Below are 57,671 nucleotides of genomic sequence, written 5' to 3'. Positions count from 1 at the left end.
GCTCAGGCCGCCGTCGGTGCGCTGCCAGGTCAGCAGGTTGCACAGGGTCCGGTCGGTGACCTGGACGCCCTTGGGAGTGCCGGTGGAGCCAGACGTGAACAGGGTGTAGAGCGGGCGCAGCCCCTGGTGCGCGGGCAGTTGGGGCAGCGAGGTGGGGGTGTCGGCGAGGGTGAGAAGGTGCCGGGGCAGGGACGGTGGCGCGATCGTGTCGAGGACGTGCTCGTCCTCGGGTGCCACGAGGACGCACAACGGGTCGGCCTGGTCGAGCACGTGCCTCAGCAGGGGCGGTGGATAGGCGGGGTCGAGCGGTACGACGGTGAGGTTGAGGCGGGCCGCCGCCAGGAGCGCCACGATGTGTTCGGTGGAGGGCTGGAGGTAGAGCGCCACGGCTGCCGGGGCGGCGGGATCTGCCGGGAGGCGGGTACTGAGCGCGACCGCCAACTCGCCTGTCTGCGCGTCGAGTTCGGCGTAGGTGAGGGTGGACTCGCCGGTGGTGACGGCCGGGGCGTGCGGGGTCCGGGCCGCCTGCCGGGCGAAGCCGTCGGCGACGGTGGTGAAGTCCGGTGCGCGCGTGGGGCCTTGGCCGTGGTCGGGCACGGTACGGCGGTAGTCGGCGACCAGTTCGTGCAGGGTGATGTCGGTGTCAGTGCCGGTGTCGCCGGTCAGGTGGTCGAGGGTCTGGCGGAAGAGGCGGGCCGCGGCCTGGGTGCGGTCGGCGCCGATGTCGTCGCGGTACTCCCACAGGCAGTCGAACCCGCCCTCGTGCTCCACCACCGACAGCGTGAGGGCGCACTTGGCACCGAGCGGCTCGGGCCACAGCGGCCGTACTTCGCAGCCGTCGAGGCGCAGTGCCGAGAAGTCGGTGTTCTCCAGGACGAACAGGTAGTCGAACAAGGGGGTTCGCTCGCGGAAGGCGCGGTCCGCGAGGACGTCGGCGAGGGCCACCTCCTGGTCCTGGAGCACGGCGCGAACGACGTCGGAGTGGGCCGAGAGCTGGGCGTCCAGTGAGTGGTTGGGCTCCAACGGCAGGTCCAGGAGCGCGGTGTTGGCGAACATGCCGACCGTGTCCGCGAATTCGGGGCGGGGCCGGTTCACCACCGGCGTGGCGATCAGCGGACGGCCCTGCCCGGTCACGCCATAGAGGCTCGCGGCGAACGCGGACACCAGCAACTGGAAGCGCGTCATACCGAGTTGTGCGGCGCGACGGTCCAGCGCACTGCGGCGGACCAGGTCGAGCGAGGTGCGCAGTAGGTGCGCTCGTGGCACGACAGGCGTCGGTAGCGCGGGGGACGGCTCGCCGTCGCGGCCGTAGTGGGAGCGCAGCCGGGCGCGGCGGTCGTGGTAGGCGGGACTCGTGTGCCAACTGCGTTGCCAGCGTGCGAAGTCCAGTGGCGTCAAGGCAGCCGTGGACTGGACGCCGTCGCCGGTGCAGGCGTCGGTCAGGTCGTGGAGGAGAAGGTTGAGCGACCAGCCGTCCACGGCGACGTGGTGCAGGTGCAGCAGGAGCAGTCCGCCGTCGGACTGCGTCACCCAGGCGGCCCGCAGCGTCCGGGCGTCGCCGAGGTCGAAGCGGTGGTCGAAGAACCGGTCGGCGGTGTCCTGCCATTCCTCCCCGGGACTGGCTTCGAGGCGCTGCCACGGGTCGTAGGGGTCGCCGACCTGTTGGAGCAGCCCGTCGGGGGTGGGGACCAGCCGGGTGCGCAGGGCGACGTGTCGTTCCACCATCGCGCGCACCGCGCGGTGCAGGGCCGTCGTGTCGACGCGGCCTCGGACGCGGAAGGCCAACGGCACGTCGTAGGAACGGTTTTCGGGCTCGCGCTGGTGCAGGAGCCAGAGGCGTTCCTGCTCGCTGGTGGCCGGTGCGGTCGGTTCGCCGGAGGAGGCGGGTACGGGTGGGTGTTCTCCCGTAGTCGCGTCCGGGGCATGTACGGCGTCGGTGAGGGCGGCGAAGTCGGCCCGCAGGACGAGGTCATGCGGTAGGTCGACGGCGAAACGGTTGAGGATCTCGAAGCGGAAGCGCAGCGCCTTCAGCGAGTCACCGCCGCTCGCGGCCCAACGGTCGCCAGGGCGCAGGCCGTTGACGGCGAGGATGTCCTCGGCGACCTCCAGCACCCGCCGTTGCTCGGGGCTGACGGTTACGTCATCCTCCTGCGCACCGCGCCACGGGGTCCCGACGTCACGCAGCAAGGCGGCCTGGTCGACCTTGCCGTTGGCGTTTCGCGGCAACTCCGCGACGAGGTAGGTGTGGTGGGGGCGCATGTACGAGGGCAGGGCGGCGGCGAGGTGGCGGTCGTACGCGTCGTAGGAGAGTTCGTCGCCGAGGACGAGGAAGGCGAGCAGTTCGCTGCGGTCCGCTTCGTCGCGTCGAGTGCATATGTAGGCCCGGCGGACGGCGGGTTGGGCCAGGATCTGCCGTTCCACCTCGCCCGGTTCGATGCGGAAGCCGCGCACCTTGACCTGACGGTCGGCCCGGCCGACGTAGGTGGTCCGGCCTTCGGTGTCCTGGCGGACGAGGTCTCCGGTCCGGTACCAGCGGCGTTCGCCGCCGTCCTCGTGCGGCAGCCGTACGAAGCTGCGCGCCGTCTGCTCCGGGAGGTTGCGGTAGCCGAGGGCCAACGCCGGGCCGGACAGCAGTAGTTCGGCCACTTCGCCCGGCTCGGCGATGCGGTCGTCCTCGGTGCGGAGCAGTACGCCGGTGCCTGGGAGCGGGGTGCCGATGGGGATGGTGTCGCCGGTGAAGTCGCGCGGGATGGGGTGGCAGAGGGCGAAGGTCGTCGCCTCCGTCGGCCCATAGATGTTGTGCAGGACGGTGCGGGAAGCGGAGTTGGTCTCATACCAGCGGCGGACGATGGGTGCGTTGAGCTGCTCACCGCCGACGAGTACCTGTCCGACCGTGGCGAAGCACTCGGGTACCTGCTCGACGACCGCGTTGAACAGGGCCGTGGTGATGAACAGCGTGTCGACGCGGCGTTCGCCGAGAGTCTCGGCGAGTCGGGGCGCGCTGTGCACCTGATGGTCGTCGAGTACGACGCAGACGCCGCCGGTGAGGAGGGGGACCCACACCTCGAAACTCAGCGCGTCGAAGGCGGGGTTGGCCAGGCCGGCGAAGCGGGCGCCGGGTCGTAGGTCGAGGTAGCCGGGGCGTGCCAGGCGCAGCACTCCGTCGTCGGTGACCTCGACGCCCTTGGGATTCCCCGTGCTGCCGGAGGTGTAGAAGACGAAGCCCGTGGCGGTGTCGCCGGGCGGCCCCGGAGGCACGGCGGGCAGGACGGGGCCGTCGCCGGTCAGGAGCAGCTGGACGTCCAACGCGGCTACATGCTCGGGCAGTTGAGGTGTCTGCCCGCTTTCGTGTACGACCGCCACGGCGCCCGAGTCGTCGAGGATGTGCCGTTGCCGGTCGGGCGGGCTGAGTCGGTCGAGGGGGACGACGGTGGCTCCGGCGCGGCGGATGCCGAGCATGACGCAGACCAGTTGCCAGGAGCGGGGCAGGTGTACGGCGACCGCGTGGCCGGGGCGAACTCCGGCCGCGTGCAGCCACGTTGCCACTCGACCACTGGCCAGTTCGAGTTCGGCGTAGTCGAGGACCCGGTTGCCGTCCTCGACGGCGACGGCGGCGGGGGTGCGGCGAGCCTGGCCCAGCACCGCCTCGGCGAGGGAGACGGACCTCGTAGCGGCCGGGGTGACTCTGGGGGTGGGATGGAGGTCCATCACGCCTCCCGCGCCGGCGGCGCCAACTGGGCACCGTGGTAGGCGAGTTCGGCGGCGAGCAGGGATCCGACCTGAGCCGCTCCGACGCCCTCCAGGATCTCCCAGTGGTCGCATTCCATCGGCTCGACGCGGTAGTCGCCCTCGGCGCGACGCTGCCAGAAGGCACGGACCTCGGCATGGAAGGGGGTGTCGTCACCGTCCGGCACGGCCTGGGCGAGGACGATGCGCGCCGGGGAGGTCGCCGGGAGGTGTTCGCGGGCGGTGAGGCGGTTGTGGTTGTAGAGGTGGAAGTAGCGGTCGACCTGGGCGTCGTCGATGCCGGGGTACATCCCGTTGAACCTCACGAGTTTGTCGCGGAACTCGGCCGCGTCGACAGCGCCGATCTCCGCGCGTGCGGATGCGTCGTCGGTGGCCTGGGTGTCGAGGAGGACGACGCTGACGGCCCGGTGTCCGGCGCGGGCCAGGAGGCGTCCCATCTCGTGGGCGACGAGCCCGCCGTAGGACAGGCCGGCCAGGACGAGTGGGGCTTCGTCGTCGGGTTCGATCAGTCGCAGGTACTCCTCGGCCATGGCCTCCACGCTCGGCAGGAGGTCCTCGTCGGGGTTCACTCCCGGGGACTGGATGCCGTACAGGCCGACGCTGTCGGGGAGGAGTGTGGCCAGGGGGAGGTAGCAGAAGGCGGTGCCGCCGGCGGGGTGGACGCAGACGACGCGCGGGCCGGTGCCGGGGCGGAACTCGATGAGGCTGCCGGGTGCGGCGGTGCCGTCCTCGCGGAGCAGCGCGGCCAGTGACTCGATGGTGGGGCGGGTCATCACCTCGCCGACCGGTAGCCGGCGGCCGAATGTCTCGGTGACGGCGTGGGCCATCTTGATGGCGGAGAGCGAAGTGCCGCCGATTTCGAAGAAGTTGTCGCTGACGCCGATGTCCGGGTGGAGCAGGATCCGCTGCCAGATGCGGTACAGGCCGTGTTCGATGTGGTCGCGCGGGCTGGCCGTGTTGACCTGGTCGGTGGTCGACTCCTGGGCCAGGCGCAGGAGTTGGGGCCGGTCGAGTTTGCCGCTGCGGTTGAGCGGGAGGGTGTCGAGGTCGAGGAAGACGGCGGGGATCATGTAGTCGGGAAGTCGGCGGGCGAGGGCGGTGCGCCAGTCGTGGGTGGTGCGGGCCGGTGCGGTGCCCCGGCCGATGCCGGCGAGCAGGCGGGGCTGGCCGGTCGCGTCGTGGTCGACGAGGACGGCGGCCTCGCGTACCCCGGGCAGGGCCATGAGAGCGGCCTCGACCTCGGCGGGTTCGATCCGGAATCCGCGGAGTTTGACCTGGTCGTCGGCGCGGCCCATGTAGTGCGCCTGGCCGTCGGGCAGGCGCCTGGCGAGGTCTCCGGTGCGGTAGATCCGTTCGCCGGGCACGAACGGGTCGGGCAGGAAGCGTTCCTTGGTGAGGTCGGGGCGGCCGAGATAGCCGCGGGCCAGCGATGCTCCGCCGAGGTACACCTCGCCCACCACACCGGGCGGGACGGGTTCCATGCGGCCGTCGAGGACGTACATCCGGGTGCCGGGCAGCGGGCGGCCGATGGGGCAGGGCCGGTCCAGCGGGCGGGGGTCGTAGTACGCGGTGCTGTAGAGGGTCGCTTCGGTGGGGCCGTAGCCGAAGCAGATCCGCAGACCCGGGAGGTGCTGGGTCATGCGGTGCAGGGCGGCTTCGGTGAGGGACTCGACTCCCGTGAGCAGCGTGCGCAGTTGGAGCCCGCGCAGTCGTGCGGCGGGATCCTCGTCGATCCACTTGACGTAGGCGGGCGGCAAGAACGCCTGGGTCACGGCGTGTTCGCGCATCCATGCCAGCAGGGCCTCGGGGTCGCCGCGCAACTCCTCGGGGACGATGTGCAGTTCGCCGCCGGTGGTGAGGGGCAGCAGCAGTTCGTGGATCGAGGCGTCGAAGCCGATGCTGGACCAGGCCGAGCCGATCTCGCCGGGGGCGGTGCCCATGCGGGCGTGCCAGGTGGCGAAGAGGTTGAGGACGCTGCGGTGCTCCACCGCGACGCCCTTGGGCCGTCCGGTGGACCCGGAGGTGAAAATCACGTAGGCGAGTCGGTCGGGCGTGGGCGCGATGCCTACGGGCGGTTCGTGGTGGGCTGCTCCCTCGGCTTCCACGGCCCTCAAGTCGAGCCATTCCGGGGCGCGTTCCGCGCTGTCGTGGTCGCTCAGGACGAGGGGGCAGGCCGCGTCCTCGACCATGTTCGCGAGGCGTTCGGCGGGTTGGCCCGGGTCGAGCGGGAGGTAGGCGGCGCCCGCTTTGAGGATGCCCAGGATGCCGACAGCCAGGTCGCAGGACCGCTTCGCGTGGAGGCCGACGACGTCGCCGGGGCGGACGGACCGGGCGACGAGGGCGTTCGCGAGGTGGTTGGCGCGGCGGTCGAGGGTCGCGTAGTCCAGCGAGTTGTCGCGGTCGACGACGGCGGTGTGTGTCGGGCGTTCGCGGACGTGGGTCTCGAAGAGTTCGACGAGTCCGGAGGCCGCGTGCGGAACGGTTCGGGGGTCCTCGGACCGCGTGGCGTCGCCGTCGAGCAGCTCGCGTAGGCGTTCCTGAGGGGCCATCAACTCCAGGGCGCGGACGTCCCGTTCGGGGTGACGGGCCATGTCCGTGAGCAGGTGCCGCAGGTGGCCGGCCCAGCGCTCGGCGGTGGTGTGGTCGAGGAGGGCCGTCGCGTAGTCCAGGTACCCGGTGATCCGGCCGTCGGACTCGGTCGCCGAGACGGCGAGGTCGAACTTGGCCGGGGCGTGGGCGATCGGCAGCGGCTGGGCGTCGACCCCGGGCAGGTGCAGGAGGTCCCGCCGTTCGGGCACCCAGGCCAGCATGGTCTGGAACAGCGGCGTGCGGGAGGCGCTGCGCGGCGGGTTGACCAGCTCGACGATCCGCTCGAACGGCAGGTCCTGGTGAGCGAGTGCTTCGCGTACGACGGCGCGGGTGCGGGCGAGGGCTTCGGACGCGGTGAGGGAGCCGGACAGATCGATGCGCAACGGGAGGGAGTTGACGAGGAAGCCGATGAGACCGGCCGCGCCCGGACCGCGCCGGTTGGCGAAGGGGCTGCCGACAACGATGTCCTCCTGCCCGGAGAGGCGCGACAGGAGGATCGCCCAGCCGGCCAGTACGGCCACGAAGGGGGTGGCACCATGCTGTCTCGCGAGGCTGCGGAGCCCAACGGTGACCTCGGTGTCGAGACTGAACTCGGCCCGCCCGCCCGCGTATTGCTGTTCCTTCGGGCGTGGCCGGTCGGTGGGCAGGTCCAGCACGGGCGGCGCGTCGTGCAGCGCGCGGCGCCAGTAGTCCTCCTGAGCGGCGAGCGCACCGTCGAGGACGGCTTGCTGCCGGGTCTGCGTGTGGTCGGCGAACTGGACCGCGAGCGGCGGCAGTGGGTTCGGGGCGCCCGCCGCGAACGCCTCGTAGAGCTGGCCGAGTTCGTCCATCATGACGTTCATCGAGACGCCGTCGTAGATGCTGTGATGGAACGTCAGCAGCAGTACGTGGCGGTCCGGCCCCAGGGCGAGCACGCGTCCGCGTCCGAGGGCGCCGGTGTCGAGGTCGAACGGCCTTTGTTCCTCGTCGAGTTGGCGGGCGGCGACGCGTGCGTCGAGGTCAGGGGCGGCGGTTGTGCGGTCTGGAACTACGGGGGCGGAGCCTGCGGGATCCGGGACCTTGGCGTCGGGGACCTCGGGGTCGGGAGTTGTGGTGAGGTCCTCGAAGGTCAGGGCGAATCCCCCGCCCGGTGGGTCGATGTGCTGGTGGACCTCCCCCTCGGTGGCCACCAGCCGTGTCCGCAGCGTCTCATGACGGTTGGTCAGCTCGTCGAAGGCCCGGGACAGCAGGTCGACGTCGAGCGTGCCGGTCAGGGAGAAGGCGATCGTCTCGTTGTACGCGGCGTTCGCGCCCGGCAGTTGGGCCAGGAACCACAGTCGCCGCTGGGCGAAGGAGGCAGGTCGGACGCGGGGCGCCAACTCGGCGCCGCCGGTGGCCGTTTCGGTGGACGCGCATGGAGTGGGGACAGGGTGGGGGGTGGTGTGCACCGGCGGTACCTGGCCTTCCCATCGGTGTGGGGCGGGGTGTCATCGGGCGCGACGGGCCGGCCGGGGTCACCGGACTGCCGTCGGTCCTGAGGAGGCGTGCCCGCCGTCAAGCGGGCGTCGAGGTGGGGGCGGGGCGCGGGGCCGACGGCCGGGATGCGCGGGGCGCCGTCACCGCGGAACGCTCACCGGGAGACGGGGCACTCGTCAGGTCGTTGAGGGGGCGGGCGGGTCCACGGGGCGAAGAGGCCTGAAGCGGCCCGGCGATTCGATAATTCGATTCCCGAAATTACTGGCCGATTACTTGACCACACGCTTTCCTGCGTGCCCGGATTCCCTTCCGTTCGCTTCCGTTTCCTTCCGGAACTCCGTGACGCGGTCGTAATCATCGATCAGACGCTCGGAGCATGTCAACACTTGACATTTCCCGGAGCGTCACGGATCCGACACCCCCGATAAAGAATCCCGCGAAACACACATACGGGCAGAAAGTCTGCACACCGGCACACAACTTCCCTTGTGGCGAGGCAGATTGACAGCCCAGGTAAAGAAGGTCTCCTATTTCCGCAGCCGAACTGGATTAAAGGTTTGGGAGCCACACGGATCGGCAGAGATGTCAGAATGGCCGCGCGCCGACCGGAACCGGAACCCGCGCGAACTGGAGTCGCGAATTACGCGTGTTGTTGCCGACGCGCGGGTCACGCGGAGACGTCGAACCGGTGGCTGTACTCACGGTCCGATTACGGGAACTCGGCGCGGAGTTACGGATGTGCGCGCCGTCGGACAAAGTGTTTACGGAGTTACTCTCAGGTATCGGCGTCGAACCGGTGTCGATCGGCCGGCCGGTGTGTCCTCTCACGCACGGGGCGACTCCTCCGCCGACGACCGGACTCTCCTGGTACCGCGCCGAGTTCCCGCCGAGCAGTTCTGGACGGTCGCCGCCACGGCCGACGACCGTGCCGTGGTCGGTGACATCCGGAGTGACGCGGATCGGCGTGCGATCGGTGGCCGAGAGGCTCACCAGGAGAAGCGCCCGCCACTATCGATGCGAACCACACGGGGTCGACAGACCTCGGACGGAAGAAGCGCCCGCCAGCATCAGCGTGAACCGTGCGGAAAACTCGGGCCGGGGAACAGGCCGTACCACCGCACGATGCCCCCCGGCGGCGCCCGGAACGGACGGAAGAAGCATCCGACGGCATCGATGTGAACCACACCGGTTCGTCAGGCCTTGGACGGAAGAAGCGCCCACCGGCATCGGCGCGAACCGTGCGGAAACGTCGGTCCCGGGAGCAGGCCGCACCACCGCCCCCCGATGCCCTCGGCTGCGCCCGGCACGCCCGGAAGAAAAAGCACCCGTCACCGCCAGCGCGAACCACACGGGAACGTCAGGCCGGGGAGCAGGCCGTACCGCCGCACGATGTCCCCGGCGACGCCCGGTCCGCGCCGAGCATGCAGTCCCTCAGCCGGACACGCAGATCAGTGGTGCGACGACACCCTCGGCCCGTTCGAGCCCGCCCCCCGCCACCACGCCGCGGGAGCCGGAGAGGATCACCCAAGTTCCCGATCGCCCCAATCGGCCGTACGCGCAGCCCAGGCCACAACACCTCCGGCCCGACCGTGCCCACCCTCGCCACCGCGCCCTGACAGCCCGAGGCAATCACCAACGCTCGACAGCCTCCCCAACCAGCCGCCCGCACACGCCACCCGGGCCACGACTCCCCCGGCCGACCACACCCACCCTCGGCACCACACCCGGACAGCCGGAGGCAATCACCGACGTTCGACAACGTCCCCGACCACCCTCACCACCACCCTCGGCACCACACCCGGCGATCACCGAGGCCCTGCGCCGCCCCGCCCAGCCGCACAAGCAACCCGCGCCACATCACCCTCGACCGGACCGAGCCCGCCCCCACCCCGGCGGCCCGAGCCGATCACGGGAGCACCCCCGCGCCCCCACAGCACCCCGTCACACCCCACGCACCCCCACTACTCCCCCCGAACCACCCGCTCCTCCGGAATCACCGCAACCCCAAGAATCTCGATCATCGCCTCCGCCTGCCAGAGCGCGGTCGTGCCGATCCCCGCCATCGCCGGATAGACCGGCCCCGCAAGCTCGCGCCAGACCTTCCCGATCTCCTTGCCGTGCGCCTGGTAGTCGGGGATGTCGGTGAGGTAGATCGTCAGGCTCACGAGGTCCTCAGGGACACCGCCCGCCGCCCGCAGCGTGGTGAGCACATTGCCGAACGCCTGCCGGAACTGCTCGACGATGCCGCCGGGGACGATCCGCATGTCCGCGTCCAGGGCCGTCTGTCCGCCCAGATACAGCGTGTTGCCGCTGAGCGTGCCGTGCGAGTAGCCGCTCGGGGTGGGGAGCGAGGGCGGGTTCACCGGGATCGGAGTCATTGCTGGTTGCTCCTCGGATGGATCGGACGGACCGGACGAGCCGCACCGACCGGATGAGCCGGACGAGCCGGATGGACCGGACGGGCTGACACACGCAGCCTAACTCATCTATTGACTGTTTTCGACGGTCGTGAAAATCTCGCTATAACGCAGCCCGGCCAGTCCGGGCATCCCGGTCGCTCCGGCCACCGCCACCACCCCGAGGGAGTACGCCCATGAAGCTCGCCACCGTGGCCCACGGAGGCCGCACCACGGCAGCCGTGCTCGACGGCGACCGCTGGCGGGCGCTGCCGGCCGACGATCTCTCCGTACTGCTGACGACCACCGAACCCGACCGCATCGCCGGCCTCGCCGGGGCCGAACTGCCCGGCGCCACCCCCCTGTTGCCGCTGCCGTCCCCCCGCAAGGTCGTCTGCTGCGGCCTGAACTACGCCGACCACATCACCGAGATGGGCCGCGAGCTGCCCGCCCATCCCACGCTCTTCGCCAAGTACGCCGACACACTGATCGGCCCCGAGGACGACCTGGTCCTCCCACCCGGCCTGGACGTGGACTGGGAGGCGGAGCTCGCCGTCGTCGTGGGAGCGGAGCTCAACCGCGCGGACCGGGACACCGCCGGACGCGCGATCGCCGGCTACACGGTCGCCAACGACATCAGCGTGCGGGACTGGCAGAAGCGCACGCTCCAGTGGTTCCAGGGCAAGGCGTGGGACCGCACCACCCCGCTCGGACCGGTGGTCGTCACGCCCGACGAGCTCGACCCGATCGCGGGCGTCGAGGTGATCTGCCGGGTCAACGGCGTCGAGCGCCAGCGCGGAAACACGAGGACCCTGGTGTTCGACGCCGCCGATCTGCTCGCCTACATCTCCAGCTTCACGGTCCTGCGCCCCGGCGACATCGTGCTCACCGGCACCCCCGGTGGCGTCGGCTCGGGCATGAACCCGCCGGTCCACCTCGCCGACGGCGACCTCGTCGAGACCGAGATCCCCGGTATCGGCACCCTCCGCAACCGCTTCCGCCTCACCGACTCCCCCCTCATCGACTCCCCTCTCGCCGACCTTCCCCTCACCGACTCCCGCCTCACCGACTCCAGGAGCTGATCATGGAACCCGATGTCTCCAAGTACGTCCTAGAGGGCGACAACTCGTTGTACGCCAACGAGTCCGGCCTGGTCGTGCCGGTCGTGACGCGCGGTGGTCTGGAGGTCGGCGCCACCGGCCAGTCCGCCGGGGCGACCCGGATCTCCGGTGTCTCCGTGCAACACACGCCGGCCACCAAACTGTGGTTCGGAAAGGTGAGCAACGAGTCGGGTTACCGATCCGTCCCCCACCACCACGGCGAGGCCGAGACCGGCGGCTACGTCCTCTCGGGGCGGGCCCGGATCTATTTCGGCGAGCGGTTCGAGGACTACCTCGACCTCTCGGAGGGCGACTGGGTCTTCGTCCCACCGTTCATGCCGCACGTCGAGTGCAACCTCGACCGCAACAACCCACTCACCTGGATGACGACCCGTACCCCGGAGAACATCGTGGTCAACCTCGACGAGGTGGCCGACGCCGACCTCCGCGACTGGCTGGACCGGCCGTGAACGACATCCAGAGCACCAGCTCCGACTCCCAAGCCACCAGCTCCGGCTCCGGCTCCGGAACAACCGGCACAGACCTCCGCGCGGACGCCCGCCCCGCCCCGACCTCGGCGATCTTCACCGAGGCGATCGCGCTCACCCCCACCGAGCCCGAGCACTTCGACCTCGCCTTCACCGCGACCACCCAGCCCTGCCCCTGGCCGAAGGCCTACGGCGGTGACATGGTCGCCCAGGCCACGGCCGCCGCGATGCGCTCGGTCGAGGGCAAGACGCTGCACTCGATGCACTCCTACTTCCTGCGGCCGGTCGACATCGGCGCCGAGGTCCGCTACGAGGTGGAGCTGCTGCGCGACGGCCGCGGCTACGCCACCCGCCAGGTCCGCGGCTTCCAGAACGGCAAGCCCGTCTACACCTGCCTCGCCAACTTCGCCGCGGGCGAGCCCGGCGCGACCTACGCCGCCGAGCCCCCTGTCGGCGTACCGGATCCCACCGAACTACCCAGCTCCGCCGCGTACTTGAGCGACACCACCGCGCCCCGGGGCACGATGACCGACACCTCCGAGGAGTACTGGAGCGGCGGACGCAGCTTCGACATGCGGCACGTGCCCGGACCCGTCTACCTCACGGTCGAGGGCGAGCGCGTGCCCCAACAGGCCGTGTGGGTAAAGCCGTTCGACACCCTGCGCCCCGTCGACGGTCTCACCGACGAGCAGCGCGACCTCGCCGCGCTCGCCTACGTCTGCGACTACACGATCCTCGAACCCGTCCTGCGCGTACTGGACTTGCCGTGGGCGCTGCCCGGACTCATCACCGCGAGCCTCGACCACGCGATGTGGTTCCACCGGCCCGCCCCCATGGACGGCTGGCTCCTCTACGCCCAGGAAGCCGTCGCCGCCGACGCCGGTCGCGGCCTCGCCGTCGGCCGCTTCTTCACCCCTACCGGTACCCACCTGGCCACTGTCGTCCAGGAAGGCCTGATCCGCAGCTCTTGATTCCCACGCAGCTCCTGATCCCTGCACGGCCCGCCCCCGGCCTGCGGAAAGGACCCTCCCGATGGACCAGTTGGACCAGTTGGGCCTCTCGCCCTCCGCCTATCCGGACACATTCGCCCGCGACCACCTCCCACCACGCGCCCAGTGGCCGGTCCTTGAGTTCACCACCGACGAACTCCAGTACCCCCAGCGCCTCAACGCCGGCGCCGAGCTGATCGACGTCCCCACCGCCCGCTTCGGCCCCGACCGCCCGGCCCTGCGCACCCCGGAGGGCGAGGTGTGGACCTACGGCGAACTCCTGCGCCGCGCCAACCAGATCGCCCACGTCCTCACCGACGACCTCGGCCTGGTCCCCGGCAACCGCGTACTCCTGCGCTCCCCCAACAACCCCTGGACCGTGGCCTGTTGGCTCGGCACCCTCAAGGCCGGCGGCATCGTCGTCACCACCATGGCGGCCCTGCGCGCCCGCGAACTCACCCCGGTCGTCGAGAAGACCCGCCCGACCGTCGCCCTGGTCGACCACCGCTTCACGGCCGACGTCGAGACCGTACGCGACACCGTCCTGCCGGACCTCACGATCGTGGCCTACGGCGGCGACGCGCCCGACGACCTGACGCGCCAAGTGGCGGCGAAACCGGCGGAGTTCACCGCGGTCGACACCGCCGCCGACGACGTCGCCCTCTTCGGACCCACCTCGGGCAGTACCGGCGTACCGAAGATCACCACCCACTTCCACCGCGACATCCTGTCCATCGACAACACCTTCGGCCGCCACACACTCCGCCTGAAGCCGGACGATCTCGTGTCGTGCACCGCCCCGCTCGCCTTCACCTTCGGCCTCGGCATCCTGGTCGTCTGCGCCCTGCGGGCCGGTGCGTGCGCGCTGCTCACGGAGGCCGTCGCACCGGAACCGCTCGCCGAACTCGTCGCCGAGGCGGGCGTCACCGTACTCGCGACCGCGCCCACCGCGTACCGGCAGATCCTCAAGGCCGGCAAGGCGGACCGGCTGCACGGTCTGCGCAGTGCGGTCAGCGCCGGGGAGCACATACCGGAGGAAGTGTGGGAGCAACTCCACACGGAGACCGGGATCAAGGTCATCGACGGCATCGGCGCCACCGAGATGATCCACATCTTCATCTCGGCCGCCGGTGACGACATCCGTCCCGGTTCGACGGGACGGCCGGTCCCCGGCTACCGCGCCACGGTCCTCGACCTGGACGGCGAGGAGGTCGGACCCGGTGTCGAGGGGCGGCTGGCCGTGATCGGTCCGGTCGGCTGCCGCTACCTCGACGACCAACGCCAGGCGAACTACGTGGTGAACGGCTGGAACGTCACCGGCGACACCTTCGTGCGCGACGAGGACGGCTACTTCTACTACCGAACCCGCACGGACAACATGATCGTGTCCTCCGGCTACAACATCGGCGGTCCCGAGGTCGAGTCCGCGATCAACACCCACCCGGACGTCGTCGAATCGGCCGTGGTCGCCAAGCCCGATCCCGAACGCGGCTCCGTGGTCTGCGCGTTCGTCGTCCTGGCCGAGGGAGTCGTCGGCGACGACGCCAAGGTCAAGGACATCCAGAACCACGTCAAGGCGCAGCTGGCGCCGTACAAGTACCCCCGCGCGGTGCGCTTCTGTGACGCGCTGCCCCGCAACACCAGCGGAAAGCTTCAGCACTTCCTGCTGCGTCGGATCGTCGAGAAGGAGAACCAGGCATGAGGATCGCGATCGTGGGCGGCGGGCCTGGTGGGCTGTATCTCGCCGCGCTGATGAAGCAGCTCGACCCCGGCCATGAGATCACCGTGTGGGAGCGCAACGCCCCCGACGACACCTTCGGCTTCGGCGTGGTCTTCTCCGACGAGACCCTCGGCGGCATCGAGAACGCGGACACCGTCGTGCACGACGCGATGGAGAGCCGGTTCGCCCGGTGGACCGACATCGACATCGAGTTCGACGGGCATCCCTTCACGGTCGGCGGCCAGGGCTTCGCGGCGATGGCCCGCAAGGACCTGCTGCACATCCTCCAGGAGCGGGCCGCCGAACTCGGCGTCACCGTCCACTACCGCACCCTCGCCCCGGAAGTGGACGAACTGCGCGGCTCCTACGACCTCGTGGTCGCGGCCGACGGCATCAACTCGGCCGTGCGCACCAAGTACGCCGACGCCTTCGTCCCCTCCTTGGACCAGCGGACGAACAAGTACATGTGGCTGGGCACCGACCGGGTCTTCGAGGCGTTCCAATTCCTCGTCAAGCAGACCGAGTTCGGGACCATGCAGATCCACGGTTACCCCTTCTCCGACTCCGGTTCGACGTTCATCGTCGAGATGGCGGAGGACGTGTGGCGCAAGGCCGGCCTCGACGCGACGGAGGGCACGCAGTTCCCGCCCGGGGTGAGCGACGAGGAGTCGGTGGCCCGGATCCGCGAGATCTTCGCCGGGGAACTCGCAGGGCACAACCTCCTGACCAACAACTCCCGTTGGCTGAACTTCACGACGGTCCGCAACGAGCACTGGCACCACCACAACGTGGTCCTGCTCGGCGACGCGGCCCACACCGCGCACTTCTCGATCGGCTCCGGCACCAAGCTGGCCATGGAGGACGCCCTCGCGCTCGCCGCGTGTCTGCACGAACACCCCACCGTGGACGAGGCGTTGACGGCGTACGAGACCGAACGCCGCCCGGTGGTGGAGTCCACCCAGCGCGCCGCCCAGGCCTCGCTGGAGTGGTTCGAGAACATCGGCCGCTACGCCGACCAGGACCCCGCGCAGTTCTGCTTCAACCTGCTCACCCGTTCCCGCCGGATCACCTTCGACAACCTCAAGGACCGCGACCCCGGCTTCGCCGACCTGATCGAGCGCGGCTTCGCGGAGGCGCAGGGCCGCACCGAGTCGGTTCCGGCGATGTTCCAGCCGTTCTCCATCGGTGGCCTGGAGTTGAAGAACCGGATCATCGTCTCGCCGATGGACATGTACTCCGCCGTCGACGGAGTGCCGGACGACTTCCACGTCGTCCACCTCGGCTCCAAGGCGCTCGGCGGCGCGGGCCTCGTCATGACCGAGATGGTCTGCGTCTCCCCCGAGGCCCGCATCACCCCGGGCTGCACGGGCCTGTGGAACGACACCCAGCGCGACGCGTGGACCCGGGTCACCGACTTCGTCCACGGGCGCAGCACCGCCAAGATCGGGCTCCAGCTGGGCCATTCGGGCCGCAAGGGCTCAACTCGCCTCATGTGGGAGGGCATTGACGAGCCTCTCACCGAGGGCAACTGGGAGGTCATGGGCCCGTCCCCACTGCCCTACGGCACGGGTTGCCACGAGCCGCGCGAGATGACCCGGGCCGACATGGACGCGGTCGTGGCCGACTTCGTGTCCGCCGCCCGGCGAGGCGCCGAGGCAGGCTTCGACCTGCTCGAAGTCCACGCGGCCCACGGCTACTTGCTCTCCTCGTTTCTCTCCCCCGTCGCCAACCACCGCACCGACGAGTACGGCGGCGACCTCACGAACCGGCTGCGTTTCCCGCTGGAGGTCTTCGACGCCGTACGGTCCGCGTTCCCCGCCGACCGCCCGGTCACGGTACGGATCTCCGCCACCGACTGGACCCCCGACGGCAACACCGAACACGACGCGGTCGAGATCGCGCGGGCGTTCGTCGCGCACGGCGCGGCAGCCGTGGACGTGTCCTCCGGGCAGGTCACCAAGGACGAGAAGCCGGCGTACGGCCGCTCGTACCAGACCCCGTTCGCCGACCGCATCCGGCACGAGGTCGCCGCTCCGGCGGGCGCGGCGGTGATCGCCGTAGGAGCGATCTCGTCGTACGACGACGTCAACTCGATCCTGCTCGCCGGGCGTGCCGACCTGTGCGCGCTCGGGCGTACCCACCTCTACAACCCGCAGTGGACGTTGCAGGCAGCCGCCGAGCAGGAGTACCGCGGCGCGGGTGCCGACTGGCCGGTGCAGTTCGCGGCGGGCCGCCGCAAGCCGCCCACCTCCCGCACCGACGCGGTCCGCCCACGTCTCGCGCTGCTGCGGGAGGCCCCGCGGGACGCCGTGCACCTGCGATGGACTCCGGGCAGGACAGCGGAATGAGCGGCCCCTACGCCGTCCACCGGGCTCGCGTGGAGTGGATCGACACCGACGCGGCCGGGATCTACCACAACACCACCGTCGTCCGGTTCGCCGAGGCGGCGGAGGCCGAGCTGATGCGCGCGTACGACATCCCGGGCTACTTCCCGGTGGCCCCGAGGGTGCGTTACGAGGTCGAGTTCGAGGCGTCGATCCGGTTCGGCGAGGAGGTCGAGACGCGGGTCGAGCTGATCCGCCTCGGCCGGTCCTCGATGACCTTCGGTTTCGAGGTGTGGCGGAACACCGAGGACGGCAAGCCGAACTGCCGTGCCGCTCGGGGCAGTTATGTCACCGTGCACGTCCCCGACAAGGCGACCGGCGGCAGCGCGCCCTGGCCGGCGGCCTGGCGTACGGCGCTGGGCGGTCGGCCGGAATCGGCGGCCGGCCAGACGCACTGAAATACTACGATCGTGACGGCAAGCGATCTCGAAGACGACAGCCCGGGCCAGCCCGCACCGCCGCGATCCCTGATCGTGACGGTGTACGGGCTCTACGCGCGCGAGGTCGGCGGCTGGATCAGTGTGAGCACCCTGATCCGTCTGCTCGCCGAACTCGACGTCGACGCCCAGGCGGTCCGCTCGTCGATCTCCCGGCTCAAGCGCCGCGAGATCCTGGTGGCCGAGCGCCGGGACAGCCGTGCGGGCTACGCGCTGTCGCCGTACGCCCGTTCCGTCCTGGAGACCGGTGACCGGCGCATCTTCGAGCGCCATGCCGTGACCGACGACGGCTGGGTCATCGCCGTCTTCTCGGTGCCGGAGAGCGAGCGGCAGCACCGGCACCAACTCCGGTCACGGCTCGCCTGGTTGGGCTTCGGGACGGTCTCGTCCGGGATCTGGATCGCCCCCGCCCACGCGCTCGACGACACCCGCGACCACCTGCTCCGCCATGGCCTGGACCAGTACGTCGACCTCTTCCGCGGCGACTACGTGGCCTTCGGTGACCCCGCCGAACAGGTGGGCCGCTGGTGGGACTTGGAGGCGCTCCAGAAGCTCTACGACGATTTCGTCGCCGAGTTCACGCCGATGGCGGGGCGTTGGGCCGGGCCGGGCGCGGTGTCCGACCGGGCCGCGTTCATCGACTACGTCCATGTCCTCACCGCCTGGCGGCGGTTGCCCTATCTCGACCCGGGCCTGCCCAGCTCCCTCCTCCCCGCCACGTGGTCCGGCGCGACGGCGGCGGATCTCTTCGCCAAGCTCCGGCACAGCCTGGCGGACCCGGCGCACGAGTTCGCCCGGAGCCTGCTGGACGACCCGTCCTGATCGGGCGCGGTCACTTCCCGAACGCCTGGCGGAACTCGGCGACGTCCTTGGGCGAGGCATCGATCGCCGCGCACATCGGGACGAAGCCGTCCTTGGCGCCCACGATGTAGTGCCCGCCTTCCGTGTACGTCAGCGTCTCCGAAACCGCGGTGTCGCTGGTGAGGACGACCGTCTCCGCGTCGCCGCCCTTGAACCACCGGTCCACCCGGAAGGTGGCCGTCGAGCCCTCGACGGAAATGGCCGTTCCTTGGAAAAGGGTCGGGTACTTGCTCAGGGTGTCGAGGCCGGGCGGCACGCACTTGCCGGAGCCGCCCTCGGCGGTGAGCTTCAGCGCGCCGGTCGGGGCCGCGCTCTTGCCCGTGGCCGAATGGCCGTTGCCGTTACCGCTGTTGGCCATGATTCCTCCGGCGACGCCGCCGCCCAGTACCAGTAGTCCGGCCGCCGCGATTCCGAAGAGACGCCGGCGTCCCCATCCCGCGGTCGCGATGCCGGCGGCGGTGGTCGCGGACTGGAGCGCGGTGTCGGTGTTCAAGGTGTCCTCCACAAGGCGGTCGATGTCGGGCGGCGGAGCAACTCCGGTCAGTGCCGGGTCCGCGGACTTCAGCCGGGCCAGCAACTCGTCGTCATTCACTGACTGCTCCTTCCTTCATCCCTCTTGTGTCCGGGCCGTCCGGCATCCTTTCGCCCCAGCCGGGCGGCGAGTCTCGCCTTCGCCCGATGGAGCCGGATGCTCACCGCGTTGGACGTCAGCCCGGTCGCCTCCGCGATCTGCCGCGGCGCCAGTCCTTCCCACGCCCACAGCCGCACGACCTCGCGGTCCAGCGCTCCGAGGTCGGCGAGCGCGGCATGCAGCTCACTGTGATCGGCGGCCCCCGCCGGGGCCTCCTCCTGGGTCCGGATCAGCCGCTCCACGAGCCGGAGCCTGCGCCCGTCGGCGCGACGGGCGTTCGCCAGACACCCCCGGGCAACGCCGTAGCACCACGGCAGCACGTCACCCGGATCGGGCTCGGACCCCTCCCCCAGCCCGGGGACGTCGCCGAGCCGACGCCACAGCACGAGCATCGTCTCCGACAGCACGTCATCGACCATGTCGGCGCCCGTCCTTCGCAGCAGATACCGGTGCAGCGGTTCCACCACCAGGTGCGCCAGTCCTTCGAAGCGCGCCCGCCGCATCCGGCGCGCCTCCTGTTCCGTCATGGATTCCACACCCCGTACTGTCCGGCAGCCGCCGGTTCCTTTCCGCCCCCGACATTGATTCAAGCTACATGTAAGTGCATAATGCCGTTATGCATAAGCGGGTTATGGATCCAGCGACGCCGGCGGCCCCCGAGACCTCACCCGAGGACCTGATCATGGCCGTCGAGAGGATGGTCCGCTACGTCCGGCAGAGCGCCGTCACCGGTGGCCTGAGCGTGGCCGCCTCCGCCGTGCTCGGACGCCTGGGCCGCGAGGGTCCGTGCCGCCTGACCGATCTGGCCCGGGCCGAGGGCGCCTCCCAGCCCAACATGACACAGCTCGTCACCCGCCTGGAGCGCGCCGACCTGGTACGGCGCACCGCCGACCGCAGCGACGGCCGGGGCGTACTGGTGGAGGCGACCGACACGGGCCTGGAGGTCTCCCGGCAACGACGCGCCGAACGCGCCCACGCCCTCGACCTGCTCATCGCGGAGCTGAGCGGGCCGGAACAGCAGGCGGTACGGGTCGCCCTACCGGCCCTCGCCCGCGCGATCCAGGACCACCGGCCACCCTCCTGACAGAGCCCTCTCGCACCCTTCAACTCCCTGGAGGACAAGCACACATGAGCGCACCACACGGAAATGTCGCCAGCCCGTTCCGGCAACCCAGGGCCGTCTGGGCCGTCGCGTTCGCCTGCGTCATCTCCTTCATGGGGATCGGCCTCGTCGACCCGATCCTGCCCGCGCTGGCCGACAGCCTGCACGCGACCCCGAGCCAGGTCTCCCTGCTGTTCTGCAGCTACCTGATCGTGACGGCGGTGGCGATGCTGTTCGTGGGCTGGTTCTCCAGCCGCTTCGGCGCCAAGCGCACCCTCGTCATAGGCCTGGCGGTCATCGTGGTCTTCGCCGCCCTGGCCGGCACCTCCGGTTCCATCAACGGCATCGTCGGTTTCCGCGCGGGCTGGGGGCTGGGCAACGCCCTGTTCATCGCCACCTCCCTGGCCGTCATCGTGGCCTCGGCCAGCGGCGGATTCGGTGGTGCGATCATCCTGTACGAGACGGCACTGGGCCTCGGAATCGCCGTAGGGCCGCTGCTCGGGGGCGAGTTGGGCGGCATCAGCTGGCGCGGCCCGTTCTTCGGCGTCGCCGTCCTCATGGCCATCGCGCTCGTCGCCACGGCCGTGTTCGTGCCTGACCTGCCCAAGCCCGAGCGGGTCACTTCGCCCCTCGCACCGTTGAAGGCGCTGCGGCACCGCGGCCTGCTGACGATGGGCATCATGGCGCTGCTCTACAACTGGGGCTTCTTCACCATGCTCGGCTACGCCCCCTACCCCATGGAACTGGACGCCCATCGGCTCGGTCTCGTGTTCACCGGGTGGGGACTGCTCGTGGCCGCGTTCAGCGTCTTCTTCGCCCCACGCCTCCAGGCGCGCTACGGCACCGCGCCCGTCCTGTACGTCAATCTGGCCGGTCTCTCCGTGGTGATGGCGGTGATCGCCGCCGGGGTCGCGACGCCGACCGTGGTCATCGTGGCGGTCATCGTCAGCGGTGCCTTCATCGGCATCAACAACACCCTGACCACCCAGGCCGTCATGCTCGTCTCGCCGGTGGAACGGCCCGTGGCCTCGTCCGCGTACGGCTTCCTGCGCTTCATCGGCGGCGGCCTGGCCCCGTACGCGGCGGGCAAGCTCGCCGACGCCACTGATCTGAGCGTCCCGTTCTATCTGGGTGCCGCCACCTTCCTGCTCGCCATCCCGGTCCTGGCCAGCGGCCACCGGCTGCTCCGCGAGGCCGAGCAGCACGCCGACGAGGGCGAGTCCGTCGCCCCGACTCTCACCCCCGTCGGCGAACCCGTGAGCGGGAGCACACCTCGGATCATGGTCGCCGTCTCCGCCCAGGCCGAGGCTCCCGCCATCGTCGACGCGGCGGCCCGGCTCGCCCGCGACACGCACAGCCCGCTGGAGGTCGTCCACGTCCAACTGACGGCCCTCGTCGAGGAATTGGCCGCAGACACGGAGACGCCCGAGCAGGCCCGCGCCGCCGTGACCGCCCACCTCGACCGCCTTGCCGGGCAGGGCGTCGCGGCGACCGGCCAGATCCTCACCACCGTCGGCGACCACTCCGCCGCCAGCCGCGTACTGGCCCGGCACGCCGCCGACACGGGCGCCCGCGCCATCGCCGTCGGCCGCTCACCGTACGGCCCCCTCACCCAGTTCGCGGAAGGCAGCTTCACCACCGCCCTCACCCACGCGGCCACCTGCACCGTCGTCCTCGTCGAACCCGACAACGCGCCACGGCAACTGACCTCGGCCACCCTGCCCGCCCTGCGCGACGGGGCCGCCTGACCGTCATCGCACATCGACGACGACACCGACACGTGGCGGGCCCGACGACCGACGGGCCCGCCACAGACGTATGCGGGTCCTCGTGAGAAGCACCCGGCAACGATCGGTACGCGAAGCCGAGGTCAGGGCGCACCTTCGCGATTTCCCTGACGGTTCGTCATGAAATAACCGTGTTAACTCGGCGCGCGAACCCTTGCCAAGCAGAGATAGTACGTGCTCGGATTATCTCTGTCGGGCGGTACCCCACTGTCCCGAATCCGCTGCTCAACCATGCACCGCGGGGCCTGTTCGCCCTGCCTCCGCTCCCCGTCTCCCCCTCTCGCCCCTCCCCTCTCCCTCTCTTCGCTCCCCTTCCGTCACCGCGTCCGGAGCCTGTCCGCGGCATGCCCGCAGCCTGTCGAAGAGCGCGATCGGTACCCCCTCAGCGATACCTGGAGAAGCCCGTGTTCGATCTTTCGTCCGTCGACCTGCTCGACGCCTTCACCCGCGAGCTGAAGCTGTGCAAGCTGCGCAGCGACGAGCACGTCGTGGTGCTGTCCGAGCCCGGCAGCCGAGGTGACTACGTCGCCGCCGCCTTCGGTGCCGCCAAGGCGTGCGGCGCGCACGTCATCTCGGCGACCGTGCCGGGCGGCAGCCCCGCGCCGATGCCGAGCACCCACACCGGTGCGGGTCCCGGCCTGGTCTCCGTGCTCAACGACAGCACCGCGCAAGACCTGTTGAAGTCCGCCGACCTGGTAGTCGACCTGACCCGCGAGGGGTTCATCCACGCACCGGTCCAGCAGGAGATCCTGCGCGCCGGCACCCGCATCATCTTCGTCTGCGACGCCCCCGACGTGCTGATCCGCAACCTCCCCAACGAGGGTGACAAAGCAGAGGTGTTGGAGGGGGTCGGCCTGCTGAAGCGGTCGTCCGTCATGCGGGTCACCTCGGACGCGGGGACCGACCTCACCGTCCAACTCGCCGGTTCCAAGCCGGAGTTCCAGTGCGGCTTCGCCGACGATCCGGGCCGCTGGGACCACTGGCCCAGCACGATGGTGTTGTGCTGGCCGGAGATCTCCGACGGCCAGATCGTGCTCGCGGAGGGCGACATCCTGCTGCCCTTCAAGGAGTACGTCCGCTCCCCCGTCACCCTCCAGATCGCGGGCGGCCACATCGAGAAGGTGTCCGGCGGTGCCGAGGCCGAACTGCTGTCGACGTTCTTCGAGGACGCCCGGGACCAGTGGGCGCGCAGCCTCTCCCACATGGGCTGGGGTCTGATGCGCACCGCCGACTGGTTCGCCACGGCGATGTACGGCAAGGACGACCTGATGGGCATGGACGCCCGCGCCTTCGCCGGCAACTTCCTCTGGTCGACCGGCCCGCACCCGGTCCTGGGCCGTGAGTCGTACGCCCATCTCGACATCGCGATGCGCGGCTGCACCGTCACGGTCGACGACGTCGAGGTCGTCACCGCCGGGAAGCTCACCGACGGCTGACCGAGTCGGCCGGCACCTGTGAACCACCCGTACCCGCACGCGAGTTGGAGGAAGTGTGGCGCCCAGCCAGTCGTACGAAGTCACCGTCGTCGGAGGAGGTCTCGGCGGGCTCACCACCGCGTTGGCACTGCGGCAGCGCGGTCTGCGGGTCACCGTCCTGGAGCAGGCGTCCGAGCTCGGCGAGGCCGGCGCGGGCATCCAGACGGCCCCCAACGCGAGCCGGGTGTTGATGGGGCTCGGGCTGCGCCCGCAGATGGAGGCCATCCACACCGAGCCGCTGGACCAGGTGCGGCGGCGGTGGAAGGACGGCCGGATCGTCGGGCTGACCTCGCTGGGGCAGCGCTGCAAGGACCAGTTCAACGCGCCGTACTGGCATTACCACCGGGCCGATCTGCACCGTGTCCTGCTGGACGCGTGCGTCGACCCCGGCGGCCCCGGTCCCGTCGTGGACGTACACACCGCGAGCAAGGTCGTCGAGTTGGACCGTACCGATCCCGAGCGTCCCGTGGCGGTCACCGAGGACGGGCGCCGTTACGCCGGTGATGTGCTCGTCGGTGCCGACGGCATCCGCTCGCGGACCCGGGACCTGATGGGCGCCCCCGACACCCTGCTGTTCTCCGGCGAGATGGCCTACCGGGCTCTGATCCCAGGGGAGTTGATCGCGGCCGACCCGGCGACGCGCTGGCTCGTGGACCGCTTCCAGAGCACCATCTGGTACGGCCCGGACCGGCACCTCGTGCACTACATGATCCGCGGTGGCGAGTACCTCAACGTCGTGGCCTGCGTGCCCTGCACGGACGAGGTCGCCGAGAAGTGGAGCGTGTCCGCGACCGCGCAGGATCTCGTGGACGCCTTCCCCGGCTGGGACGACCGCGTGCCGGCCATGCTGTCCAAGGCGAAGGAGGACGTCTCCGCCTTCGCGCTGCACCACCGGCGCCGCGACCCGGTGTGGACGGACGGCCGGGTCGCCCTCCTCGGCGACGCCTGCCACGCGATGCTCCCCTACCAGGCACAGGGCGCCTCCCAGGCCATGGAGGACGCCGCCGTACTGGCCGAGGAACTCGGCGCGGTCACCTCCGCCGGAGTCGAGGGAGCGCTGCGCCGCTACGTCGACCGGCGCGCCAAGCACGCCGGCATGGTCCAGGACGCGTCGCTGCGCAACAAGACCTTCTACCACCTGCCCGACGGCCCCGAACAGCGGGCCAGGGACGAGAAGTTGAGGAACTTCGACGGGGAGTCGGACCTCTCCTACGACTGGCTGTGGTCGGGCACCCCGCTCAACGACCCGGATCTCGGCGCGTTCTCGTACCGGTTCGCGCGCTGAGCCCCCTCCCCTCCGAACCCTCTGAAGAGTGCCCCATCCGGTCCGCACGCCGGAGCCCCGCGAAAAAGCGCGCCCGCAATCGTGCGGCACGTACCAGACACGCGACACCGTGGAGCGAACGTGAAAACAGGCGATCAGATAGTTCAGGAACTCCCCTGGAAATGGCCGGTCCAGGGAAAGATCTTCATCATCGGCGGCCTCGGCTACCTGTTCGACGCGTACGACATCGCCCTGAACGGCTTCCTGATGCCGCTGGTGGGTGAGCACTTCGACCTCTCGCTGAGTGATCGCGGATACGTGGCCACCGCCAACCTCGTCGGTATGGCCGTGGGCGCCATCGTCTGGGGTTCGGTCGCGGACCGGATCGGCCGGAAGAAGGCCTTCAGCGTCACGTTGCTGATCTTCGCGGTGTTCTCCGTCCTCGGCGCGCTCTCGCCGACGTACCCCGTCTTCCTCGCGCTGCGCTTCCTCGCGGGCATCGGACTCGGCGGCTGCATCCCCGTGGACTACGCGCTGGTCAGCGAGTTCTCGCCGCGCAAGTACCGGGGCCGGGTGCTGACCGGGCTCGACGTGTGGTGGCCGGTGGGCGTGACGCTGTGCGGGTTCGTGTCGACGGCGCTGCTGTCGGTCGACGGGAACTGGCGGTGGATGCTGACGACGATGGTCGTGCCCGCGCTGCTGCTGTTCTGGGCCCGCCGAGGCATCCCGGAGTCGCCGATCTACCTGGCGAAGAAGGGCCGCGAGGCGGAGGCCAGGCAGGTCATCGACGACCTGGTCGCCCGCACCGGCGCGCCCGCGGTGCCGTACACGATCCCGGAGCCCGTCGCCGAGACCGGCCCGCGTGGAGTGGCCGCGGCGGCCGAACAGCTGCGCCGTATATGGAAGTTCAGCCCGCGCATCACCTCCGCCGCCTGGCTGCTCTTCGCCACGATCATGCTGGTCTACTACGCGGCCCTGAGCTGGATGCCGACCATCCTCAAGGACGAGGGCCTCGGTGACACCGCGGCCTTCATGAAGACCACCCTGATGAGCGGCGTCGGCATCATCGGCGTGCTGGCGTCCACGGCCCTCGTCGACATCGTCGGCCGCAAGTGGCTCATCGGGATCTCGGCGCCGGTCGCCTCCGCCGCGCTCGTCGTGTTCGCGCTGGTGATGAAGATGCCGACAGGGTCCGTCGTGGCGATCGGCGTCTTCGGCTTCCTGATCCAGCTCACCATCCCCGCCCTGTACGCGTACGCCTCCGAGCTGTATCCCACCGAGTTGCGGGCCAGCGGCTTCGGCTGGGCCTCGTCGGTCAGCCGGGCGCTCACCGGATTCGCCCCGATGCTGTTCGGCTCGCTGATGTGGCCCGCGCTGGGGCTGGCAACGACCTTCGCCGTATTGGGAGTTGCGGTCCTGGTGGCCGTCGTGTGGATGGCGTTCGCGGCACCGGAGACGAAGGGCCGGGTCCTCGACGCCGACGAGGAGGAGCCGTCGGCCCTCCCCCGGCTGAGCGTCGCCGAGCAGCCCGCGCTCTGAGGCACGGCCCGCCCGACAACTTACGGAGGACCATGAAGCCCGCCCCCTTCCAGTACCACCGGGCCCGCGACGTCGACGGCGCCGCACGGCTGCTGGCCGAGCTCGGCGACGACGCCAAGGTCATCGCCGGCGGGCAGAGCCTCGTCGCGATGATGAACTACCGGCTGGCCCGGCCGCGTCACCTCGTCGACATAGGCGGCCTGCGCGAACTGGACCGGATGCAGCGGACCGCCGACGGCGGACTGCGCATCGGGGCGCTCACCACCCACCACACGGTGGAGACCGACCCGGCCGGGGTGCTGGGGACGGGCTTCGAGGTCCTGCGGAGGGCCATGACCTGGATCGGGCATCTTCCGATCCGCACCCAGGGCACGGTCGGCGGCAGCATGGCGCACGGCGACGCCACCGCCGAGTGGTGTCTGCTCGCGGTGACACTCGGCGCGGAGTTCGTGGCACGCGGGCCGCGGGGTGAACGCACCATCCCGGCCGGGGACTTCTTCCTCGGCTACTACACGACGGCCCTGGACCCGGACGAGATCCTCGTCGAGATCGTCTTCCCCCGCCCCGCACCGCACGCAGCCCTCACCGAATTCGCCGAGCGGCGTGGGGACTTCGCCCTGGTGGCCGCTGCCGTCGACCTCGATGTGGAGGACGGCGAGGTGCGCGGGGGCCGGGTGGCACTCGGCGGGGTGGCGTCCGCCGCCGTCCAAGTGCCGGAGGCGGAGGCGGTGTTGGCGGGCGGCGGCTCCTTCGAGGCGTGCGCGTCGGCCGCCGCCGAGGCCGTGGAACCGCCCGCCGACGCGTCGGGCAGTACGCACTACCGCAAGGAACTCGTACGGACCCTGGTCCGGCGTGCCTGCGAGGAGGCGGTGTCCCGATGAGCAACAGCCCTGTGAGCGACGGGAAGTTGGTGGGCAAGGCGGTTCGCCGTCGAGAGGATCCGCGCCTGCTCGCCGGGCGCGGCCGGTTCGTCGACGACATCGCGCTGCCCGGCATGCTGCACGCCCAGTTCGTCCGCAGCACGGTCGCCCACGCCGAGCTGTCCTCGGTGGACGTGTCGGCGGTGCGCGACGTCCCGGGCGTCGTCGCGGTGTTCACGGCCGAGGACCTGGAACTGGGTGACATCGTCGCTCAACTGGGCCGCCCGCTCTCGGAGTTCGTCCCGACCGCGATGCCGGTCCTGGCCCGCGACAAGGTCCGCTACGTCGGTGAGCCGATCGCGATCGTCGTGGCCCGGGACGCGTACGCGGCGGAGGACGGGCTGGAGGCGGCGAAGGTCTCGTACGCCACGCTGCCTCCGGTGTTGTCCGAGGAGGCGGCGTTCGCGGACGGTGCCCCGCTCGTCCACGCCGAGGCCGCGCGCAACACCCTGGTGGACGTCTCCCTCTTCGCGACGGAGGGCATCGACGGGATCTTCGACGCGGCCCCCTGTGTCGTCGAGGTCGACACGAGGACCGGTCGGCAGAACGCGCTGCCACTGGAGACCCGGGGCGCCGTGGCGCACTGGGACGACCGCGAGGAACAGCTCGTCGTGCACACCTGCACCCAAATCCCGCACCAGGTAAGGACGGTGGCCTCCCGCTGCCTGCGTCTCGACGAGCGCGCGGTGCGGGTCGTGGTGCCGGACATGGGCGGCGGGTTCGGCCAGAAGTGCGTGGTGGGCCGCGAGGAGATCGCCGCAGCGGCGGCAGCCCTGCGGCTCCGGCGTCCGGTGAAGTGGATCGAGGACCGCAAGGACGCCCTGTCCGCGTCGTTCCTCGCCCGCGAGCAGCACTACCGGGCGCGCGCGGCCTTCGACGCCGAGGGCAGGATCCTCGCGCTCGACGCGGACGTGGTCTGCGACATGGGCGCGTACTCCTGCTACCCCTTCACCGCGGGCATCGAGCCGCTGATGGCGTCCGCCGAGATGCCCGGCGTCTACAAGCTGCCCGCGTACCGGGTGCGGGGCCGGGCGGTCACCACCAACAAGGCGCCCACCGGACCGTATCGCGGGGTCAGCCGGCCGCAGTACGTCATGGTCATGGAGCGGCTCTTCGAGCGTGCCGCGCGCCGACTCGCCCTGGATCCGGTCGAGATCCGCCGCCGCAATGTCATCACGGAGTTCCCGTACAAGGGCGTCAACGGCATCACGTACGACCCGGGCTCCTATCTGGAGTCGCTGAACCTGTGCGAGCGGTCCGTCCGGGAGGAGGGCTGGTACGAGAAGCAGGCAGCGGCGGCGGCCGAGGGACGGCACATCGGCATCGGCTACTCGTGCTTCAGCGAGCGCACCGGCTACGGCTCGGCGGCCTTCGCGCAGCGCAAGATGCAGGTGGTGCCCGGCTTCGACATCTCCGAGGTCCGGATGGACACCAGCGGCGCGGTCACCTTCACCACCGGCACCATGAACCACGGCCAGAGCCACGAGACGACGATGGCCCAGATCGTCGCCGACGAACTCGCCCTGGACATCGCCAAGGTGAGGCTCCATCAGGGCGACACCGACCGCATCACCTACGGCTTCGGTACCTTCGCCAGCCGCTCCATCACCATCGGCGGCAGCGCCGTACGCCTGGCGGCGGCGAAGCTCGGCGACAAGCTGTGCGCAATCGCCGCGTCCCGTTGGGGAGTTGCCCCGGAGGAGGTGGAGTTGACGGAGGGCGCCGCCCGTCGCCGTAACGCCCAAGACGTCCTCACCTACGAGGAGATCGCCGATATCGCCTATCTCCGGGCGCACTTGCTGCCGAAGGACATCGAGCCGGGACTGTCCGTCACCGCCACCTTCGACGTCTTCAACGACGGCACCTTCTCCAACGCCACGCATGCCTGCGTGGTCGAACTGCACGCCGGTACAGGGCAGGTGGAGATCCTGCGGTACGTGTGCGTCGAGGACTGCGGGGTCGCCATCAACCCGCAGGTCGTGGAGGGGCAGTGCCGGGGCGGTATCGCGCAGGGCATCGCGGGCGCGCTGTTCGAGCAGGTGACGTACGACGCCCAGGGTGAGCCGTCGGCGACCGGCTTCATGGACTACAAGGTGCCGACCGCGCACGAGATCCCGGACGTGCTGATCCACCACCTGGAAACACCCTGCGCGTTCACCGAGACCGGCGCGAAGGGTGCCGGCGAGGGCGGCACGATCGGGGCACCCGCCGCCGTGCTCAACGCCGTGAACGACGCCCTGCGCCCGACCGGCGTCGAACTCGACCACACACCGATCACCCCCGAGACCGTGCACCGCGCGCTGAACGGCGCCCCGAGCCTGGAGTCGTCCTCATGAACACCGACCCCGTGGTGACCCACCCGGACCTCCAGCTCATCACCCTCGACGTCAACGGCGAGCGGCACGACGTCATCACCGAACCCCGCCGCACCCTCGTCGACGTACTCCGCCACGAACTGCGGCTGACCGGAACGCACGTCGGGTGCGAGCACGGGATCTGCGGCGCCTGCACAGTCCTGGTCGACGAACGGCCCGTCCGCGCCTGTCTGATGTTCGCGGCGCAGGCGGAGGGGTCCTCCATCCGCACGGTCGAGTCGTTGTCAGAGGACGGCGGCGGTGAACTCAACGATCTGCAAAGGGCGTTCAGCGAGCATCACGCGTTGCAGTGCGGCTTCTGCACGCCCGGGTTCCTGATGCTCGCCGAAGGGTTCCTCGCCGAGCGGCCGGACGCGACGAAGGAGGAGATCCGCGAGGTGGTCGCCTCGAACCTGTGCCGGTGCACCGGCTACCAGACCATCGTCGAGGCGATCGACGCCTGCGCGACGACCCGGCGCCGGACGTGCGCCACCCCCTGCGACAGCCCTGCCGGCAAGGAGCACTGACGTATGCAGCTCACCAACACCGTGCCGGTCAAGGCCTCCCCCGACGACGTCTTCACCCTGATGAACGACGTCGAACGGGTCGCGTCCTGCATGCCGGGCGCCACGCTCGACGGGCAGGACGGCGACACCTGGCGGGGGCGGGTGAAGATCCGGGTGGGTCCCATCAGCGCCTCGTACGCCGGTACCGTCCGCTTCCTGGAGATCGACGCCGAGAAGCGGCGACTACGGGTGCACGCGCGGGGTACGGACACCCACGGCAGCGGGGACGCGGAGGCCGAGGTCACTCTCGACATCGTCGCGGCGCCCGAGGGAGCGCTGCTCCAGCTCTCCACGGACCTGGTGATCCGCGGCAAGATCGTCCAGTTCGGCAAGGGCGCGATCGTCACGGTGTCGGACCGGATCATCCAGCAGTTCGCCCGGAACCTGGGGAGCCTGCTGGACCAGGACCGGGCGACCGGGCCCTCCCCGATGGCAACCACTGCGACCACTCCCACCGCCGCGCAGCCGGTCATCGCGCCGGACTCGGACCTCGACGGCCTGGCCATGCTGTTGGGCCCGCGAGCCGCCAAGTACGGCCTGGTGGCAGGGGCGTTCGCCGTCGGTGTCCTGGAGGGCTGGCTGCTGGGCCGACTCGGCGCCCAGGCACGGGAGTTGCGCGCACTACGGAGGACGTCATGAGCGACGCTCAGTACGGTCAGGAGACCGAACACACCTACCGGCGGGCCGGGTTCGGCGCACCCGTGCGCCGCGGCAACCACCCCGCGATCGTCGTGGTCGACCTGACGCGCGGCTTCACCGAGCCGGGATTTCCGTCCGGGGCCGACCTCACTCAAGTCGTCGCGGCCACCGGCGAGTTGATCGCGGCGGCGCGACCGGCCGCCGTACCGGTGGTGTTCACCGCGATCGCCTACACACCGGCCGAGGCGGCGGGCGACGCCGTCACCTGGTTGCAGAAGGCGCAGGGCATGCGAAGCCTGGTGGAAGGCAGCGAGGAGGTCGCGCTCGACCCGCGACTGCCTCGAACACCGCAGGACCATCTGATCGTCAAGAAGGGCGCGTCCGCGTTCTTCGGTACGTCCCTGGCCGCCCTGTTGACCGGACTCGGCTGCGACACGGTGCTGGTGTGCGGTGCGACGACCAGCGGCTGCGTACGGGCCACCGCCGTGGACGCCGTGCAGTCCGGGTTCTCGGTGCTGGTGCCGAAGGAATGCGTCGGCGACCGCGCCCCCGGTCCGCACGAGGCGAGTCTCTTCGACATCCAGGCCAAGTACGGCGACGTGATCGACCTCAAGGACGCCGTCGGGTACCTCGACGGACTGCCCAGGACAGCCCCGTAACCCCGTCTGCCGCTCTGCGTAATTGGAGAAACCCCATGCCACCACCCACCCGCCTACTGGCCCAGTCCGCGCTCGCCGACCTCGCGGACATCCCCGCCACCAGCCGCTGGGTCCGCTCAGGCGGCGCGCGCCTGCACGTCCTGGACTACGGCGGTGACGGCGTCCCGCTGGTCGTACTGCCCGGCATCACCAGCCCGGCCGTCGCGATGGACTTCGTGGCCCGTGAACTGACGCCCCTTGTAAGGCCGTTGGTGGTCGACGTCCGTGGGCGCGGGCTGTCCGACGGCGGCGGTCCGTACGGGTTGGAGGAGTACGCCGAGGACACCGAGGCGGTCGTCGCGGGACTCGGGCTGCACCGTCCGGTCCTCTTCGGGCACTCCATGGGTGCCCGGATCGCGGCCGTGACCGCCGTCCGGTCCAAGGTGGCGCTGCGCGGCACCGTGCTGGGCGATCCCCCGATGAGCGGCCCCGGACGCGGGCCGTATCCCACGCCCCTCGACGTCTTCCTGGACCAGCTGGCGCAGGCGCGGCGCGGTACCGACGCGGACGAGGTGGCCCGGTCCTGGCCGCGCTGGCCGCGCCGTGAGCAGGAGCTGCGGGCGCGCTGGCTGGCGAGTTGCGACACAGAGGCCGTCACCGCCACGCACCGCGGCTTCGAGAGCGAGGACTTCTTCGACTGGTGGCCCTCCGTTCCCGGGCCCACGGCACTCCTCTACGGCGCGGACAGTCCGGTCGTCACCGCGGAGGGCGCCGCGGAGGCGGCCCGGCTGCTGCCGTCGGCCGCGTTGACCGAGATCCCGGACGCCGGTCACATGCTGTTCTGGGACAACCCGCCCGCCGCGCTCGCGGCCCTGCGCCAGGCACTGCTCCCCATGCTGACGTGAGGCCGACGCGTGGGTTCCCGGAGATCACCGGTCCGGCTGACGACTCGATCAAGTGCCGTGCTTAAGTGGGCTTCATGGGTGACGAAACCGCAACCCCGACGTCCACATCCGCCGGGCCTCCCCCGGCGCTCACCGCCGCGCCCGGCTACCAGGTCCGCCGCCTCTACCAGGCGTATCTCGCGGCCTGGATCCGTGCCGTCGACCCGACACTCACCGGGCCGCAGTTCGCGGTGCTCCAGGCTGTGGAGGCGGCGCCCGGGAGCGACCAGCGGTCCATGGCGGCCGCGGTCTCCCTGGACACGTCGACGATGGCGGACGTGGCCCGGCGCCTGGAGAACCGGGGACTGATCGTGCGCAGGACGGCCGCGGACGACGGTCGGCGCAAGCTGCTCCATCTGACGGAGGAGGGCGAGCGGACCCTCCACGACGCGAACCTCCGCGCCCGCAGCCTGGACGAGCGCCTTCTCGCGCCGTTCGGACCGGAGCGGCGCGAGGACATCATGCATCTCTTCACGTCCCTCGCCGATCACTGGGAGGGACTGGCCGAGGACTCCTGACCGCGAGGCGGCGGTCGGCGGATCCCCGGTCGCCGACAACCGTACGTAGCCTCGTAGGCAGGACACCCGGAGGATCCCGTGACCGATCACCACATCGGCATGATCGTGCCCAGCTCGAACCTGACCATGGAGACGGAGCTGCCGCGCATGATGCGGCAGCGCGAGTCCCTGGTCCCGGAGGACCGGTTCGTCTTCCACAGCAGCCGTATGCGCATGCGGCACGTGACGCCGGAGCAGCTGCGTGCCATGAACGCGCAGACCGGACGCGCGGCGCTGGAACTCGCCGACGCCAGGCCCGACGTGATCGTCACGGCCTGCCTCGTGGCGATCATGGCGCAGGGGCCGGGGTTCCACTGCACCGCCGAGGACGAGATCACCGCCGTGCTGCGCGCCGAGGGCTCCAAGGCCCCCGTGGCGTCGAGCGCCGGCGCCCTCCTCGACGGCATCAAGGCCCTGGGCGCCCGGCGGGTCGCGATCGTCACGCCGTACATGAAGCCGCTCACGCAACTGGTGGCGGACTACATCGAGGACGCCGGTGTCGAGGTGGTGGACGCGCTGAGTCTGGAGGTGGCGGACAACCTGGCCGTCGCCCGGCTCGACCCCGCCGACCTGCGCGAGCACTGGCGGCGCCTGGACCTGTCACGGGCCGACGCGCTCGTCCTGTCCGCCTGTGTCCAGATGCCCTCGCTGCCGTCGATCCAGCCGGTGGAGGAGGCGGCTGGGTTGCCGGTGCTCTCGGCGGCGACCGCCACGGCGTACCGCGTCCTCGTCGAGCTGGGCCTGCCCACGGTCGTTCCCGGTGCGGGCAGCCTGCTCAGCGGTGAGGTCCCCGGTCCGGCGGGCGTCTAGAAACCGGGCAGGGACAGTGTGCCGGGCGTTTCGCGGGTTCAGCCGGTGAGCTCCTGTTCCGTGTCTCCGATGTTCAGGACGGTGGTGCGGAACGAGGTCACGACCGGGCGGAGATCGATCCGGTGCCAGGCGGCCCACAGGCGTACGGACCTCTGGAACCAAGGGAGTTCGCGGACCGTGACGCCCGGCGTGTCGCCGTGCAGCGTGCTCTTCTGCACGAACGCGGTGCCCAGCCCGGACGCGACGAGCCCGAGTCCGGTGCGGGATTCCGGGGCCTCGAACCGGATGTCGGGGGTGAACCCGGCGGCGGCACAGGATGCGACGAAATCATCCCGCCAGGCCGGGTCCTGACTGTTCTCGACGGCGATCCACGGCTGGCCGTCCAGGTCCTCCGGCCGGATCTCCGTCGCGTCGGCGAGGGGGTGTCCGCTCGGCATGGCCAGGAGCAGCGCGTCCTCCAGGAGGAGGGCACTGCGCAGATCCGGGTCCGTCTCGGGCGGTGCCTCCGGGACCAGGGCGATGTCCAGGCTGCGTTGGCGCAGTCCCTCGAACTGTTGCGACGAGGTCAGGTCGTAGAGCGCGACATGGATTCCGGGACGCTCGTCGTGCAGGGCTCGCAGGGCACCGGGCAGGAGGCCGGTGTGCATGGCGTCGCCCACGTATCCCACGCACAGGCCTCCCTCCTCGCCCCGGCCGAGACGTCGGCCCAGGTTCTCCAGTCGGTCGGCGTGCCGCAGCAGGGCCGCGGCCTCGGTGAGGAAGACACGGCCGTCGGAGGTGAGCCGGATGCGCTGCTGGCTGCGCTCGAACAGCGTCAGTCCCAGGCCCTTCTCCAGCTGGACGATCTGCCGGCTCAGCGGCGACTGCGAGATGTGCAGGCGTTCGGCGGCCCTGCCGACGTGTTCCTCTTCGGCGACGGCCACGAAGTAGCGGAGTTGGCGCAGGTCAAGCACGTAAGACCTCTCAGGACTCAAGTCTGTCCAAGCAAGTCTTGGACAGTCTCACCCCTCGATCCTAACCTCGACAGAGCAAGAGCCGCGGATCGGAAAAACCCTCCCGAACTACGCGACACGTCATGACACGTCATGGAGAGAAGGATCCTCATCATGGGCATCAAGTCCCTTCTGCCGGGCACCCTCGGCTTCGGTACCGCACCCCTGGGCAACATGTTCCGCAGCATCCCGGACGAGGAGGCCGCGGCCACCGTCGAGGCCGCCTGGGACCAGGGCATCCGTTACTTCGACACCGCCCCGTTCTACGGCGCCGGTCTGTCCGAGCTCCGCCTGGGCGAGGCACTGGCCGGACGGCCGCGCGACGAGTTCGTGCTCAGCACCAAGGTCGGCCGGGTCATCCTCGACGAACTGGAGGACCCCGCCGCCCGGGACCTGGGTGAGAAGGGCGGTCTGTTCGAACACGGCCGCCCGAACAAGATGATCGACGACTACACGGCGGACGCCACCCTGCGCTCCATCGAGGACAGCCTCACGCGCCTGAGGACGGACCGCCTCGACATCGTCTGGGTGCACGACGTGGCCCAGGACTTCCACGGCGACGACTGGCCGGCCGTCTACGAGACCGCGCGCACCGGCGCTTTCCGCGTCCTCCAGCGGCTCCGCGACGAAGGCGTCATCAAGGCCTGGGGCCTCGGCGTCAACCGCGTGGAGCCGATCGAGCTGACCCTCGACCTGAACGAGCCGCGGCCCGACGCGTTCCTCCTGGCCGGCCGCTACACCCTCCTCGACCACGACCGTTCCCTCCAGCGTCTCCTGCCCGCCGCCACCGAGCAGGGCGTCGACATGGTCGTCGGCGGCCCGTACAGCTCCGGCGTCCTCGCGGGTGGCCGGCACTTCGAGTACCAGGAAGCCCCGGCGGAGATCGTCGCCAAGGTCGAACGGCTCAAGGCGCTCGCCGCCGAACACGGCGTGAGCATCAAGGCCGCCGCGCTGCAGTTCGCGCTGGCCCACCCCGCCACGGCCGCCGTCGTACCCGGCGCCACCCGCCCCAGCCGCATCGCGGAGGACGTCGCCGCCCTCGCCGAGGACGTACCGCCCGCCTTCTGGACCGCCCTGCGCGACGAGAAGCTCATCGCCACCGACGCCCCCACCGCCTGACACCCCACAGCACACCGCAGGAAGCACTCACCATGGCCACCACCACCGCGTCCCTCGACATCCCGCAGAACCCCGACCACGTCTGGCAGCTCATCGGCGGTTTCGGATCCCTGCCCGACTGGCTCCCCTACATCCCCGAGAGCGAACTGGGCGAAGGGGGCCGGGTACGCCGCCTGACCAACCAGGACGGCGGTGTCATCGTCGAACGCCTCCAGGCCTTCGACCAAGCCGCGCGCAGCTACTCCTACGCCATCGAAGAGGCGCCGTTCCCCGTGACCGGCTATCTCTCCACTCTGCGCGTGCACGCCGTCCCCGGCAGCCCCGACCTCTCGCGCGTCGAATGGTCCGGCACGTTCACCCCCGTCGGCGTCACCGACACCGATGCCGAGGAGTTGTTCCACGGCATCTACGCCGACGGCCTCGCCGCACTCCTGAAGACCGTGACCGCCTGATCACCTTTGCGGATCTCGCACTTCCGCGACAGTCCACAGGACATCGGTGAACTGCCCGCACATCTCCCGGACTTCAGCCTCGTGGAGCTGTTTCGGCTGAAAGCGCACCACCATCGTGTAAGGCGATCCGGGGTAGATCATGGGGTTCAGGGCGACACCCTCCCCCATGCTCCTGAAATCGATTCCTGACACTCGAACTCCCGGACGGTTACTGAGCTTTTCGCGGTCCAGGGGATAGTTCTGGTTCAAGAACATGACATCCGACAACTTCTCCATGCCGGTGGTCGCCAGGACGTCCCTCAGCGGCAGGTGACGGTGTGGCAGCAGCTGGGCCTGCTGGTCCCGGAGACGTTCCAGCTCGTCGATGAAGGGCTTTTCGTCGTCGAGCCGGATCCGCAACAGGGTGGAGTTCGCCAGCGGGCCGACCATACGTTCCACGCCCGGGATCTCGGGAGGACGTCCCCCGGTGGAGCTGAGGATGACGAGATCGCTCTCGCCCGTCAGCCGACCGAGCACCGCGGCCCACGCTCCTTGGAAGACCGTTCCCAATGTCATTCGGTGACGGCCGGCGATGTCGGTCAGTGCCGATGTCAGTTCCAGGGGAAGTTCCACCATGAATTCCTCAAGGGGCGCACGAGTACCTACGAGTGGCCTGGCGAGGAAAGTCGGATGCGCACCGGCAAGTGCCGTCGTCCAGGCGTGCCTGGCCGCTTCCCTGTCCTGTGCCGTGAGCCACTCGAAGTAGCTTCGGTACGAGGGGACGGGCGCGAGGGATTCATCGCTTCCGTCGGCCTCGTACAACTCAAGAAGTTCTTCGAGCAGCACGGGGAACGACCAACCGTCCAGCACTCGGTGGTCGTTCGTCATGACGAGGCGGTGCTCGGCCGGTCCGAGCCGGATGAGCGTGAATCGGAACAGCGGAGGACGGGCCAGGTCGAACGGCTGCCGCCAGTCCTCTTCACGCACCTTCAGCAACCGCGTGTCCTGGTCGATCGGCCCGAGGGCGGAGAGGTCCGTGAAGCGCCATGCCGGGGTCGCGTCGGCGACGACGAAGTGGACGAGGCCGTTCTCTCCCTTGCCCCACATACCGCCCCGAAGCGCGCCGTGCCGACGGGCGAGCGAGGCGATGGCCGTACGCAGCCTGTCCGGATCGAGCTGTCCCGCAAGATGAATGACCCACTGAACGGGCCGTTGCAGCGGCTCGGTTCCCTTGAATCCGGCCGTCTGGTCCGGGGAGGGCGGGAAGACGTCCTGGAGCGAGGGATGGTCCCTTTCCAGCGCCTCGATCTTTGTCTGGCTCAGGGCCACGAGCGGGAGGTCCGACGGTGTCCTGCCTCCGGTGTGCGGATGGCTCAGGTGGCCGACGATGCCGCGGACGGCGGTGTCCCAGAGCTCGGCGAGCAAGCGGACCTCGCTCTCCTCCAACTGGCCCGGCGACCATAGCCAGTTGGCGGTCAGTCGCGGGCCCTCGGGGAGGTCGTAGGCGCAGACGTTGATCTCCAGCCCGTGCCTGACGGGCATGCGCGGGTCGTAGCCGGGGACGAGGCCTTGGGACGTGGGGACCAACGCCCAGTCGGCGTCCTGGTCGGCGGGGGTGCGGCCGAGGTAGTTGATGAGGACCTGTGGCTCCGGGAGGTCCGTGAGGGCGGTGGCGGTAAGGGAGTTGAGGTGGCGGAGCCGTCCGTAGTCGGCGCTCATCCCGCTGACGGCACGCAGTTGCTCCTTGGTCCGCTTCACCTCTGCGCTGATCCCGGCTGCTCCGTCCACGACCTCGGACCAGTCCAGCGAGCCCAGGTCGAGGCTGACGGGGAACTCGTGCGTGAACCAGCCGACGGTTCCCGAGATGTCCGGCGCCCCGTCGTCGTCCGACGTGGTGGTGCGTCCGTGCCGTTCGAGGGCGAGGAGGAGACTGTCGCGCGTCGGGAGAAGACAGTCGTCCCCGCCATCATCCTTCCGGCGGAGGGCCCGCATGCGCCGGACCGCCAGGGCCAGCGCGGTCAGGAGTACGTCTTCGGCGGTCGCGTGGAAGGCGGCCGGGACGGTGGTGAGCAGAGGGCCGGTTGTCTCGGGCGGCAGGGTGACCGTCAGGCTGCGCAGTGTCGCCGCCGTGTCGTCCGGGGTGCCGCCGTTGCCTGTGTGACCGCCGAACAGGCCGTTCGGGCGCCGGAGTTGGTGCTGCCATGTGGCGAGCGAATGTTCCGCGGCGAGGGTGGCTTCGGTGGTCTCGCGGGCCGCCCATTGCCGGAACGAACCGCGGACACGGACGAGTTCGACCGGCGACTCGGCGTCAACGGCCCGGCAGGCTCGTGCCACATCGGCGAGGATCACCCGCCAGGACACGGCGTCCACCACCAGATGGTGCAGTACGAGAAGAAGCCTGCCGCGTCGTTCGAGACCGGCGTCGAACCAGACGGCCCTGAACACCGTCCCGTCCTCAGGACTGAGCCGGCCCGCCTGCTCATGCCGCTGCGCGATCAGGACGTCGTCCCACGCCTTGTCGTCCAACTCCCCTACGGACACCCGCGTGAAGCAGTCGTCGACGCGCACCGAACCCGGTTCGGTCACGACCTGCTTGAGCCGCCCGTCCTCGCGCCATGCGCGGAGCCTGAGCATGTCGTGGTGGTCCAGTACGGCCTGGATCGCGTTCTTCACGGTGTCCTGGCCGAGGCCCAACGGAGTACGGACGACGGCGAATTGATGGAACGCGTCGAATCTGTCGGCGGTCCGGTCGAGTATCGCGACGATCGGCGTGACCGCGACTTCTCCCCGCCCGAGTGCGGGGTCCTCGTCAGCCTGGTGTCCCTCTCCTTCGTACCGTGCGGCGGCGGCCAATGTCCGGACCGTGCCCTTGGAGAACACGTCCTGCACGGACAGGACCCACCCCTCCTCCCTCGCCCGTGTCACCAGCCTGATGGCGAGGATGCTGTCGCCACCGCGCTCGAAGAAGTTGTCGTCGATACCGATGTCGTCCAGACCGAGCACACGCGCGACCAAGTCATGAAGCGCATGCTCAACTGCCGTACGCGGTGCGCTCTTCGGACCCCGTGAGGAGAAGTCGGGAGCGGGGAGCGCATGGTGGTCCACTTTCCCGTTCACCTTCAACGGGATGTGATCGACGGTCAGTACGGTCGGCGCCATGTACGAAGGAAGACGGGACGCCACGAACTCCCGTAGATCGGCGTCCGTGAAGGAACTCTCCGGGCCCGAACGCACCACGTGGGCGATCAGTCGCTCGTGGCCCGCCCGGTCCGTGTGCACGGATGCGACGGCCGACCGCACGTCGTCGTGTGCGACCAACGCGGCCTCCACCGCGCCCAGTTCGATACGGAATCCATGAACCTTGACCTGACCGTCCTCGCGGCCCAGGTATTCGAGAACTCCGTCGGGCCGATAGCGGGCGATGTCCCCCGTGCGGTACATGCGCTCGTCCGGCGATGTGCCGTAGGGATTGGCGACGAACTGCTCCGCCGTGAGATCCGGCCGATTCAGATAGCCCGACGCCAACTGGGCGCCCGCCAGATACAGATCCCCCGGATACCCGGGCGGCACCGGCATACGGCTCTCGTTCAGCACATACGTCTGCGTGTTGAACACCGGCCGTCCGATGGGGACATCCGTCCCTTCGCCCGCCTGCGGCCGGCTCTCCCAGGCGGTGACATCGATCGACGCCTCGGTGGGACCGTACAGATTGTGCAGCCGTGCCGGAAGCGTCCGGTGGAACCGCTCGGCCAACGCGCTGCTGAGCCGCTCCCCGCTGCTCAACACCCGGAGGAGACCCCGGCACGAGGCCGCGGACCGCTCATTGAGGAATTCCGACAGGAGCGACGGTACGAAGTGTGCGGTGGTCACCCCCGCACGACGGATCAGCTCACTGAGGTACGCGGGATCACGCTGTCCACCGGGCTCGGCGATCACCACGGCGGCCCCGACCGTCAACGGCCACCAGATCTCCCACAGCGAGACATCGAAACTGATCGACGTCTTGTGGAGAACGCGGTCACTGCTCTCCAACTGATACTGCGCCTGCGTCCAGTGGAGCCGATTGACGATCCCCCGCTGCGGGACCACAACTCCCTTGGGCTGACCGGTCGATCCGGAGGTGTAGATGACATAGGCCGGCGTTTCCCCCGCAGCCACATCCGCACCCACGGCTTCACATGCACCGCCCTTGACCTCGCGCACAGTGCCGAGCGAGTCGACAACGACATGTCGGGTGTCCGGAGGAAGGACGGAGACGTGCGCCGCATCCGTGATCACCAGTCCAGGATCGGCGTCGGACAGAATGCGCCCGACATGCGCATCGGGAAATTCCGTGTCGATGGGCAGAAAGGCCGCACCGGTCTTGGAGACCGCGACCATCGCCGAGACGAGACCCACCGAGCGGGGCAGAAGCAGTGCGACACGCTGTCCAGGACCAGCACCATGATCTGCCAGAACACGAGTGATTTCACTGGCAGTTGAATCGAGCACGGCATAGGAAACCGTCTCGTCCCCATGGACAGCAGCTGCCGCATCCGGTGTTGCGACGACCTGCGCCTCAAACATCCCGGCGAGGTTCGTGTCCGGCACGGGGACCGCGGTGTCATTCCACTCGACGAGAATCTTCTCCCGCTCGGCGGGATGGAGGACATCGATATCTCCTACGACCATGTCGGGATTCTTCGTGACGAGGTCGAGGATCTGACGCAACCGCCGATGATGCCCGGTCACCTCGTCCTCGGAGTACCGCTCACTGTTGCCTATGGCGTCCATGACGAGCCCGTGGCCGTCGCCCGGGTCGTAGATCAGAAGGGTGAGATCGTCGCAGGGGCCGGTGTTGATGTAATGCTGAATGAGCTTGTGGCCGCCGAGTTCGAACCCGTTGGGGAAAGTCAGCACGTTGATTTCAGGGCCGAAGAGTTTCTGGTCCCCGTGCAGCCGGAGATCTCGGCGCAGATCCTGAAACCGATAGCGTTGATGACGACGACCGTCCCGCATCTCCTTCAACACCTGCTTGACCACTTCCGCGAAACTCATGTCCCGGTCGACGGTCAGCCGCAACGGAATCGCGTTGGTCATCATGGAGGGCGTCATCTTGGCCGCCGGGGTCACCCGTGCGGAAACGGGAATTCCCAGAACGATGTCGGACGCGCCGGTCACCCGGTTGAGATAAACGGCCACAGCGGCGGCGATAACGACGGGAAGAGCGGCCCGCGTGGCGGTGCGCAACGCGTCGCGCTGTTCCGGGGGAATTCGCCCCGAGCACACGACCTGGTGGTCCTCGCCCTGCCGTGTCCCGAGCGAGAGAGACGGCGGGGATCCCGCTCCGTCCAGCCGTTCCATCCAGTACCGGCGGTCTTCGTCGTACTCGGCCGAGCCGCGATAGGCCGACTCCTCGTCCACCAACTCCCGCACCGACCCGAGAGACCGCACCTCGGGGCTCTTGCCGTCCAGCAGCGCTTGATAGACCTCCGTCGTGCGCTGATTGAACAGGGTCTCTCCGTAGCCGTCCAAAGAGATATGGCTCGCGCACGAGTAGACGATGAAGCGGTCGTGCGCCAACTTGAGAAGGCAGTGGCGGGTCATGCGGCCGTCGGCCAGGTCGAACACCTTGACGCGATCCGCTTCGATCCACGCGTCCGCGCTTTCCCGAGGATCGGATGCGTCGCTGAAGTCGACGAACTCCATGGGAGGCGGCAGCAACGAACCGACCATTTGCGTCGGCACCCCCTCCTCCCTCACACACCGCAGACGCACGGCCTCCACTTCGAGCGACACATGATGGAACGTCGCCCGGAGAAGATCCGGGTCCACGGGACCCAGCACTTCGCAGGTCTGACTCATATTGAAGCGGGGCGAATGCGGTTCGAGCAGGGTGCCGTACCAGACCCCTAGTTGGGCCCCCAACATGGCGAATGAACTTTTGGTGTACGGCACGTGCAGAGCTCATTTCACTGGATCTGAGTCGTAATGAGCAATGAAAGCAGGCGGTGGCGCCCTACGTTCTCGGCGGGTTGCGCGGCTTGCGCGGTCTGCTCCAGTTGCCGTGTGGCCGGTTGCGGGACTGGGCCGACGCCGCCGCGTCGAACTGGGCCTTGTCGGTCACTGGTCGCGGTGCGGGTACGAGCACGGTCGCAGTCGATCGCCATGGCACCGCCGAGGCCCAGCCGACCAGGGGCATGGTCTCGTCGTAGTGCGGAGCGAACTCGGCGACGGTGACGGCGGGCATCCGATGGTTCAGGCCGCGGACGTGCTCGACGAACGCCTCGGGCAGCGAGACGTGGTGTGTCTCCAGGTAGTGCGGGAGGTCCTGGCGCCACAGCCACGTCCCGTCGGTCACCGGGGAGGAGCATCCAGCGGAATTCCGGTGGGCATCGCCGGTGATGACGTCGTGCCCGGCTTCCATGACGTCGATCAGGACGTGTCCGGCGTCCAGGTAGGCCACCAGGTCCGGCTCGTCCGGCTCGCCGACGGGCCGGACGGCATCGTGTATCGACCCGTTCGGACAACCGGAACGGCCGTCGAACTCGTCGTAGAAGCCCAACAATCCCAGCACTGCATCTCCTCTACGGCGATGGCCAGTTCGGCAGGCCGGCCCGGCGGACGTTCTGAGTGCAACAGTGCAACCTCAGAGGGGTGCCATCTCCAACTCCCCGATGATCCGCAGGCCGACCTGTGCCGCCAGCCAGGGAGCCCGTTCGGCCTCGATCTGCTTCACGTGGACGTACAGCGTGTGGTCCGGCGCGGGCTCCTCGACGAAGCAGATGTCGAGGTCGCGTGCGTTCATGCACACCGTCACGTAAGCGCCTCTGCAACCACCGCTGCCGAGACCCACTTCCGGAGCCTCGGGCCAACCGTTGAAGTCCCAGCGGACCATGGCCGGGACGTCCCCGGCCACGGCCACGAACTCCTCCACGGTTTCCGGGGCCATGCACCATCTGCGCAGGAGGACCGGGAGGCACTCCGACGGAACTCCGCCATCCTTCGAGAAGCCGTGTCGGTCGGTTCCGTAGGAGAACCACTCGGCCTCCGGCATCACCCCGCTCAACCGCTCCAGCTCTCCGGGCGTGGAAACCCTTGCCTCGAAGTCGACTTCGAGTTCCGTGGTGTCGGCGAGTTCGAGCAGTCGCCCGGCGGCGCGCAGTACCTCGGCAAGATCCGTCGTCCTCAGCACTGCCTGCGCATACGAGTTGGCCATGCCGATCAGTCTGCCAAGTCAGGCGGCCTGTCTGCCGACCATTAGTCGCCGGACACCGGCGTCCGAAAGGCAACGCCAGAGCAACGCCAACCTGTGCGCACCATGAGAATTTGTGTGATCCGCGCAGGCGTGGGCAGACGCGGCCGATATGAGCACCCTCCAGCGGAGCACGGTAGACGAGGCCACGGAGCAGAGCCCTGATGTGCGGGCGGCGCCGCCGCCGCTCGTGCCCGCGTCCGCGGAACGGGGCAGAGGCGGCGGGCGGGGCTTCTCGTCGGCGCTGCGGGGTGGTGGGCGGGTCGCGGGGCTGGACGGGTTGCGGACGGTCGCGGTGGTGCTGGTGATCGTCTACCACGTGGAGCCGGACCTGGTGCCGGGCGGCTCGGTGGGTGTGGACGTGTTCTTCACGATCAGCGGTTTCGTCATCACGCGGCTGCTGGTCGGCGAGTACGCCCGTACCGGTGGCATCGGACTGTGGTCGTTCTATCGGCGCCGGTGGGTGCGCCTGATGCCGGCTCTGCTGGTGATGTGCGCGGTCACCGCCCTGCTGTCCGTGACGTTCGCGCTGCCGCTGTTCCGCGGAGCGTGGGCGGCCGCGGCGCTGGCCGCGGGATCGGTGGTCAATCTCGTACGGGCCGGGGACTCCGGGACGTACTCGGATCTCACCGCGCCCCTCAGTCACACCTGGTCCCTTGGCGTGGAGGAGCAGTTCTATCTCGCCTGGCCACTCCTCCTGCTCGTCCTGCTGCGGCACGCGACGGCACGCGTGGTGCTGGCCTGCGTCGCGGTCCTGTGCGTCCTGCCGGTGCTCTGGCGGACGGTGCTCTGGGACCCGACAGCCGCGCACCGTATCTACAACGGCCCCGACACCCGCGCCGACCAACTCCTCATCGGCGCCCTGCTCGCCCTCGCCCTGGCCCGACTGCGCGCCGACGATCCCCGGCTGGCGTCGCTGCGCCGCTGGGCGGGTCGGCTCTGCTGGCCCGCGCTCGCGGTGCTGGGGCTGATCGCCTGGCAGATCCCGATCACCGAGGTGAGCGGCTGGAATCCCGTCTGGTACACGGTCGGTTTCCTGGTTGCCGCCCTGCTGACGGCCTGCGTGGTCGCCGCGCTGGAACTGTGCCCCCGGTCGTGGCCCACCCGCCTGCTGTCGCTGTCCGCGATGGTCTGGACCGGGCGCAACCTCAGTTACGGGATGTATCTGTGGCACTACCCCGTCATCCGGCTGCTGCACGACCTCGGCGTGCGCGGTGACGCCCTGCTCCAGACCGGCCTCGCGGCCACGTTCGCCGCGGCCCTCGCGTCGTACGCCCTCGTCGAACGGCCTCTGCTTCGACGCGGTCGGCCCCGCGCGCGACGGGTGGAGCCGGTTGTCGCCACGGGACCGGGTACACCGGTCCTCTGACCTGCGATCGGCTGCCCCCGCACGCGCCGCCGGAGCTACACCGGGTCCGCCGCCGGAGTACTCGGGGCCTGCGTCCCCGTACCGCCGAACCGGATCCCCTTGGCCTCCTTGCCGACGGCGCTCAGCACAATCACCAGGACCAGGGCGGGAGTTACGGTCCACGCCATCGCCGCCGGATAGCCGTGCCGTTCGGCGAGGGCCTCCTGGATCGGCAGGTTGAGGGCGGCGATCAGGTTGCCGAGTTGGTAGGTGACTCCGGGATAGAAACCCCGGATCGTGTCCGGGCTCATCTCGGTGAGGTGCGCGGGGATGACGCCCCAGGCTCCCTGTACGCACAGTTGCATCAGGAAGGAGGACAGCATCAGCCAGCCCACCGTGCTGGACAGGACGAAGAAGGGCACCACGACCAGGCCCGCGGCCGCCGCGATCATGATCGTGCGCCGGCGCCCCAGCCGCTCGGAGTACGCCCCGAGGACCATGCCGCCGATGATGGCGCCGATGTTGTAGACCACGGCGATGGCGATCGCGGTGTCCGGGGACAGGCCCAGGCCCTTCTTCACGAAGGTCGGGTAGATGTCCTGGGTGCCGTGCGACATCCAGTTGAACGCGGTCATCAGCGCGACCAGGTACACGAACCGCCGTAGCACCGCGGGGTTCTTGAACACCTGGTAGGCGGGGGTGCGGTTGAGTTTGACGCTCTTCTCCCAGACCTCGCTCTCCTCCACCCGGGCGCGAACCCACAGCGAGACGAGGGCGGGCACCAGGCTGAAGGCGAACAACCCCCGCCAGCCGAAGGCGGGTTCGATGACGAAGAACGCCACCGCGGCGAGCAGATAGCCGAGCGAGTAGCCGCTCTGTAGCAGGCCCGACCAGAATCCGCGTCGCTCGGCCGGGATCTTCTCCATGGCGAGCGCCGCGCCCAGGCCCCACTCGCCGCCCATGCCGATGCCGTACAGCAGGCGCAGTACGAGCAGCACGGTGTAGTTGGGTGCGAAGGCGCAGGCGAATCCGATGACCGAGTAGAAGGCCACGTCGACCATGAGCGGGGTCCGGCGGCCTTTGCGGTCGGCCCACAGGCCGAAGATGAGAGCGCCGACCGGTCGCATCACCAGGGTGGCCGTGGTGAGGAAGGCCATGTCGGTGAGGGAGACGTGGAAGTCGTCGGCGATCTCGCTGTAGACGAGCACGACGAGGAAGTAGTCGAAGGCGTCCATCGCCCAGCCCAAGTAGGCGGCGACGAAGGCGTTGCGCTGATCCCTGGTGAGTCCCGCTGCCTGTTCCCGGACGGTCTTCAGCATGTCGGCCCTCCCTTGGTCCGCAGGTCAGGCTAGGTGGGCGCGGCGGCCCGGGGCAACGCAAGGACCGGCAAAACACCCGCCACAATTAGCCAAAGCGAACGCCCGGTTCACCCGGTTCACAGTGAACCGCCCCGAACCAGACGCCTGTTGGTCCGTCCCGGAGCGGTTCATCGCGACGCCGTGCGCCGACGAGGCTCACCAATAAGGTCAGTTGCCGCGCACTTCGCTCACGAAGCTGTGGTCTCCCGCACCGAGGCCCTCGACCGTGACCGCCGTCCCGTCGATCACGGTCACATCGCGGCTCGACGCCCGCCGCCCGTCCCACAGCGTCCGCCGACCGACACTCACGCGCAGACCGCGCGCGTCACCGGGGAAGACGACCGAGCCTTGGGTGTGCCGGGGCACGTGAACGGTGAGCCGGAAGACGCGGGCGCTGTTCTCCCACTCCACGCCCAACGGGCCGTGCGGGGAGGGGAGTTGACCCGTCGCCCAGTCGACGTCACCGGGCTGCGGACGTACCTCCCAGGTGGCGTACCCGGGTGAAGTCGGCCGGGCGCCCAGCAGGTTGTGGGTCAGCGCCGGCAGGACACCGGTGGACCAGCCGTGGGCCATGCTGGTGTAGGCGTCCTCGTACAGCGAACCGTTGGGGCCGATGCCCTCCCAGTGGGTGATGCCGGGGTCGTTCTTGTCCATCCAGCCGTACATACGGCGGATCTGGTCGAGCGCGGACCCGGCCTGACCGCTGAGGAAGCGGGCCTCGATCTCCGGGTACGAGGTGAAGGCGTAGACCCGCTGCGACGCCTGGTCGAAGAGCGTGTCGTTGTCCATGAAGGCGTTCCCGTACGGCCGTCGCGTCGTCGCGTCGAGATGTGCGAGTGTCGAGGTGGCGCGGGCCGCGTCGGCGATGCCGGTGACGACGGCGAGGGAGTTGCCGTCCTGGGCGTGCCGTACCGCGCCCGTCCCCGAGTCCAGGTAGGCGCCCGCATTAGCGTCCCACAGCAGGGAGTTGACGGCCTGGGCAACGTTGTCGGCCCGTGTGCTCCAGCGTGTGGCGTCGGCCTTCTGGCCCAGCAGGCGGGCCAACTGGGCGGCGTTCTGGAGGGCTTGGACGTAGAGCGCGTTGTAGTAGGTGACGCGGCCGGTGCGGCCGAGGAAGGCGTAGTCGCCGTATCCGTCGGTGCCGTTGAGGCCCTTGCTCAGCAGGCCGGCGCCGTCCGTGACGCTCGGGTACCAGGTGTCCAGGACCTTCAGCAGGGTCGGGTAGTAGCGCGTCGCGTACTGGCGGTCGCCGGTGTAGAGGACGTAGTCCCAGCTGCACGTGACCCAGTACAGCGGATAGTCGAAGAGCGGGAGGGTGTAGTTGCCGATGGAGGCGGGCGGGATCCAGCCGTCGGCGCGCTGGTGGTCGGCGAGGTCGGCCAGGACGTTGCGGGCCGCGGCGGCCGCGTCGTCGTGGGTGAGGTAGAGGGTGCGCGCGGAGACGGCGAGGTCGCCGACGTACGGGTCGCGGTCGCGCTTGGCTCCGTCCTGGAGGACCAACTTGCCTTCCAGCGTGGCGCTCCACGCGTTGCGGGGGTCGACGTCGTCCTGGCGGAAGGTGTCGGTGACGAGTTCGTTGGTGTAGGCGGCGCCGTACCAGTAACGATTCAACTCGTCGTCGGAGCACAGGAACCAGCCGCGGTAGGTGCTCGGTGTGCCCACGTACGCGGTGAACTGAAGCGCCACGGAGTCGATTTCGACAGTCCCCCAGGGCTGCGCGGCGGGGCTGTCCGAGGCGAGTGCGTCGAGGCTGATCTTGAGGTAGCGGAATCCGTGCAGGCCGTCCGCGAAGACCTTGTCTCCGGCCTGGAAGCCTTTGTGGTCAACCCAGTTGGCGCCCTTCGCGGGGACGGCGAACTGGTCGGTACCCCCTCCGGCGCCGCCCGCCTGGTCGGCGCGGGTGAAGTCCGAGCGGTCGGTGAGGAATTGGCGGGTCTCGGAGAACGCGACCCGTACACCGGGCGAGTTGGTGGACGCCGACGTGAACCTGATCTGCGGGTATCCGACGACGACCTTGCCGAAGTCCACGGTGACGGTCGGTATCGGGACGGGCTCGACCGGTGCGGGCCAGACCTCGTTGATCCGGGTGAAGTCGCCGTGCGAGGTGTCCTGCGCGTGGGTCACCGTGATGCGGACGCGGTCGGTGCTGACCTTCGCCGTGAACGGAACGGCCTTCTGCACCGCGTCGTTGCCGGTGACCGTGGCGGCGGTGTGCCAGTCGCCGTCGGTCCACACGTCGACGGTGTAGTCGGTCGGCACGCCGTCGCTGTTGGAGATCACCGTGATCCCCTGCAAGGTCGTGACCTGCGGCGCGGTGATGGTGAGGACGTCGGGGAAGACGCCGAGGGTGTCGTCGTTCCAGAAGGTGTCCGGGTTCCCGTCGACCGCGTTGGTGGCGTCGTAGGTGCGCGGCTGGCCGTCGTTGCCGTTGTTGCCCGCGTGGGCCGAGGACGCCTCGGCCGTGGTGCCGGCGGGCCAGGTCGGCGCCGCCGCGGGCTGCGGGCGACGCAGGACGGATCTGGCTCCGCCGGGCTTGAGCAGCGCGTCCGGGTTCTTCACGTCTCCGGTCGACGTGGTGATCCGCACCGGGCGGACCGTACGCGAGGACGGGCCCTGGACGTAGCGGTGCCAACCACCGGAGCGGCGGGGCGGGTTGGAGGTGAGCGAACCGGAGGCCCCCTCGGCGGGAAGTGCTTCAGCCGTGGGGAGTCCGGTGGAGAGGGACGCCGCGGTGAGTCCGACGGTGCCGGCTGCGGCCAGAGCTACGCGACGGGAAATGCCTTTGTCCGGTGTGCTGTTCGACGCCATGCCGTCCCCTTGAGCGCAATGGATTGAATCGTTTCACTCGGCAGCTGCGTGGTGACGCTATCTCGAACACGGGATACGCGTACAGCGTTGGGACAGAAGTAATCGCCGATGCGCACCGTGCGGAACGAGGCGCCGTACGACGGCGGACGACCGCACAGAACGCTGATGGGTCGCTGATCGGACGCTGACAGGATCTTCATACGTGGACGGCACGTTGACGCCATGCCCTCCTCCCTCCCTTCCCTCCACCGAGGCGTCACCGCTCCCCTGCTGACCGTCGTCGCCTCGGGTGTGACCCTCGTGCTGCTCGCCGCCTGCGGTGGTGGCGGGGGCGGCACCCATGACGAAGGTGTCGCCTCCATCGCGACCCCTCCGCGCATGCTGCGACTGCGGCCGACCCGGATGCCGGGCACCTACGGATCCGTCTCGACGACAGCCAGGAGGACGTCAACAGGCTCTGGGACGCCTGGAGTCACTGCCTTGAGGAACACGGCGTGCCGTCCGGTACAAAGGCTCCGGCCGGCAGTCCCGCGATCAAGGCCTGCGACTCGAAGCACCCGTTGCAGCCTTTGGAGATGGACCCGGCGAAGAACCCGCGCTACGGCGACGGCGTACGCGCGATAGTGCGGTGCATGAACCGCCGCGGCATCAAGAGCGTTGTCTCCGACGGGAATTGGGCCCTGGTCAGCGGGGACAGCTTGGATCTGCCCGACTACGACAAGGACAAGGTCCGGTGCCAGGTCACGTCCTTCAAGAACGGCGGCTGACGGACGAGGACAGTGTGGGGGGCGGACCGTACGACTTTGGTCGTTCGTGGATGCGACGAACGGATGCTGTGCGCGCGGGCGTTGCTGCATACCGTTGGCGCGTGAATGCGAAGACGATGGCCCTCGATGTCCGGAGCCGACTGGGCGCGGCAGGCATGTGGTCCCGGCGGCAGATCGTCGGCGAGACGGTGCTGGCCGTAGTCCTGGCCCTGAGCATGGCCGTGACCCAGACGGGCGACGGCGCTCTGCGGATGGTCGCCGTCGGGGTCGTCGCCGCGGTGATCTCCCTGCTGCGGCGGGCGTTCCCCGCCGGCGCCCTGCTCGTCACCGGTGCGGTCGCCGGTGTGCTCGGTGGTTTCGGGTTCGTGCTGATCGTGGTGAGCTGGTCGGCGGGCGCGCGGATCGAGGCACCGCGCCGGGCACTCGCGTTCTTCACGGGCGCCTACGTCCTCTACGTCGGGCTGTCCGTCCCCAGTCCGTCGCAGCCGCTGCCGGCCGTACAGACGCTGGTGTTCACCACGCTCGCGTTCCTGGCGACGGGGGTCGTGCCCGGCCTGGCCAGTCGCAACCGTGCCCAACGCCGCACGCTGATGCGCGCGTTGCACGAGCACAACGCCCAGCTCCTGCGCGAGCGCGAGATGATCGCGTCCCACTCACGCCTGCGCGAACGGCAGCGCATAGCGCAGGACATGCATGACAGCCTCGGCCATCAACTGGCCCTGATCGCCGTCCACACGGGCGCGTTGGAGGTCGACCGCGAGCTGACGGGCGGGCAGCGCGAGGTGGTCGGCGTACTGCGGGAGGCGTCCGTGACCGCGATGCACGAACTGCGGGAGGCGGTCGGCATCCTGCGTGACGGCACCCCCGATCAACTGCGGGACCACGAAACCGAGTTGGAGCCCCAGTCGCGGGGCGTGGCGGGGATCGACGGCCTCGTGGACGGATCGCGCGGCGCGGGGACGGTCGTGGCGCTGCGGCGTACGGGCCAGGCACGTCCGCTGGCTCCCGCCGCCGACCACGCGGCGTTCCGGATCGTGCAGGAGGCGCTGACCAATGCCCTGAAGCACGCGCAGGGCGCCGCGATCGCCGTCGAACTGCGTTACGAGCCGGACTCCTTGGTCGTCGAGGTCGCCAACGGGCCGGTACCCGCGCTGACTTCGGCCGTACGGCGGACCGTGGTGAGCGGCGGGCAGGGGCTGACGGGGCTTCAGGAACGGGCCCGGCTGGTCGGCGGCATGGTGCACGCGGGGCCCGCGGCGGACGGCGGGTTCCGCATCGCGGGCGTGCTGCCCTACGGTCCCCGCTCGCCGCGTGGGTCGGAGAGCGGCGGGTGGCCGACGGACCCGGGGCCGGGCGGAGCGACCTTCGTCGATGCGGCGAACGACTTCCGGGGGCAGAACGAGGGGGCGGCGCCCGGCGACGGTGGTGCGGACATCGACTGGTCCGGTGCGCCGGACAGGCAGAAGGAGTTCGACATCGCCATGGGACGCAAGAAGAAGGGCGTCGTGATCGGATGCAGCGCCGCAGTGCTGACCTTCCTGGTTCTCGGGGTGGTCGCCGTCGTGCTGATCGTCAACCTGGTGGGGAAGGAGGGCGACAAGCTCATGCTCGATCCGAAGGTCTACGAGTCGGTGAAGGTCGGGGATTCCGAGACGGCCGTACGGGACAGGCTGCCGCACGGAAAGTCGTTCCTGGCCGGGACCTTGGGTGACGAGGCGCCCGCCGAGCCGGCGGGGGCGACCTGCTCGTCGTATCTCTCCACGAAGAACTGGCCGACCAAGGGAGGGGACATGCCCGCCTTCCGCTTCTGCTTCAAGGACGGCAAACTGATCGAGAAGCGGGCCTTCGCGACCAAGTCGTAGTCTTGGGCCGCCCGTCGCCCCCGTCGCACGCCCCGCAGGAGAGTTGTGATCAGAGTCCTCGTCGCGGATGACGAACCCCTCATCCGGGCGGGCATCAGGATGATCCTCACCTCCGCCGACGACATCGATGTCGTGGCGGAGGCGGCCAACGGCCGTGAGGCGGTCGACCTGGTCCGCGCGCACGCCGTCGACGTGGCCCTGCTCGACATCCAGATGCCCGTGCTGGACGGGCTGTCCGCACTGGCCGAACTGCGGCGGGTGGCACCGGCCGTACGTCCGCTGATCCTGACGACGTTCGGTGAGCGGGAGAACGTGCTGCGGGCGCTGAGCCAGGGTGGCGCCGGGTTCCTGCTGAAGGACTCTGCGCCGGCCGAACTGATCCAGGCGGTACGGGCGGCCGCGGCCGGGGACGCGTATCTGTCACCGGCCGCCACGCGTCACGTGGTCGACCAGCTCGCCTCGGGCCGGGCGGCGGCGCGCGGCGAGGAGGCGCGCCGGCGCCTGGAGTCGCTCAGCACCCGGGAACTCGAAGTGCTCGCGCTGCTCGGCGAGGGCTTGTCGAACGCCGACGCGGGCGAGCGGATCCATGTGAGCGAGGCGACGGTGAAAACGTACGTCAGCCGGATCCTGACGAAGCTGCGGTGCGAGAACCGGGTCCAGGCGGCCCTGTTGGCGCGGGACGCGGGGCTGGGGCCGAGCTGATCCGCGGTTCGTCAGCCGCCGGGCCTGGCTCCCAACTGCTCCATGAGGGAGAAGAGGTTGGCCACGCCCCAGTGCTCGGTGATCCTCCCGTCGACCACGCGCATCGCGTCGACGGTCTCGAACTCGATCGCCTTGCCGGTGGGGGCGATTCCGAAGAACTCCCCCTCGTGCGTGCCATGGTAGGTCTTGTAGGTGGTCACGAGGTTGCCGTCGGCCGCCTGCCAGTGGATCACCGCGTGGAAGTCGGGGAACGCGGCCCGCAACACCTTGTACAGCTCCAGGGCACCCGCCTTGTCGGAGGTACGGCCGGGCTGCGGGGTGTGGTCGACGAAGTCGTCGGCGAACAACTCGTCGTACAGCTGGTAGTCGCCGCCTCCTTGGACCTCCTCGGTGTTGCGCCGGACCACTGCTTTGGCGGCCTCGCTCACGTCGGTCACGGTCATGGGCCTCTCCTTGTCGTGGGGGGAGATGAGGGGTGAGGTGCTACCGCTTGCCGACGGTGTACGTCAGGTGGGTCACCCGGGACGACGTGTCCGTGCGGGTCTGGTTCAAGGTGAGGCGGTCGGGGTCCACGTGGTCGAAGAGGCGGATGCCGGCGCCGAACAGCACGGGCGCGAGCGCGATCGAGAACTCGTCGATCAGGCCGCTGTCCAGGTACTGCTGGATCGTCTCGGCGCCGCCCGCGATGCGCACGTCACGGTCACCGGCCGCCACGCGGGCCCGATCGAGGGCGCTCTCGATGCCGTCGTCGACGAAGTGGAAGGTGGTGCCGCCCGGCCGCTCCCACGGCTCGCGCCCGGTGTGGGTGAGGACGAACACCGGGGTGTGGAACGGCGCGTCCTCGGGCCAGGACAGCTCGCCGCCGTCGAACATGCGCCTGCCCATGACGCTCGCACCGGTGCGCTCGAACGTCTCCCGCGCGACGTCGTTGTCCCGGCCCTCCTCGCCGCCCTCGCCCAGCTTGAGGTTCTCCCGGAAGAACCGCAGCGGGAACACCCACGCCTGTAGTTCCGACCACTTCGCCATCCAGCGGTGGACCCTCGGGTCGTTCCGGCCCTCGGGCGAGAACACGTACTCGACGGGCACGTCCTCCGGCGCCATGAAGCCGTCCAGGGACATCGTCACGCTGAAGAACACCTTCCCGGCCATCAGCTCTCCGCTCCCTTCAAGTCGCTCTCGTTCCGGGCGAGTTCGGCGACATAGGCCGCCAGGTTGCCCAGCGTCTGCTCGCCGCCCTCGATCGCGTGGTACTTCTCCACGGCCTCGTCGCGGAGTTCCTTGGTGGGGAACACCGTGCGCATCACGATCCGGGTCTCGTCGCCGGCCGGTTCGAAGGCCAGGACCGACTCGAAGGCGTCGGGGTCGTCGCGGGACTCGCCGTGCAGCAGCGCGATCCGCTCCGGCGGGACGATCTCGCGCCAGGTGATCCACTCCTGGTAGTCGGTCCCGTCCGGCCCGTGCATCACGAAGTCCCAGGCCCCGCCGACGCGGAACTCGAAGGACCGCGTCGTGGTGGTGAAGCCCTCCGGTCCCCACCACCGCGACAGGTGCCGGACTTGCGTGAACGCCTGGAACACCAGCTCCCGCGGGGCGCCGATCACCCGGGAGATCACGACCTCGCGGTCCGCGGTCACGGTCGCGTGCGTGGCATCGCCGCCGCTACTGCTCGTCGCCATCATCTGGTCCCTCCTCCTGCCTTGCCTGTTTCAGCTCCTGCACGTACTCGTCCAGCCGGTCGAAGCTCCCGCTCCAGAACCGCTCGAAGCCGCCCACCCACTCGTGGACCGGCCGCAGCCCGCGAGCGTCCAGGTCGTACAGCCGCTGCTTGCCCTCCCCGCGAACCCGCACCAGCCCGACCTCCCGGAGCACCCGCAGGTGCTTGGACGCCTGCGGCTGGGTCATCCCCAGGTCCCGCGCCAGGTCGGTCACCGGCCGCTCGCCGCCCCGCAGGAGCAGCAGGATCTCCCGCCGCCGCGGTTCGGCTATCGCGTTGAACGCATCCGAGGTCGTCGCCGCTCGTGCCATGGCGCCATCGTATGTCTATATCGGCATGCGTCAACGCCTCAGCGCCGGGCCCGGCACCGGGCCCACCACCGAGCCAGCTCAAAGAAGATGCACACTTGTGCATTTATTCTCACCTGTATAACGTAACCGCATGCAGCTCGAACCGATCCAGGAATCCGGCACCCAGGACAGAAGGGTCCGGCGCTCCCGCGCGGCCCTGATGGCGGCCGCGGTGCGCCTCGTGGCCGAGCGCGGCACCACGGACATCCCGGTCACCGATCTCGCCGAGGCGGCGGACGTCAGCCGCCGCCTCGTCTACCTCCAGTTCGGGGACCGCGACACCCTGCTGACGGAAGCCGCGATCGACCTGGTGCGACGGGAGCTGCTCCCCCGGGCCGGAGACGGCGGCGACACCTCCGAGGGCGTGGCCGCGCTGGCGCGGCACTTCGCGGAACACCGCTCCTTCTACCGCCCGATGCTGACCGGCTCCTGCGCCTTCGCCATGACCAGCACCCTCAACAAACTCTTCGGCTCCCTCAACAGGCCCGCCGTCCACAAGCTGTTCGGCGAGCTGGACCAGCAGACGGCGGACGACCTCTCGGAGTTCATCGCGGGCGGAGCCGCCACGCTCGTCAACAACTGGGTGATCGACGGCACGGACCCCCTCGACCCCGAGGCACTGACGAACCGTCTGCTCCGCCTCGCGTCGACCCTCACCCTCAGCCACCAAGTCCCGGCACACGGAGACCACCCCCGATGAACCTCAGCAGCCACCTCGCCCAGCGCCTCCTGCACCTGCCCCCGCCCGCGACCCGAGACCTCACCGTCGAGCACGATCTGCGGGTCCCGATGCGCGACGGTGCCGTCCTCCTGGCCGACCGCTGGACCCCGAAATCCGGCCCCGCCGACCTCCCGACCGCTCTCATCCGCATCCCGTACGGCAGGGCGGGCATGATCGCCGCGCAGCTGGCCAGGCCGCTGGCCGAGCGAGGATTCCAGGTGCTGATCCAGAGCACCCGCGGCACCTTCGGCTCCGGCGGCGACTTCGACCCCCTCCGCGGCGAACGCGACGACGGTCTCGACACGGTGCGGTGGCTGGTCGAGCAACCCTGGTGCGGAGACGCGGTCGTGCTCTACGGCGGCAGCTATCTGGGTTTCGCCCAGTGGTCGGTGTCCGGCCAACTGCCGCCGCAGGTCAAGGCGTTGATCCCCTCGGTCTCGGAATCCGCCTTCACGCTGGAGTTCCTCCGCAAGGAGTCGTTCTCCCTGGAGGCGACCTTCGGCTGGGGCCTCCAGGTCGCGGGCCAGGAACGCCGGGGCGCGCTGCTCCACCAAGCGCTACGGCTCCGGAAGGAACGGCGCGCCTGGTACACGCTCCCGCTCAACGAGGCCGACACCGCCGCCATCGGCCGCCGCTCCGACTACTTCCAGAACACCCTCGACCACGACGCCGACTCAGCGTTCTGGTCCGTGCTCGACCACAGCTCCCGGGTCGCCGACCTCACCGTGCCGGTCAGCACGGTCGGCGGCTGGTACGACATCTTCCTGCCCGGTCAACTCCGCGACTTCCAGGCGCTACAGGGCGCGGGACGGGAGGTCCGGCTCACCGTCGGACCGTGGGCGCACATCTCCATGGGCGTCGGGGTGACGGCGACCGCCGAGGCCCTCGACTTCGGTCTGGCCCACGCCCGCGGCGAGAAGCCGTCCGACCGCGCCCCGGTGCGCCTGTTCGTGATGGGCGAGGACACCTGGCGCGACTTCCCGTCCTGGCCCCCGCCGGGCTACGCCCCGCAGCGCCTCCACCTCCACCCCGCCGGCGCCCTGGCCGCCGACCCGCCGGACGAGTCCGCCCCGGACACCTACCGCTACGACCCGGCCGACCCCACCCCGGCCGTCGGCGGCGTCCGCATGGCCGTCGGCGTCAAGTCGGGCCGCGTCGACAACACCGATCTGGAGGCCCGCCCGGACGTCCTCACCTACACAACTCCCGCCCTGGACAAGGACGTCGAGGTCATCGGCGAGGTGAGCGCCGAGATCTGGTTCCGCTCCAGCCTGCCGTACGCCGACGTGTTCGTGCGCCTCTGTGACGTGGACGAGGAGGGCCGTTCCACGAACGTCTGCGACGGTCTGATCAGCCTCACCGACGCCGACGAGACGACATGCGCGAAGGTCCGACTCTGGCCGACGGCGTACCGTTTCAAGCGCGGCCACCGCATCCGCGTCCAGATCTCCAGCGGCGCCTTCCCGCGCTACAACCGCAACCTCGGCACCGGCGAACCCCGAGCGACCGCCACCACGCTCCGCGCAGCCGACCAGCAGGTACTGCACACCCCGGCCCACCCCTCCGCGGTGATCCTGCCGCTCGGCCAACCGAACTGACCCAACCCGGTGGGCCGTTGACGCGCTGGCCGCTGGCGGACTAAGGGACATCCCGTAGAACCATCCCAAGTACTCCGGGCATCCCTTACGACCTCAGGCCGATGTGGCTCAAGGGGCCGGCGGGCTTCAATGGCCCACATGCCCAGCGAAGTCGAATGCCCGCAGTGTCATCACACCTTCGATTCCGGCGAGGTCCGCCCGGTCGATCCCGGCGTGGTGCGCTGGCTGACCGAGCAGTTGACCTGGTCGGGCCAGGAGCCCACCGAGCGCATGTACGCGGGCTATCTCTACTCGGCCGGCGACATGCCCGTCTCCCGCCGACGCTTCGTCCAGGATCTCGCCTACCTGGGCGTGCCGGAGACACGGGACCCGGACGGCACCTGCCTCCTCGTCAGAAAGTGACCAACTCCCCGAACAGGTCAGGCACATGCCCGAACTACAGCCACTCCACGCCGACCACGCCCCGGCGGTCCTGACCTTCGAGTCGGTCAACCGCGCCTACTTCGCCACCTCGATCTCCGACCGCGGCGACGCCTACTTCGACGAGTTCACCGCCGGCTTCGACGCCCTGCTGGCCGAGCAGGAGGCCGGCATCTGCGCCTTCTACGTGCTCGTGGCCGAGGACGGCTCGGTCCTCGGGAGATTCAACCTGGTCGACATCACCGACGAACACACGGCGACCCTCGGCTACCGGGTGGCACAGCACGTCACCGGTCGGGGCGTGGCGACGGCAACCGTCAAGGAACTGTGCCGACTGGCAGCCTCACAGCACGCCCTGCGCACGATCAGAGCGGCCACCTCCCACGAGAACATCGCATCCCAGAGGGTCCTGACCAAGGCCGGCTTCACCCCGGTAGGCCCCGCCCACCCCTCCGACATCGGCGGCAAACAAGGCACTTGGTACCAGCGCGACGTCTAGGCCCAGCACCACTTCAGAGGCACTCACCCCAACAGGGCAAGCAACTCCCCCGCAGGCAAGGGATACCGCGTATGCCCACCCGGCCCGGTGACCCGAGCAGCGGTCAACAACGAATTGAGAACCGCCTCCTCTACGGCGTCCAGCACGGCGCCGAACAGAAGATCGAGCCCGGCATCAGGCACCACCGCGGGCCCGGCTGGCGTACCCAGAGGACGAGTGCCCAGGGCAAGGCCGTAGTCACCACTGCCGTTGCTGTAACCGGCGCCGACCCGGGCCAGCGCATAGACGGAGCGGCGGGCGAGCCGCGTCAACTGGCGGGCGTCCAGGGGCGCGTCGGTGGCAGTCACGATCATGCA

Annotated in this window: 46 protein-coding genes (2 of these 46 cut by a window edge); 30 read left to right on the top strand and 16 right to left on the bottom strand. The window is 69.7% G+C overall.

Translation table 11 applies throughout. The features are described from left to right. From OG194_RS46855 to OG194_RS46845, 3 genes are all read right to left on the bottom strand, one after another. Positions 1–3,708, bottom strand: the start of a protein-coding gene (locus OG194_RS46855; RefSeq protein ID WP_327406843.1) for a non-ribosomal peptide synthetase. Its footprint begins 5,484 nt before the window's first position; only the first 3,708 of its 9,192 coding nucleotides appear in the window; the start codon lies at positions 3,706–3,708; its stop codon lies off the left edge, out of view. Next, complete coding sequence (locus OG194_RS46850) at positions 3,708–7,763, bottom strand: non-ribosomal peptide synthetase (RefSeq protein WP_327406842.1); 4,056 nt, start codon at positions 7,761–7,763, stop codon at positions 3,708–3,710. The genes OG194_RS46855 and OG194_RS46850 overlap by 1 nt, the downstream gene beginning before the upstream one ends. A 1,989-nt stretch (positions 7,764–9,752) precedes the next feature. Continuing rightward, on the bottom strand, positions 9,753–10,169 hold the full coding sequence (locus OG194_RS46845; RefSeq protein WP_327406841.1) for a RidA family protein: 417 nt from the start codon (positions 10,167–10,169) through the stop codon (positions 9,753–9,755). A gap of 215 nt (positions 10,170–10,384) precedes the next feature. On the opposite strand from OG194_RS46845, the gene OG194_RS46840 reads away from it, so the two are divergent. The 7 genes from OG194_RS46840 to OG194_RS46810 all read left to right on the top strand — a co-directional run bounded on the left by OG194_RS46840 (position 10,385) and on the right by OG194_RS46810 (position 18,127). Beyond that, positions 10,385–11,269: a fumarylacetoacetate hydrolase family protein gene (locus tag OG194_RS46840; RefSeq protein ID WP_327406840.1), complete on the top strand. Its 885-nt coding sequence runs from the start codon at positions 10,385–10,387 to the stop codon at positions 11,267–11,269. 2 nt (positions 11,270–11,271) lie between these two features. Then, positions 11,272–11,757 carry a cupin domain-containing protein gene (locus tag OG194_RS46835; RefSeq protein WP_327406839.1) on the top strand — a complete coding sequence of 162 codons (486 nt, stop codon included), beginning with the start codon at positions 11,272–11,274 and terminating at the stop codon, positions 11,755–11,757. After that, a complete protein-coding gene (locus tag OG194_RS46830; RefSeq protein WP_327406838.1) occupies positions 11,754–12,746 on the top strand; it encodes an acyl-CoA thioesterase in 993 nt (330 codons plus the stop codon). Before OG194_RS46835 ends, OG194_RS46830 begins: the two co-directional genes overlap by 4 nt. A gap of 61 nt (positions 12,747–12,807) precedes the next feature. Further along, positions 12,808–14,466 (top strand): AMP-binding protein, encoded by a 1,659-nt coding sequence (locus tag OG194_RS46825; protein ID WP_327406837.1) that lies wholly within the window; start codon positions 12,808–12,810, stop codon positions 14,464–14,466. Continuing rightward, entirely contained in the window at positions 14,463–16,832 is a 2,370-nt protein-coding gene (locus tag OG194_RS46820; protein ID WP_327406836.1) for a bifunctional salicylyl-CoA 5-hydroxylase/oxidoreductase, read from the top strand. The genes OG194_RS46825 and OG194_RS46820 overlap by 4 nt, the downstream gene beginning before the upstream one ends. Then, positions 16,829–17,266 carry an acyl-CoA thioesterase gene (locus OG194_RS46815; RefSeq protein WP_327406835.1) on the top strand — a complete coding sequence of 146 codons (438 nt, stop codon included), beginning with the start codon at positions 16,829–16,831 and terminating at the stop codon, positions 17,264–17,266. Before OG194_RS46820 ends, OG194_RS46815 begins: the two co-directional genes overlap by 4 nt. A 12-nt stretch (positions 17,267–17,278) precedes the next feature. Continuing rightward, complete coding sequence (locus tag OG194_RS46810) at positions 17,279–18,127, top strand: PaaX family transcriptional regulator (RefSeq protein WP_327406834.1); 849 nt, start codon at positions 17,279–17,281, stop codon at positions 18,125–18,127. A gap of 10 nt (positions 18,128–18,137) precedes the next feature. Here OG194_RS46810 and OG194_RS46805 read toward each other — a convergent pair whose 3' ends face one another. After that, entirely contained in the window at positions 18,138–18,758 is a 621-nt protein-coding gene (locus OG194_RS46805) for a hypothetical protein (RefSeq protein ID WP_327406833.1), read from the bottom strand. After that, on the bottom strand, positions 18,755–19,324 hold the full coding sequence (locus OG194_RS46800) for an RNA polymerase sigma factor (RefSeq protein ID WP_327406832.1): 570 nt from the start codon (positions 19,322–19,324) through the stop codon (positions 18,755–18,757). Before OG194_RS46800 ends, OG194_RS46805 begins: the two co-directional genes overlap by 4 nt. Positions 19,325–19,428: 104 nt before the next feature. Between OG194_RS46800 and OG194_RS46795 the strand changes: the two genes are divergently transcribed. From OG194_RS46795 to OG194_RS46735, 13 genes are all read left to right on the top strand, one after another. Then, positions 19,429–19,881 (top strand): MarR family winged helix-turn-helix transcriptional regulator, encoded by a 453-nt coding sequence (locus tag OG194_RS46795; RefSeq protein ID WP_327406831.1) that lies wholly within the window; start codon positions 19,429–19,431, stop codon positions 19,879–19,881. Positions 19,882–19,925: 44 nt separating this feature from the next. Beyond that, positions 19,926–21,647 carry an MFS transporter gene (locus tag OG194_RS46790; RefSeq protein ID WP_327406830.1) on the top strand — a complete coding sequence of 574 codons (1,722 nt, stop codon included), beginning with the start codon at positions 19,926–19,928 and terminating at the stop codon, positions 21,645–21,647. A 443-nt stretch (positions 21,648–22,090) separates the two neighbouring features. After that, positions 22,091–23,122 carry a hypothetical protein gene (locus tag OG194_RS46785; protein ID WP_327406829.1) on the top strand — a complete coding sequence of 344 codons (1,032 nt, stop codon included), beginning with the start codon at positions 22,091–22,093 and terminating at the stop codon, positions 23,120–23,122. Between the two features lie 55 nt (positions 23,123–23,177). Then, positions 23,178–24,446 carry an FAD-dependent oxidoreductase gene (locus tag OG194_RS46780; RefSeq protein ID WP_327406828.1) on the top strand — a complete coding sequence of 423 codons (1,269 nt, stop codon included), beginning with the start codon at positions 23,178–23,180 and terminating at the stop codon, positions 24,444–24,446. 120 nt (positions 24,447–24,566) lie between these two features. Then, complete coding sequence (locus OG194_RS46775; RefSeq protein WP_327406827.1) at positions 24,567–25,964, top strand: MFS transporter; 1,398 nt, start codon at positions 24,567–24,569, stop codon at positions 25,962–25,964. A 32-nt stretch (positions 25,965–25,996) separates the two neighbouring features. Next, complete coding sequence (locus tag OG194_RS46770; protein WP_327406826.1) at positions 25,997–26,845, top strand: FAD binding domain-containing protein; 849 nt, start codon at positions 25,997–25,999, stop codon at positions 26,843–26,845. Then, positions 26,842–29,220, top strand: coding sequence for a xanthine dehydrogenase family protein molybdopterin-binding subunit (locus OG194_RS46765; RefSeq protein WP_327406825.1), 2,379 nt, complete (start codon positions 26,842–26,844; stop codon positions 29,218–29,220). Before OG194_RS46770 ends, OG194_RS46765 begins: the two co-directional genes overlap by 4 nt. Beyond that, on the top strand, positions 29,217–29,765 hold the full coding sequence (locus OG194_RS46760; RefSeq protein ID WP_327406824.1) for a (2Fe-2S)-binding protein: 549 nt from the start codon (positions 29,217–29,219) through the stop codon (positions 29,763–29,765). Before OG194_RS46765 ends, OG194_RS46760 begins: the two co-directional genes overlap by 4 nt. Before the next feature lie 3 nt (positions 29,766–29,768). Next, positions 29,769–30,443 carry an SRPBCC family protein gene (locus tag OG194_RS46755; protein ID WP_327406823.1) on the top strand — a complete coding sequence of 225 codons (675 nt, stop codon included), beginning with the start codon at positions 29,769–29,771 and terminating at the stop codon, positions 30,441–30,443. Continuing rightward, entirely contained in the window at positions 30,440–31,102 is a 663-nt protein-coding gene (locus OG194_RS46750; protein ID WP_327406822.1) for an isochorismatase family protein, read from the top strand. Before OG194_RS46755 ends, OG194_RS46750 begins: the two co-directional genes overlap by 4 nt. A gap of 35 nt (positions 31,103–31,137) precedes the next feature. After that, positions 31,138–31,986 (top strand): alpha/beta fold hydrolase, encoded by an 849-nt coding sequence (locus tag OG194_RS46745; RefSeq protein WP_327406821.1) that lies wholly within the window; start codon positions 31,138–31,140, stop codon positions 31,984–31,986. A gap of 74 nt (positions 31,987–32,060) precedes the next feature. Beyond that, entirely contained in the window at positions 32,061–32,543 is a 483-nt protein-coding gene (locus OG194_RS46740) for a MarR family winged helix-turn-helix transcriptional regulator (protein WP_327406820.1), read from the top strand. 78 nt (positions 32,544–32,621) lie between these two features. Continuing rightward, positions 32,622–33,392 carry a maleate cis-trans isomerase family protein gene (locus OG194_RS46735; protein ID WP_327406819.1) on the top strand — a complete coding sequence of 257 codons (771 nt, stop codon included), beginning with the start codon at positions 32,622–32,624 and terminating at the stop codon, positions 33,390–33,392. 38 nt (positions 33,393–33,430) lie between these two features. Here the strand turns inward: OG194_RS46735 and OG194_RS46730 are convergent, their stop codons facing one another. Continuing rightward, on the bottom strand, positions 33,431–34,345 hold the full coding sequence (locus tag OG194_RS46730) for a LysR substrate-binding domain-containing protein (RefSeq protein ID WP_327406818.1): 915 nt from the start codon (positions 34,343–34,345) through the stop codon (positions 33,431–33,433). 153 nt (positions 34,346–34,498) lie between these two features. Between OG194_RS46730 and OG194_RS46725 the strand changes: the two genes are divergently transcribed. After that, the gene (locus OG194_RS46725; RefSeq protein ID WP_327406817.1) at positions 34,499–35,503 is read left to right on the top strand and encodes an aldo/keto reductase; all 1,005 of its coding nucleotides are present in this window, start codon (positions 34,499–34,501) and stop codon (positions 35,501–35,503) included. A 32-nt stretch (positions 35,504–35,535) separates the two neighbouring features. Further along, the gene (locus OG194_RS46720) at positions 35,536–35,955 is read left to right on the top strand and encodes an SRPBCC family protein (RefSeq protein ID WP_327406816.1); all 420 of its coding nucleotides are present in this window, start codon (positions 35,536–35,538) and stop codon (positions 35,953–35,955) included. Here OG194_RS46720 and OG194_RS46715 read toward each other — a convergent pair whose 3' ends face one another. From OG194_RS46715 to OG194_RS46705, 3 genes are all read right to left on the bottom strand, one after another. After that, a complete protein-coding gene (locus tag OG194_RS46715; protein WP_327407422.1) occupies positions 35,956–41,844 on the bottom strand; it encodes a non-ribosomal peptide synthetase in 5,889 nt (1,962 codons plus the stop codon). It abuts the gene before it with no gap. An 88-nt stretch (positions 41,845–41,932) separates the two neighbouring features. Further along, a complete protein-coding gene (locus OG194_RS46710; RefSeq protein ID WP_327406815.1) occupies positions 41,933–42,490 on the bottom strand; it encodes a hypothetical protein in 558 nt (185 codons plus the stop codon). Positions 42,491–42,562: 72 nt separating this feature from the next. Further along, entirely contained in the window at positions 42,563–43,132 is a 570-nt protein-coding gene (locus OG194_RS46705; protein ID WP_327406814.1) for a hypothetical protein, read from the bottom strand. Between the two features lie 148 nt (positions 43,133–43,280). Between OG194_RS46705 and OG194_RS46700 the strand changes: the two genes are divergently transcribed. Further along, entirely contained in the window at positions 43,281–44,537 is a 1,257-nt protein-coding gene (locus OG194_RS46700; protein WP_327406813.1) for an acyltransferase family protein, read from the top strand. A 35-nt stretch (positions 44,538–44,572) separates the two neighbouring features. Here the strand turns inward: OG194_RS46700 and OG194_RS46695 are convergent, their stop codons facing one another. Continuing rightward, the gene (locus tag OG194_RS46695; RefSeq protein ID WP_327406812.1) at positions 44,573–45,835 is read right to left on the bottom strand and encodes an MFS transporter; all 1,263 of its coding nucleotides are present in this window, start codon (positions 45,833–45,835) and stop codon (positions 44,573–44,575) included. 207 nt (positions 45,836–46,042) lie between these two features. Continuing rightward, complete coding sequence (locus tag OG194_RS46690; RefSeq protein ID WP_327406811.1) at positions 46,043–48,682, bottom strand: alpha-L-rhamnosidase-related protein; 2,640 nt, start codon at positions 48,680–48,682, stop codon at positions 46,043–46,045. Between the two features lie 494 nt (positions 48,683–49,176). Here OG194_RS46690 and OG194_RS46685 point away from each other — a divergent pair, with 494 nt between their 5' ends. The 3 genes from OG194_RS46685 to OG194_RS46675 all read left to right on the top strand — a co-directional run bounded on the left by OG194_RS46685 (position 49,177) and on the right by OG194_RS46675 (position 52,013). Beyond that, positions 49,177–49,449 (top strand): hypothetical protein, encoded by a 273-nt coding sequence (locus tag OG194_RS46685; RefSeq protein ID WP_327406810.1) that lies wholly within the window; start codon positions 49,177–49,179, stop codon positions 49,447–49,449. Positions 49,450–49,550: 101 nt separating this feature from the next. Continuing rightward, entirely contained in the window at positions 49,551–51,311 is a 1,761-nt protein-coding gene (locus tag OG194_RS46680) for a sensor histidine kinase (protein ID WP_442811770.1), read from the top strand. Positions 51,312–51,356: 45 nt separating this feature from the next. Then, the gene (locus OG194_RS46675) at positions 51,357–52,013 is read left to right on the top strand and encodes a response regulator transcription factor (protein WP_327406809.1); all 657 of its coding nucleotides are present in this window, start codon (positions 51,357–51,359) and stop codon (positions 52,011–52,013) included. 11 nt (positions 52,014–52,024) lie between these two features. On the opposite strand, the gene OG194_RS46670 is transcribed toward OG194_RS46675, so the two are convergent. The 4 genes from OG194_RS46670 to OG194_RS46655 are packed head-to-tail and all read right to left on the bottom strand — an operon-like array spanning position 52,025 to position 54,038. Continuing rightward, a complete protein-coding gene (locus OG194_RS46670) occupies positions 52,025–52,456 on the bottom strand; it encodes an ester cyclase (protein WP_327406808.1) in 432 nt (143 codons plus the stop codon). 40 nt (positions 52,457–52,496) lie between these two features. Beyond that, positions 52,497–53,162, bottom strand: coding sequence for a dihydrofolate reductase family protein (locus OG194_RS46665; RefSeq protein WP_327406807.1), 666 nt, complete (start codon positions 53,160–53,162; stop codon positions 52,497–52,499). Beyond that, positions 53,162–53,689 carry an SRPBCC family protein gene (locus OG194_RS46660; RefSeq protein WP_327406806.1) on the bottom strand — a complete coding sequence of 176 codons (528 nt, stop codon included), beginning with the start codon at positions 53,687–53,689 and terminating at the stop codon, positions 53,162–53,164. The genes OG194_RS46665 and OG194_RS46660 overlap by 1 nt, the downstream gene beginning before the upstream one ends. Then, positions 53,673–54,038: an ArsR/SmtB family transcription factor gene (locus OG194_RS46655; RefSeq protein ID WP_327406805.1), complete on the bottom strand. Its 366-nt coding sequence runs from the start codon at positions 54,036–54,038 to the stop codon at positions 53,673–53,675. The genes OG194_RS46660 and OG194_RS46655 overlap by 17 nt, the downstream gene beginning before the upstream one ends. A 130-nt stretch (positions 54,039–54,168) precedes the next feature. Here OG194_RS46655 and OG194_RS46650 point away from each other — a divergent pair, with 130 nt between their 5' ends. The 4 genes from OG194_RS46650 (at position 54,169) to OG194_RS46635 (ending at position 57,315) form a co-directional block, all read left to right on the top strand. Further along, positions 54,169–54,777, top strand: coding sequence for a TetR/AcrR family transcriptional regulator (locus OG194_RS46650; protein WP_327406804.1), 609 nt, complete (start codon positions 54,169–54,171; stop codon positions 54,775–54,777). Then, positions 54,774–56,396, top strand: a complete 1,623-nt coding sequence (locus tag OG194_RS46645; RefSeq protein WP_327406803.1) for a CocE/NonD family hydrolase — start codon at positions 54,774–54,776, stop codon at positions 56,394–56,396. Before OG194_RS46650 ends, OG194_RS46645 begins: the two co-directional genes overlap by 4 nt. Positions 56,397–56,534: 138 nt before the next feature. Then, positions 56,535–56,798, top strand: coding sequence for a hypothetical protein (locus OG194_RS46640; protein ID WP_327406802.1), 264 nt, complete (start codon positions 56,535–56,537; stop codon positions 56,796–56,798). Between the two features lie 25 nt (positions 56,799–56,823). Continuing rightward, the gene (locus OG194_RS46635) at positions 56,824–57,315 is read left to right on the top strand and encodes a GNAT family N-acetyltransferase (protein ID WP_327406801.1); all 492 of its coding nucleotides are present in this window, start codon (positions 56,824–56,826) and stop codon (positions 57,313–57,315) included. Between the two features lie 23 nt (positions 57,316–57,338). Here OG194_RS46635 and OG194_RS46630 read toward each other — a convergent pair whose 3' ends face one another. Beyond that, positions 57,339–57,671: the 3' portion of a P1 family peptidase gene (locus tag OG194_RS46630; RefSeq protein ID WP_327406800.1), read on the bottom strand. It continues 729 nt past the right edge of the window; 333 of the gene's 1,062 nt are visible here — the last part of the coding sequence; the start codon falls outside the window, past its right edge; the stop codon is at positions 57,339–57,341.

The organism is Streptomyces sp. NBC_01288, assembly GCF_035982055.1.
In the GTDB taxonomy this organism is placed as follows: Bacteria; Actinomycetota; Actinomycetes; order Streptomycetales; family Streptomycetaceae; genus Streptomyces.
The sequence above is the reverse complement of the archived record's forward strand: the minus strand, read 5'-3'. Positions and strand labels throughout refer to the sequence as shown.

What these genes read in the sequence shown, in the direction of transcription:
- OG194_RS46670 (WP_327406808.1), bottom strand. Translation starts at nt 52,456, where the DNA reads ATGACCGTGACCGACGTGAGCGAGGCCGCCAAAGCAGTGGTCCGGCGC.
- OG194_RS46740 (WP_327406820.1), top strand. Translation starts at nt 32,061, where the DNA reads ATGGGTGACGAAACCGCAACCCCGACGTCCACATCCGCCGGGCCTCCC.
- OG194_RS46820 (WP_327406836.1), top strand. Translation starts at nt 14,463, where the DNA reads ATGAGGATCGCGATCGTGGGCGGCGGGCCTGGTGGGCTGTATCTCGCC.
- OG194_RS46700 (WP_327406813.1), top strand. Translation starts at nt 43,281, where the DNA reads ATGAGCACCCTCCAGCGGAGCACGGTAGACGAGGCCACGGAGCAGAGC.
- OG194_RS46745 (WP_327406821.1), top strand. Translation starts at nt 31,138, where the DNA reads ATGCCACCACCCACCCGCCTACTGGCCCAGTCCGCGCTCGCCGACCTC.
- OG194_RS46655 (WP_327406805.1), bottom strand. Translation starts at nt 54,038, where the DNA reads ATGGCACGAGCGGCGACGACCTCGGATGCGTTCAACGCGATAGCCGAA.
- OG194_RS46665 (WP_327406807.1), bottom strand. Translation starts at nt 53,162, where the DNA reads ATGGCCGGGAAGGTGTTCTTCAGCGTGACGATGTCCCTGGACGGCTTC.
- OG194_RS46845 (WP_327406841.1), bottom strand. Translation starts at nt 10,169, where the DNA reads ATGACTCCGATCCCGGTGAACCCGCCCTCGCTCCCCACCCCGAGCGGC.
- OG194_RS46790 (WP_327406830.1), top strand. Translation starts at nt 19,926, where the DNA reads ATGAGCGCACCACACGGAAATGTCGCCAGCCCGTTCCGGCAACCCAGG.
- OG194_RS46725 (WP_327406817.1), top strand. Translation starts at nt 34,499, where the DNA reads ATGGGCATCAAGTCCCTTCTGCCGGGCACCCTCGGCTTCGGTACCGCA.
- OG194_RS46750 (WP_327406822.1), top strand. Translation starts at nt 30,440, where the DNA reads ATGAGCGACGCTCAGTACGGTCAGGAGACCGAACACACCTACCGGCGG.
- OG194_RS46825 (WP_327406837.1), top strand. Translation starts at nt 12,808, where the DNA reads ATGGACCAGTTGGACCAGTTGGGCCTCTCGCCCTCCGCCTATCCGGAC.
- OG194_RS46705 (WP_327406814.1), bottom strand. Translation starts at nt 43,132, where the DNA reads ATGGCCAACTCGTATGCGCAGGCAGTGCTGAGGACGACGGATCTTGCC.
- OG194_RS46815 (WP_327406835.1), top strand. Translation starts at nt 16,829, where the DNA reads ATGAGCGGCCCCTACGCCGTCCACCGGGCTCGCGTGGAGTGGATCGAC.
- OG194_RS46755 (WP_327406823.1), top strand. Translation starts at nt 29,769, where the DNA reads ATGCAGCTCACCAACACCGTGCCGGTCAAGGCCTCCCCCGACGACGTC.
- OG194_RS46650 (WP_327406804.1), top strand. Translation starts at nt 54,169, where the DNA reads ATGCAGCTCGAACCGATCCAGGAATCCGGCACCCAGGACAGAAGGGTC.
- OG194_RS46840 (WP_327406840.1), top strand. Translation starts at nt 10,385, where the DNA reads ATGAAGCTCGCCACCGTGGCCCACGGAGGCCGCACCACGGCAGCCGTG.
- OG194_RS46635 (WP_327406801.1), top strand. Translation starts at nt 56,824, where the DNA reads ATGCCCGAACTACAGCCACTCCACGCCGACCACGCCCCGGCGGTCCTG.
- OG194_RS46835 (WP_327406839.1), top strand. Translation starts at nt 11,272, where the DNA reads ATGGAACCCGATGTCTCCAAGTACGTCCTAGAGGGCGACAACTCGTTG.
- OG194_RS46690 (WP_327406811.1), bottom strand. Translation starts at nt 48,682, where the DNA reads ATGGCGTCGAACAGCACACCGGACAAAGGCATTTCCCGTCGCGTAGCT.
- OG194_RS46795 (WP_327406831.1), top strand. Translation starts at nt 19,429, where the DNA reads ATGGATCCAGCGACGCCGGCGGCCCCCGAGACCTCACCCGAGGACCTG.
- OG194_RS46660 (WP_327406806.1), bottom strand. Translation starts at nt 53,689, where the DNA reads ATGGCGACGAGCAGTAGCGGCGGCGATGCCACGCACGCGACCGTGACC.
- OG194_RS46715 (WP_327407422.1), bottom strand. Translation starts at nt 41,844, where the DNA reads ATGTTGGGGGCCCAACTAGGGGTCTGGTACGGCACCCTGCTCGAACCG.
- OG194_RS46645 (WP_327406803.1), top strand. Translation starts at nt 54,774, where the DNA reads ATGAACCTCAGCAGCCACCTCGCCCAGCGCCTCCTGCACCTGCCCCCG.
- OG194_RS46760 (WP_327406824.1), top strand. Translation starts at nt 29,217, where the DNA reads ATGAACACCGACCCCGTGGTGACCCACCCGGACCTCCAGCTCATCACC.
- OG194_RS46640 (WP_327406802.1), top strand. Translation starts at nt 56,535, where the DNA reads ATGCCCAGCGAAGTCGAATGCCCGCAGTGTCATCACACCTTCGATTCC.
- OG194_RS46720 (WP_327406816.1), top strand. Translation starts at nt 35,536, where the DNA reads ATGGCCACCACCACCGCGTCCCTCGACATCCCGCAGAACCCCGACCAC.
- OG194_RS46765 (WP_327406825.1), top strand. Translation starts at nt 26,842, where the DNA reads ATGAGCAACAGCCCTGTGAGCGACGGGAAGTTGGTGGGCAAGGCGGTT.
- OG194_RS46770 (WP_327406826.1), top strand. Translation starts at nt 25,997, where the DNA reads ATGAAGCCCGCCCCCTTCCAGTACCACCGGGCCCGCGACGTCGACGGC.
- OG194_RS46800 (WP_327406832.1), bottom strand. Translation starts at nt 19,324, where the DNA reads ATGACGGAACAGGAGGCGCGCCGGATGCGGCGGGCGCGCTTCGAAGGA.
- OG194_RS46695 (WP_327406812.1), bottom strand. Translation starts at nt 45,835, where the DNA reads ATGCTGAAGACCGTCCGGGAACAGGCAGCGGGACTCACCAGGGATCAG.